The following is a 57,671-nucleotide window of genomic DNA, read 5'->3' on the forward strand; positions in this document are numbered from 1 at the left end:
AGCCGGTGCGCGGGGTCGGGCAGGTGGGTGGCCAGGTTGCATATCAGGATTCCGACCCGGTTCCGTGCCCGGGTCCGCGTCGCCGCGCAGGTTGACCGGGACCATCGCGATCAGCGGATCGGTGGGCAACGCCCCCAGCTCGTGCAGGAACCGGCGCAGGGCGCCCGCGGACAGGGCCAGGACGATGTCGTTGATGGTGGCGTCGGCGAGTTTGGCGAGCAGCCGGATGCGTTCGAGTGGCCAGGATCGGGCGGCGAAGTGCCGGGCACCGCCGATCGGCACGTTCAGCACCGTGTGGGGCGCGGTCCACGACAACGGTCCACCTCGGGAGTGGCGGGCCTTGTCCACCGTCCCGGCGATCGCCGGGACCAGGCCGGCGAGCTCCCCGGCCATCCCGCGGGCTGCCCGTAGTGCCTGGCCGGGCAATGTCAGCGGATTCAGCAACGCGGTAGCCGGTGCGGCGGTGCCGGACGGGGCGGCCAATCGGGCGCGGGCGCCGTCGGCGCGGGTGAGTTGCCAGGGTGCGGGCATTCCGCTCCGGTCGGCGTCCTCGCTCATGCTGCGCCGCAGCAGTGCCATCGCGGAGGCGCCGTCGGCGAGGGCGTGATGGATCTTGGTGTAGACGGCGTACCGGCCGTCGGCCAGGCCCTCGATCAGGTGCACCTCCCACAACGGGCGCGAGCGGTCCAGCAGGGTGGCGTGCAGCCGGGAGACCAGGGTCAGCAGTTCGCGGGGACCCCCGGGCCGGGGGAGGGCGTCGCGGCGCACGTGATGGCCCACATCCACCTGGTCGGCGGTGTCCCAGCCCCACTGGCCCAGGGTGGTCACCGACCGCCGGGCGCGGCGGCGGAAGAGCGGCGCCACCTGCTCGTCGGCGACCGCGTCCTCGAACATCGCCCGCACGTCGCCCGCGTCGGCGCCCTCGGGTGGGGTGAACAACGCCAGCCCGCCGACGTGCATCGGGTGCTCGCGGGACTCGCCCAGCAGGAACAACGAGTCGGTCGGCGACATCGGCAACAACTTCAGGTGCAGTCGCCTTTCGGTGCCCCGATCCCGGACCCGCGAGGGCCGGTCCGGGAGGGAGCGGAAGATAAACGATGTAGCGGGATCACGTCGTCACATCAGTGGTGATGTGAGTCACAAATCGGTCTCGATGGACTCCTTTGTACAGCAAACCGCTCGGTCTCCGCCACCCGGAGGGGCGTCCGTCCCGCTTTCTGGCACCCGGTGTCACCAGGCGTAACGCCCTCTTGGGTGAAGGCTGGACACCTGTCTAGGTGACAGGGCGCCCGTCGGTCGGCTACAACTACCCGGGACCCGAACGTGAGCAGCATCACATCTGCCGTGTGGGGGATATGTCCGGTACCCCCGGATGAGGAGGAGCGGACGATGACCGAAACCCGCAGCAGCACCAGGCACCTGTCCCCGGTCGGTCCGCCGCCGAAGCGCGAGATGCCGCGGCACCTGGACGGCCGGGAGGTGCTGTCGATGGCGAAGGGCATCCTGATCGCCGGCCGCGGCTACAGCGACGCGCAGGCCTTCGACGAACTCCTCGACGTGTCCCGCCGGCACCACCTCACCGTGCACCGCGCCGCCCTGGGCCTGGTCGACCGCGCCACCGGCACCCCCACCCGTCGCCGCACCGCCGAACCGATCGCTTTTCCCGAGTGGGACGGCCTGATCGCCGCGCTGCCACCCCGCCGCCGCGCCAGCTGACCTCCAGTGCCGGCGCAGACCCCGAAAAATCCTGCCTCGGCGAGACGCCTCGGCCGTGTCGCTCCGCCGGTTTATCCGCGGGGCGCGTGATCGGTGAGGGAGACCGCCACCTCCGGCCGGGAGGCGGCGCCGGTGGACGGATCCGGGGTCCGGTCGGCACGGGTTTCGAGCGAGATCTGGTGTTCCCAATCCGATTTCGACCGACTGTAACGGGCGCCCGGCACCGACATCTCCTGTGCCCGCATCCGATTCGTGTTGGAGTGGTGATTGTCCACCGTAAGCCCGCCGACACCGTCCGGGAAGGTCACGCATCCGTGGCCGGTGTGAGGGGGTCGGTGATGTCACCCGTTCTCCGGATGACGGCCGGGGGCTCGGTCCCCGAGCGGGCACGGGTGCATCGTTGACGGCTCACACCAGCTCCGCACGGCAACCGGGGCGTAGCTTCGGCCACGGACGTCCTGTTGCATCGCCTTGTGCCGACCGCCTTGCCCCCTGTCAGCCGCAAATCAGCGGGTCAACTCGCGGAGGGCCCGCTCGACGGACACGACTCCCGCACGGCCCACCCGGCGGACCGCCTGGTCACACGGCCGTGTCCTCCCCACTGCCGATTCGCCCGACGCAGCAACCGGGTGAAGCCGGCCCGTGACCCGGCCACCGTCAGCGCCTCTGTCATCACATCCCGCAGGACCGGCGCGTCCGCGGCGCGGCCGGCGATCTCACTTTCGGTGAACTGCAGATCCCGCGCATCGTTGCCGGTCCATCTGGTCACCTCGGCCATCAGCTCCGCCACCTGTTCATCCCACACCTCGCCCACGGCGTCGTCCGGCCGGACCAGGAGGATGTCGATCGTCATCGTTCCGCGCGCAGCCGAACCGAACACGGCGGCGTACACCGTGGGAACCGCCCAGCCGGACAGCCGCGCCTGATGCCTGCGCAGGAACTCCCCGGACAGATCGGCGAGACCCATGACATGAGGGAACGCCAGGTGTTCACGATTGAACTGGTACACGTAGGCGTTGCCCACCCTCGACGACAGCACCGTGCCCCGCTTACTCAACCGTTGCAACACTAGTACGGGACTATCACCTCGGCGCTGCAGAAAGCGGCGGCACTCGTCGAACAGGAATCACGCCACTTCCGAAGAGCGAGATGGGCGCTCAGCCCGCTTCGCCTCCTCGGCCGGGCTGAGTGGGGGCGGGCTCGTCTACGCGGGCTCGAGGTCGCGCTCGAACTCGATTTCATCCCGAAGCGGGATCTTGTAGTAGCCCACGTCGGGGATGTCCGGCTTCAGGGTCCGTCTCGCCTGGTCCACTGCGCCGCACCGTACGGCCGACAGGCGGAAGCCGCGCCGCTGGTAGAACTGCATCGAGTCGAGGTTGTCGTTCGTCGTGACCAACCACAGTCGCGAACAGCCTTGTGCACGGGCGACTTCGGCGATGCGTTCGATGAGTGCCGTGCCGACGCCGCCCCATTGGCCGGATGCGCGCATGTTCACGATTTCGCAGTTCGTGCCGTCGATGTCGTAGATCAGCACCCCGACCGTCTCGTCGTCGGTCGATGCGATCAGGGCCGGGCGGTCGCGTGCGTCGACCAACTCGCCGCGCCGGGCGATCTGGGTGGTGTGTTGCGCCTGGAGGAATGACGTCAGGCGTGGCTCTCCTGCGGGTACCTCATAGATGTCGACCATCGTCCCTATTTTCCTCGCCTCACCGAGGCTGGACCAGGGTGGATCTACCGGGTTGGGTCACGATCACATGTCCATGCCGCCGTTGACGCTCCACACCTGTCCGGTGATGTCGGAGGAGGCGTCGGCCGCCCGGAAGTGTACGACCCGTGCGACCTCCTCGGGTCGTCCCGCCCGGCCGGCCGGGATCTGTGCGGTGATCCGGCGAGGACACCTTCTCGGGGATCGCCGCGGTCATCACGGGTGGTGATCAGGCCCGGCGTCACCGCGCTGACGGTGGTGCCGATGCCGTCACCGGTGCGCTTGCCCAACCGGGCGAGCTCGGCCGCCGCTTCACGGGCGAGCGTCTGGGTCATCCCGAACAATCCGGATTCGATGATGTGGCCGGTCTCGCCGCGGCAACGGCTGCACCAACGAGATCATGCTCTTCGGGGTGCGGCCGCAGCGCGGCGCAGATGACCGAACTGGGCGTGCACTCGCTCGGCGTGCTGACACGTGCCACCTCCCGCTCCGAGGTCTTGGGGTAGCGGTGCAAACGACTATCAGTCGGCTATTTCGGTGAAGCCGTGACAAGGCCCTGGGTACGGGCGGTACCTCAGGTCACTGAGGTCGAAAAATGTAGACCTCTTGGCGTGGCGTCCAGGTACGCATACCGGCATCAACGGCCGCCACGACCCGGTTGTTTCCGTCGCGCCAGGTGTCCTTGATCACGGCACCATGCTTGATGGGAGAGGTACGGCTCCCCACCACTAGATCGCCTTGGCGGACTTCTCGTGCCTGGACCTTCACTGGCTTGTCCTGCATGTTGCGGACCCTACCCTCTTGAACGTCGGCTCTTCAGCCCTGATGGAAATTTGCTGTTGCAATGAACGGGGATTGCTGTGTCCGGGTGTACTTACCGAGCACCACGATGCCGGACTGTCGTCGCCAGTGCCGCTTTCCGGGGACCGGTCACCACGCCGCTCAGCTCACCTGCCGGCCCCGGGGTTTGTCGATTTCGTTCCACTCGGTGTCCCATTGCGTCATGTTGTGGCGGGTGGTGGCCGCATGCACACCGGGCAGCAGCACGACGCCGCCGATGGCACCGGCCACCTGTACCGACCACTGCGCCCGCGCAAGGCGCTGATCGACAGCCGGTGCGCGCTCGGTTGGGGCCAGCGGGCCGGTACGTCCCCCTTCCCGGGCAAAGCGGGCCTTGACCCCGGTTCTTGGACACGCTGAATCCAGCACCTGCTGGGGAAGCGAAGTCGGTCACATTCCTCGCTCGCTGGCGCTCCGACAGGGCCATGAGGCACGCCCGTGACCGGGTCAGGGAATTGACCATGCCAGGGTCGCCGCCTCAGGGAGGCGGTCCACGGCCAGCCCGCACGCCGCGCCGATCCCACCGGCGCGACCCGGCTGGCACGGGCGGCCGATCCGGACCGCGGCGTCGAGGTCAGCGACCCGAATACAGCTCCTCGATGGTGGCCGCGTACTTGGCGTCGATCGGGCGGCGCTTGAGTTTCATGGTGGGGGTCAGTTCGTCGCCGGACGGTTCCCAAATGTTCGGCAGCACCGCGTGCCGCTTGATCTGCTCGACCCGGGAGACCTTCGCGTTCGCGGCCTGCACAGCCTCTTGGACGGCGGCGAGCACGGCCGGATCCCGTGCGAGTTCCTCGTGACCCGCCGCGGTCAGCCCGTGCCGCTCGGCGAACGCGGCGAGCCCGTCGGGGTCGAGCGCGAGCAGCGCCACGTTGTACGGCCGGTCGTTGCCGATCACGGCAGCGCCGCCGAGCATCGGGCAGGCGGCCCGCAGGGCGCCCTCGATGTTCGCCGGCGACATGTTCTTGCCCGCCGTGTTGACGATGAGCTCCTTCTTGCGGTCGACGATGCGAACGTATCCGTCGGCATCGATCTCGGCGATGTCGCCGGTGTGCAGCCACCCGTCCTCGTCGATCGCCTCGGCGGTCCGTTCGGGATCGTTTCGGTAGCCGCGCATCACGAGCGGACCGGAGACGAGCAGTTCCCCGTCGGCCGACAGTTTCAGGCCCGTGCCGGGCAGGACTTGGCCGACCGTGCCGATCCGGATGGCGTCGGGCCGGTTCATCGTCACCACACAGGAGGTCTCCGACATTCCCCACACCTCGGAGCACCGAATGCCCAGCGCCAGAACGAACTCCAGCACCTCGGTGGAGATGGCGGCAGCGCCGGTGACGGCGACCCGAACTTGATCCAGGCCAAGTTTCTTGCGGACCGCAGCCAGCACCAACCGGTCCGCTACCGCATGCTGCACTGCCAGCACCGCGGGTATGTCCTTGCCGTCGGAGAGCAGCCGCGCACGGCGACGGCCCACGTCGATCGCCCACAGCGCCAGCTTCCTCTTCACCGGGCTGGATTCCTCGGCGAGGGTCAGGTCGATCGCCGCCTTGAGCTTGTACCAGACCTGCGGGACCGCGCCGAACACGGTCGGCCGCACGGTCGGCAACACGGTGATCGCCTGTTTGAGATCGTCGAGTGTGGTGATCTGCATGCCGCCATACATGCTCTGGTAGTGCGCGCCCCACCGGTTCGCGACGTGCGCGTCCGGCAGGTAGGACACGATGCGGTCGTCGGGTCCGGTGGCAAGCACCGAACTCGTCGCCGCCAGCTCGGCGAGCATGTTGGCGTGGGTGAGCTCGACGCCCTTGGGCGGTCCGGTCGTGCCGGAGGTGTAGATCAGCGTCAGCAGATCCGACGGCTGCACGGCCGCCCACGTGGCGTCGAAGTCGAACGACGGGTCGGCGGCGGCCTCGAGCTCGTCGAGAGACATGGTGCCCTCGGGGTGCGCGTCGACGCACACAACATGCTCGACTGCGGTGCCGGCGATCGCCTTCTGCAGTACCGGAACGAACTGCGCCTCGCAGATCATCACCTTGTTCCCGGCGTTGCCCAGCACGAAGGCGATCTGCTCCGCGGTGAGCGTGTTGTAGATGGAGAACGGAACGGCCCCCGCGTGCAGCGCGCCGGTGTCGAGGAGGTGGAACTCGGGACGGTTGGTCAGCATCAGCCCGACGGTGTCGCTGTGCCGCACCCCGAGGCCGGCGAGTCCCGCCGCGATGCGCCGCACCCGGTCGGCGTATTCCCGCCACGTGTAGCTCACGGAGCCGTCCGGAGTGCGCAGCGCGACTCGGTCGGGATACTTCGAGGCGGTGGACTGGAAAGCGGCGCACATCGTCGTCGGCGCGGCGTCACGAGAGTTCATCGGACCTCCCCCGATTGATGTGGCGCCCAGTGTAGGACCCACGGCCCGCACCCGGACTCCGATTCGCCGGATTCCGTCGAGCCGGTCGGCGAGGTGTCCGTCGGCCCCGGCAGGTGTCGGTGCTGTCGTTCAGTTCCGTTGATCTCCGGCGAGCAAGACGGCGGGAAATGTCGCGATTGGCAGGTCAGTTCGCTGAATCGTTCGGTGCGCAGACCCGGCCGGAGACGATGCGGGTGTCGCCGGGTTCGATGACGGTGTCCGCGGTGGCGTAGGTGAAATCTTCACCGGGCGGGTGATCGCGACGATGGTGACCCGCTACCTGGAGCGGACGGTGGTCTCGCCAAGGCGTCTGCCCACGACGGTCGCTGGCGGGACAGTTTTGACCATCCGGTCGGGGGGCTATCGTGCGCCGGACACCAGCATCGGCTCGTACAGATCGGGATAAGCGACGTCACCCGCCAGCCGCGTCTCCTCCTCGACAACGACCGTAGGTCGTCCGGGATCACCAACTTTCTCGTGTTCGCCGGCCTGCGCCTCGCTGGTGAAGTACACCGCCTCGACATACTCGTCGCCGTGCCGGGCCATGAGGCCGATGATGTCCGGACGCAACCGATGATGTCCGGACGCAACCGATGATGTCCGGACGCAACTCGTGCAGCTGTGGGCCGGTCTGCTCCATCAGCTCCCGCATCCGGTTCACATCGCTGCTGTGGCCCTCCATGATCTGCACGAATCGGGCGTCGTCGGCGCCGCCGGCCAGGAATTCCGATACGTCCCCGCAGTCTAGGAATGTGGCCGGCAGGTCGCGGTCCACCGTCGATCGGCACCGCACGGCCCGCGATCGCGGCCACTGCACCAACGATCATTCGCCCAGGCAGTGCACGGCAAAGGCGCACCCTTCGAGTTGAAAGCGCGCCGATCGCATTCACCGCTTCCGTTGTCTCCCGGCGCGCGATCGGGGCGGTGGCCTCGGCACAGCGAGGCCGAGCAATCAGGTCAGTCCTGTTCGGCTAGGAACTGGTGGAAACCCGGAACCGTGAAGGCGAGGACTCCGCGTTCGGGCGCGTAGACGAGGCCCGTCTTGATCAGTTCGTCGCGCGGCATCGACAGCGCCGACGCGCTGGGCTTGCCCATGGCCCTGGCCAGGTCCCGGACGACGACACCCTTGCCATCGCCTTCCTCCGCCAGGGCATGCAGCAAGTCCTTCTGCGCCGGTGTCGCCCGATCCCACCGCGACTGGTGGAGAACGGCATTCGCTTCCTCTCGCGCGATGTCGGTGCCGACCTGCGCGTCCTCGACGGTGAAGACCGGGCCTCGGGCGTTGTTCCACACTGCCTTCCCCACCTCCTGCAGGAAATAGGGGTAGCCGCCTGCTGCGTCCAGGGCCAGCCGCAGTGCCGGTTCGTCCCATTCGGCGTCACGCTCGATGACCGGTTGGACGAGCGCCGCACGCGCGTCAAACTCGCTCAGGGTCGACAAAGCCCGGAACTGGTACAGCGGCTCGGCGTAACTGTTGGCCGTGGCCAACTGCGACGGCAGCCCCGCGCCGACAAGGAACAGGGGCAACACCGGCGAGGTCTGACTGATCTGATGGAGGGCGGTGCTGACCGCCGCCATCTCGTCGGCTGCCGTGGCTTCCTGCAGCTCGTCGATCAGGATGAGCGCACCGACACCCAGCTCACGCACGGTCTCACCGAGAACGACGAACAGGTCGGTCAGGTCGGTGGACAATCGGCCGGTGTCCGCGAACCCGGCGGCAGGGCGATATCGACGCCGAGGGTGTGACGACACCCACGTTCAGTGACACCGTGAACGACTTGAACACGCCCAACAGTTGGGTGAGCTTGCGTGGGTCGAATCGTCGCGTCGCGGCCCGCAGGCTGGTGGCGAGTTCCTCGGCCATGGGATACCCCTTGCGGACCTCCAGCTTGGCGACAACCGGTGTTGCGTCGCAGGCCGGGCAAGTACCGGTGATCGTGGACTATGTCGACACCGATAAGTCCCACTACGGGGTGGAGCCGATCGAGGTTCTCGGCGGGCAGACATCGCACGCTGGTTTCGGGGTACTACGCAGCGAAGAGACGGCCTCCGTCCCACCGCGCGATCCGCGACCCCGAGCAGATCGTCCGCACTCATCGCGACAACTACGGGGTCTGCGCCGTTCGCAAGGGTGTACGCGACCCTGCAGCGGGAGGGTGTGTCGGTGGCTCGGTGCACCGTCGAACGGTTGATGCGCTCAGCTGGTCTACGCGGGATCTCTCGTCGGCCGGGGCCTCGTACCCATCCGGCTGGCACCGCCGCCGCACCATCTGGTGACCTGGTCAGGCCGACGGTTCCGCGCTGATCAGACGAACAGGTTGCGGGTCTCCGACATCACGTATTGCCGAACGTTCTCCGGGTTCGTCTATGCGGCGTGGCGGGTTCAACCGGTCCTCGCGTCGCCCGGCCGCGCGCATTCCGCGGGGTTGTCTCGGTCGGGACATCCGAATGGGATGGCACACAACACCGTCCGGTTGTCCGAGAGACCGACGAACTCGCGCAGGTACGGCGCGCTGCCGGCGAGCGCGGCCACATGCGGGACGCCGAAGAGGTCGAGGTTCTTTATCGTCTGCTGGCGGAGGCCGCGCGGTCACCCGCGATGCCCAGGCTGAAGTAAGGCTGCAACGCGCACTCGAGCCGGCGTCGCGCTACACACCCTGATACTCGACGGGAAGATCGAGCTCCTGCGGATGGGACCGGATGTGGGCGGCCAGGCCCTCCCGGAACCGATCGGTGGCGGCAGCACCCCCCGGTGATCGCGACCCGCCACGGCTGGGTGGTGCACCAGGACCGTGTCCGCTGGGCGAGCTCGAGGATCGTTTCGATCACGCGTGCGGCACCAACTCGACCGGGATCGCCCGGCGGCTGCTTGCGGGACTCGGCAGCAGGCGCAGCGTCGGCTCCGCGGGAGGCAGGATCGCGTCGGTCACGCGTCGGCTCCCGTCGTCACGGAACCGAATACCGGACCCGCATGCCGGACGCGGCTGCCGTCCGGCCTGCCGCGCCCCGCGTATGGAACTGGCTACCGCCAGGGTGAGTTCTAGTCGGCTCCCCAGGTCACCGAGACGCCGCGGTCGCGCAGCCACTGGCTCGGGTTGAGCCGGTTGCCGCCTGCGTCCGAGACCTCGAAGTGCAGGTGCGGACCGGTCGACTGACCACGGTTGCCGACGGTGGCGATCTGCTGACCCGCCGCGACCCGCTGGCCGACGTTGACGATGAACTCGTTGATGTGGCCGTACACGGTGACGGCGCCGTCGTCGTGGCGCACCCGCACCCACAACCCGAACCCGGAGGCCGGGCCCGCGGAGATGACCTCACCGTCGGCCGCGGACTGGATCGGGGTGCCGATCGGGGCCGCGATGTCGATGCCGCCGTGGTGCGCGCCCCAGCGGGGGCCGTAGCCGGAGGACAGCGTGCCGGATACCGGCTGCACGGTGCGGGCTTTGAGCGGTGCGGGGGTGCCTGGGTTGAGCGCCCCGGGCATTCCGGTCGCTGGCGGTGCGGCCGGGATGTCGGGCAGCTCGATCGCGGGCAGCTGAACACCGGCGGGCAGCAGGCCCGGCGGGATCTCGAGCGGGCGGGCGGCCCCGGACCCGGCGCCGAACTGTGCGCCGCCGATCAGGATGGCGCCGGTCGCCGCGGCGACGGTCGCGATCTTCAGGCGGCCAGGGATGGAATTGGAACGATTTACCGTCCTGCGGTGTTTCGCCACAGTGTCTTACCTCGTCTTCGTTGGCTGGCCCGCGCTCGTGAGATTCGCGGCCTCGGACCCCCGTCGAAGAGGAAAGTAACAAAACGGTATCGACTACACCATCGTGACCCAATCGATATCTAAATATGATCTTGATTGAATACGCCCACGTCAGGGGCCTGGCCCGCCATCTGCGGACAGATAGCGCCACCGGGATCACCGCCCCGGACGCCCCGTCGAGCGGCACCGCACAAGGCCGAGGAAACCGGCGGTGACCTCGACATTTGCGGGGAAGGCGAGCGCGTGCGGGGGCCGACGCGACGACATCCGCGCCGCCGCGCGGGGATGTGTCACGGCCCGCCGCAAGCGGACACGCCGCCGACTCGGCAGATGTGACGAACGCCACACAATCCTGTCCTGTTCAGCGGGACACTCGGACCTGTCCTGTTCAGCGGGACACTCGGACTGGAGGACCCGGCGCGGCGATCGGTCACCACGGCACCGACCCTCCGGTGTAACCGCCGTTCAGCGCATGCGCCGGAAGACGATTTTCCGTCACATGCCTCAGCCCTGGGCGCTGTTACCGGGGCGGGAGGGTCGTGGGGTTGCCGGGTGGGTAGGTGGCGCGGTGGCGTTCTCGAAAACGTGCCCGGTGGTGCTCCATCACGACTTCGGATTCGGTGTGGATGCTACTGGGGTGGCGGGCGATCGCGTCGTGGAAGTCGGCGCTGCGCCGACGGAGGAAGGTGGCCTGTACCGCCGCCGTGTCGTCGGCGAGGAGGTACGCCGCGGCACCGTCGCAGTCGAGGAGGAACTTCCCGTACGCCCGCCGCACCGGCGCGGCCTCGTCGAAGATCACCGGCAGCACCACGTCGTCGACCAGGTGGAATGGGAAGCGAACGAGTCGGTAGGCGGCCCGCACCAGCGCTCGCACCACGGCACCCGGTCCCATGGTCCGATCGTAACGCCGGCACGGGCTGTGGTGACGCTGTCACAGGGCCGGGTCCCGACGGGGCGGCCTCACGCAGTGGGAATGGAGCCGAGGACCCGCAGCGGCGTCCGGGCGCTCGGTGCCGCCCGAGGCAGAGGCTCGATTCTCGAGCCGCTGGCACGTGCCGCGTCAAGGATCCGCTCTCGCATCCACGCATCCACGCGTCGACGGGTTGGCCGGGCCTTGGCTGCCGCGGCCACGCACAATGCATGTTCTGCGTCGCTCAATCTGACGTTGGTGACGTGTGTCGGCCCCAACCCCAGCTTTGCGGTGAGCCGGTGCTCGGTGAGCCGACCTTGTCGTCCACTCCTCGGACGGCTTCCGGATGCTGGGGAACCAGCGGATGGAGTTCGAGATCGGCCAGGGACAGAAGGGTCCGCATGCCCAGAATGTGCGGGCGCTCTGACCGCTCCACCCCGGCGCCGCGCCCGGACGGTGCGGCCCCGACCCCGGACACGACGTGTCCGGCTATCCGACCCCGCCGGGATCGCCCGGGTTGCGCACACCGCACCTCCCTGAGCAGCGGCGCCAGGCCCGGGCCCGTCATCGCTGGTGATCGTCTCCGACATGGCCGAAGCGCTCGATGGTGACAACCTGGCTGCCGCGCCCCGTGAAGCCCTGACCTCCTTTCGGCCGGTGCCGGGCGAGCCGGCCGGTCGCTCCGGGTGACCCTCACCCCGCCCGGCACCGTCTTTACCCGCGCACCACCAACCCATCGCAAGCACCTGTGCGACCAGCTATCTCGCACCATTGGGTGCGAGCGGCCGGGGCCCGGGACACGCGGGCAGGCGGAGGACGGGGCCGGACACGCGGGACCCCGCCCGGCCCACCGGTTGTCGATCAGCCGGAGGTGTGAGCGAGGCGGGGTCGAGGTGTCGCGCTCTGATGGGGATATCGGTCGCCGCGACACACCATTATCGTAGGCGCGCCCAGCGTATCGGACGGAAATCTCCCGGGTAAGCCCTCGCGGCCACGCCCCTCGACCGAGGCATGACACCGGATCGGCGGGTTCGCGTCCCGGAGAACCCGATTCGGCGGGAACGTCGACGACCCGGTACCTCGCCGGGACCGATGCCGGCCGGGGACCGACACCGGGCCGCGCCGGTTCCGGAGGCGAGCGGGAACGGTGCCGCCCATCGTCCTGATGAAATTCTGATCAACGCGGAGACGTCGCTGGCCCGAATGGTTACGCTCTGCATACTTTTTCGTATCGGTTGCAATGCACTCTGAATGGGGATCAGGTATGACGAAGACCAGCACGGCTCGACCCGGACACACACGCTTCACCCGCCTGGCGGCGGTCGCGGGCATCGCGGTGCTCGCGATGGTGATGGGTAACGGCACCGCCTCGGCAGGTGTCGACAATTCCAGCTCGGTCATCGACGCGGACGGCAACCGTATCGAGGTCCTGCAGGGCGACACGCAGTATCAGGTCGTTCCGCCGCTCGACGGTGTTCCGACCAGCGTCGAGTTCTTCCACAACGGGTACGCCGCGGTGAACATCAGCGGTCCCGACGCCGCGGAGTTCGAGGGGACGCAGCTCACCGTCGGCTACCAGATCGGCTACCCGGTCGCGTTGGCCGGTGCCACCATCGTCCTCAATTCGCCCGGCCTCGGGTTCGCGATCGGGTCGGACACCGGGATCGGCCTGGGGCTCGTCCCCGACTTCACCCTGGATCTGAGCGCGGGGACCAGCGCGGTGCTGGCCGGTGACATCATCCCGTCGCAGGAGCTGGACATCGACCTCGAGCCCGGCGGTATCACCGAGGTCCCGTTGCTCGAGGGTCAGGAGTTCGACGGACCCGAGGCGCTGGTGCGGATGCAGGGCGTCCACGGTTCCATCTCCGGAGCCATCGGAGCGGTCACCATCCGGCCGTACGCAAAGGCCGTCACCGAGAACGGGGACACCGTCATGACGTACGGTGTGCCGCAGAAGCTCAACTAGGACAACGCCGGCGGCGCATGCGCACCACGTGGATTCCGGCGCAGCAATGCGCAGGAGTTCCGTCGCGCCGAGGCGATCCACGTCAGGGTGCACGCCACGTGACCTGCGGGCCGATCCGGCCCGTGCCACAGTGATGGGCTCGCGGACAGTGGGTCACCGGCTCCTCCACCCGACCGTCCGGCCTTTCCGCATCGCTCACCCCGCGCTGCACGGGACTGCGCGGTTCGCGCATGGTGGACAACCCGCATATCCCTCGACGCCGCCACACCGATACGACACCCCGACGAGCCGCGTCCCCCATCCGCGGCACTGCTGTTCCCCATCTCCAGCCGGGAGGTGGGGAACAGCAGTGTCTGAGCTTCGTACCCTTTCGTCGACCAGCGAACGCAACCAAGGGAATTCCTAGTCGCGATTTGAGTGTCGATCCTTGACAACACTGGTCCGCGCGTCACCCGCTGGTCGGCGTTTCACCGCGATCGACACACCCAGTATCTGCCGAGCCTCACGCAACAACTGGCGGCCCGGGCGGATGACCGGCAGCCCGAGCGATAAACGCTGGCCGTAGTCGCGGTAGCCGCTGCATGTGCGAGGGGAGACGTCGGCTTGAGGTACACCCACCCAGACGTCACGCGCCGCTCACTCACGGCGTCGGATCAGGGTCCGATCGGGCATTGATCGACACTCGGCTCGAGGGGTCTAGTTTTCACTCCGACTTTCGTCTCGAGGAGGCTGCGGTGGCGGGTCAGCGGGTCGGGTACATCCGGGTGAGCACCCTCGACCAGAGCCCCGCCCGCCAGCTCGAGGGGGAGGGGGCACTGGATCGGACCGTCACCGATCGGGCCTCCGGAAGGGACCCGGACCGGCCGCAGTTGCTGGCGCTGCTCGAGTTCGTCCGCGACGGTGACACTGCGCTCGTGCACTCGATGGACCGGCTCGCCCGCAACCTCGACGACCTACGCCAGCTGACCGGCAGCGGGGTGCGGGAGCAGTTCGTCACCGAGCATCGGGTGTTCACCGGGCAGGACTCGCCGATGGCGAACCTGCTGCTGTCGGTCATGGGTGCGTTCGCCGAGTTCGAACGCTCGATGATCGGCCACAGGCCCCCGATTCCGGCCCCAGGAGTTCACGAAACCCTGAATGCCGCACGTTTGCGCGGTTTCGACGGGTTGGGTGAACCCCGCACCGACTCGCAGATGGCGAGGATCTGGTGCTTTCCGCCATCTCGGGAGCGGGTTCTTCCTTGTCCTCGAAGTGATGGTGCACCACTCCGGGCGACACACCGGAGGCCTCGGCCGGGCGGCGGATGGTCAGCACTGAAGCGGAGGCGTCGACGGGCGATCCCGCGACGGATCCGAAGACGGCCGACCCGCGATCTCGAGGTCGCGATCACGCACATCCAGTGTCTTGCACTCGAAAACCGCAACCTGCGAATGCAACCGGAAGAATCGGCGAAGGTCGCGTCGCTTCCGCCTGCAACCCTGCGTTCTCCGGCCGCCCGTCACACCATCTCCAGCCCCATCACCGATCATCACCACTGCCCGGGCACACTTCCGGGCCGGGTTGTCGAACCGCCGGTGCTGCAGTGCCCGAAGAATCGTCCTCACGGTCGATCACGGGGCGTGCAACGCAGATCAGGCGTCGGCCGGCCCTGGTCATTTCCGCCTTGACCGACGAGGCTGAGAGTTAGGTTTGCCAAACCTGCAAGTACCACCAGTCGGCCGGTCGGGTGTGTTCCCGGCCTGAACAGGATGGATGTCATGAGGATGCGGATCGGACGGATGTCGGGGGTGGCGCTGGCCACCGCCGCGGTGCTGACGGTGGTGGGGTGCTCGGATTCCGGTTCGGACGGCGGGACGGACTCGGGCGCGGCCAACCAGATCACCGTGTACAACGCGCAGCACGAATCGTTGACCCAGGAGTGGGCCGACGTCTTCACGGCGGAGACCGGCATCGAGGTGGAACTGCGCAACGGTAGTGACACCGAGCTCGGCAACCAGCTCGTGGCCGAGGGTGACCAGTCGCCGGCCGACGTGTTTCTCACGGAGAATTCCCCGGCCATGACGCTGGTGGAGAACGCCGGGCTCTTCGCCGACGTGAACCAGGACGTCCTCGACCAGGTCCCGAGCCAGTACCGGCCGTCGAGCGGCCAGTGGACCGGCATCGCTGCCCGTTCCACCGTCTTCGCCTACAACAAGGACACGCTGCCCCAGGACCAGCTGCCGAAGTCGCTGCTGGACCTGCAGGATCCCGCCTGGAAGGACCGCTGGGCGGCGTCCCCGTCGGGCGCCGATTTCCAGGCCATCGTCAGTGGGCTCCTCGAGCTGAGGGGTGAGGACGCCACCCGGGCGTGGCTGGCCGGGATGAAGGAGAACGTCCGCACCTACAAGGGCAACGGCGCGGTGATGAAGGCCGTCAACGCCGGGGAGATCCCGGGCGGGGTGATCTACCACTACTACTGGTTCGGTGATCAGGCCAAGACCGGTGAGAACAGCAACGACGTCGCCCTGCACTACTTCAAGAACGAGGATCCGGGGGCGTTCGTCAGCGTCTCCGGTGGTGGCGTCCTGCAGTCCAGCACGAAGCAGGACGCGGCGCAGCAGTTCCTGAAGTTCGTCACCGGCCAGAAGGGGCAGGAGGTCCTGCAGACCGGGACGTCGTTCGAATACCCGGTGGGCAGTGGCGTGCCCGCGAATCCGAAGCTGGTTCCCCTCGTCGACCTGCAGGCCCCGCAGGTCGACCCCGCGAAGCTCAACAGCCCGCAGGTCACCGAACTCATGACGGAAGCCGGTTTGCTCTGAATCTCGCACTGATCGGCCGAGCGCGGTCGCCAGACGCGGCCACGACGCGTCCCCCGACCGCCGGGCCACCCCTGCCCCTCCCGCTGGCGGTCGCCGCGGTGATCGTGGTGGCCGCGTCGTTCATTCCGCTCGGCTACGTGGTGGCGGCGAGCATCGCCACGGGCTGGGACACTGCGTCGGCGTTGCTGTTCCGGCCCCGGGTACGCGAATTGCTGTCGAACACCGTGCTGTTGGTCGTGGTTACGGTGCCGATCTGCGTCGTCGTCGGCGTCCTCGCCGCCTGGCTCGTCGAGCGCACCCGGGTGCCGGGGGCGAAGGTGTGGGCGGTGCTCCTCGCGGCGCCCCTGGCCATTCCGGCGTTCGTCAACAGCTACTCCTGGGTGACGGCGATACCTTCCCTCGGCGGGCTGCACGGCGGTGTCCTCATCGCGACCCTCTCGTACTTCCCCCTCGTCTACATTCCGGCGGCCGCGACACTGCGCCGGCTGGACCCGGCCGTCGAGGAATCGGCGCGCGCACTCGGCGTCGGGCCCTGGGCGGTGTTCTTCCGCGTCGTGGTGCCGCAGCTGCGGCTGGCCATCGCCGGCGGGGCGCTGCTGGTCTCGCTGCACCTTCTCGCCGAATACGGCGCCTTCGTCTTCATCAGGTTCGACACGTTCACGACGGCGATCTTCGAGCAGTATCAGTCGACGTTCAACGGGACCGCGGCGACGATGCTGGCCGGTGTCCTGGTGCTGCTGTGCCTGACCCTGCTGGTGATCGAATCGGTCGTCCGCGGCAGCGCCCGGTACGCCCGGATCGGGTCGGGTGCGGCCCGCCGGGCGGTGCCCGCCGAACTCGGGTGGCGGTACTCGCCGATGGTGCTTGTGTTCCTCGGGGTGCTGATCGCGGCGTCGGTCGGTGTCCCAGTCGTCAGTGTCCTGCGGTGGCTCGTCATCGGCGGGAGCGCGGTCTGGGAGTGGGGGGCCGTTGCGTCCGCGCTGGTACAGACTCTCGGGTTCGGTATCGCCGGCGCCGTCGTGACGTGTGTACTCGCCTTCCCGATCGCCTGGATCTCGATCCGCCGCCCCGGGAGGTTCAGCCGCTTCCTCGAGGGCGGCACCTACATCTCGAGTTCGCTGCCCGGCATCGTGGTGGCACTGGCGTTGGTCACCGTCTCCATCCGCTACCTCCACCCGCTCTATCAGAGCGTGGCCGTCGTGATCGCGGGCTACACGCTGCTCTTCCTGCCGCGTGCCCTGGTGAACCTCCGGGCCGGACTCGCGCAAGCGCCCGTCGGGCTCGAGGAGGCGGCGCAGTCGCTGGGTGTCTCACCGCCCTCGGCCTTCTTCCGGGTGACGCTGCGGCTTGCCGCCCCGGCCACCGCGGCGGGCGGGGCTCTGGTTTTCCTGGGGATCGTCAACGAGCTGACCGCCACCCTCCTGCTGGCGCCCACCGGCACTCGCACCCTGTCCATGCGGTTCTGGTCCCTGAGCAGCGAGATCGACTACGCCGGCGCCGCGCCGTACGCGCTGATCATGATCGTGTTGTCGCTGCCGATGACCTACGTGCTCTTCTCCCAGTCGAAAAAGGTAGCGGGACTATGACATACGCACTCGAAGTGGAAGGACTCGACAAGTCGTTCGGCGCCGCGGCGATCCTCCAGCACGTCTCGTTCGCCGTCGATGCGGGATCCACGACGGCGATCGTGGGGCCGTCCGGTTGTGGCAAGACCACGTTGCTCCGCCTGATCGCGGGCTTCGAGAAGCCCGATGCCGGCACCATCGCCCTGGCTGGCCGGGTCGTCGCGGGCGGTGGCTGGACGCCTGCGCACCGGCGGTCGGTGGGGTACGTGGCGCAGGACGGCGCGCTGTTCCCGCACGCCACGGTCGGCGCGAATGTCGGCTTCGGTCTGCCCCGCCGGGCCCGCACCGCGTCGAAGATCGCCGGGCTCCTCGACATGGTGTCGCTGGATTCGTCGTACGCGTCCCGGCGACCCGACCAGCTGTCGGGCGGGCAGCAACAGCGGGTGGCACTCGCGCGGGCGCTGGCCCGCGAACCCGAACTCATGCTGCTCGACGAGCCGTTCTCCGCACTGGACGCCGGGCTGCGGGCGAACACCCGCAGGATCGTCGCGGACGTGCTCGCGAAGGCGGGGATCACCACCATCCTCGTCACCCACGACCAGCCCGAGGCGCTGTCGTTCGCCGACCGGGTCGCGGTGATGAGCACGGGTCGCCTCGCCCAGATCGGTACCCCGCGCGAAATCTATTCCACACCCATCGACGTCCCCACCGCACAGTTCATCGGTGACGCCGTCGTATTGTCGGCGCACGTCGACGACGGCCGGGCCCGCTGCGCCCTCGGTGACGTGGCCGTGGCCTCGAGCGGCGTCCGCGGTAGCGCCCGAGTCATGTTGCGGCCGGAGCAGATCGAACTCACCTCGGACCGCGCAGGCGTAACCGGGACCGTCGTCGACGTCGAATACCTCGGGTCGGAGATGCTGCTTGGTATACGCCTCGACACCGCGGACGGCGTCGTCTCCGAACGGGTCACCGTCCGCCGCTTCGGTGCCACCGCCCTCACCCCGGGCGACCGCGTCGGCATCCGCGTCCTCGGCAGGGGCGTGGCCTACCAAGCCTGAGCCGATCCCGTCCTGTCGCGGGCCGCCACCTCGGACCGCCCCGACGCGCACCCGCACACACGGGGTATCACGGCCGCACGGGCTGTCCGGTTGTGAAGACGGACCTATCCTGACCTTCGTGGCGTCCGCCGGTGGCAGTGTTACCGGCGGTGGACCGGTCCGCGAGTTCCTCGAGGCTTTCGGACGTGGCCATCGCGCCGTGGACCCCATATCGGCGGACGAGCCTTTGTGCACGAGGCACCCGGCTACGTCGGGCTCCGGTCAGGGCTTCCCTCCAATTCCGTCGATGGACGGCGGGGGATTCATCCCGAGTGCTGGGTCAGCCAACCCAAGGTTCCCTAGTCGGGAACCCCGTAGTCACCGGGCGCACAGGGGATCGACCGTCCCAGAGGAGGGTGGTCCCTTCGAGCGTCGACGAGGCGCGCTGACGACGCAATTCCGGATCCGCGTCTCTAGTCATGGACCGCTTCGACATGGTATTCGCCCCCATCGGGCGCCGAATACCATGGGAAAGGAGGGAGGGATCACCGTGCGATACGACGACTGGGGCGTCCGGTCGCAGCAGTGGGCCGGGTTGCACAGCGTGTCGACGAGCGTGTGCGGCGTGCCCGTGCACTATGTCCGAGCGGAGCCCGCTTCGACCGCACGTCGCGACGCACCAGTTCACCTGCTGGTGCCCCCGATGACCGGTAGCGCGAGCATGTGGATCGATCTCGTTCCTCACCTGCGCCAGCTCGGGCCGGTGATTTCCGTCGACCTCCCGGGGACGATCGTCGGCCACACCGGTGATCCGTATCGGCATGGGCCACGCGCGGACCTGGACGCTCGCTTCGTGTCGGCCTTCGCCGGGCAGCTCCGCCTCGAGAGCCGGGTGGTGCTGCACGGCTGGTCGACGGGTGGCCTGGTGGCGGCGCTGGCCGCCACGATGATGCCCGAGAAGGCTCGGGGAGTCGTCTTGGTGGCCCCGGCGCTGCCGTGGCGCCGGACGTCAGCAGTCGAGGCGCTCGGGTGGCAGACGCTGGGACGCCTCGTCGTTGCAGCCGGCCCGCCAACGACACGCGCGGTGCTGCGACTGGCGGGCCGGCGAATACTGGACGCCAAGCGAACCGCGATCAACGACGCGGGCTCCCTCTCGGGTGGCCGGACCGACTTCATCGGTGGAGACCCGGGCCGTGTCTCACGAGCGCAGGTCGACCTGTGGCTCGATGGCCTCGAGGCGGCCCGCGAGCACCCGGAACGGCTCGCGGGCACGGCCGCGGCGTTCGCGTCGATCGTCAAAGCCATGTTCATCACGCAGAGACCGACGAACGAGGCACTCGATTCCGTGCGGGTGCCCGTACTTGTGCTGTGGGGAAGGGACGATCACCTTGTCGACCCCACGTCGCTCATGCAGCACGCCCGACGGCCGGGCTGGACACCCCGCCCCATCGATGACGTTGGCCACCTGCTTCCCGTCGAGGCGCCCGATCTCTACGCGCAGGCAGTCTGCCAGTGGCTCGCCGACAGGCTCGAGATTCCCGGATTCGGACGTCCTGCGTAGATGGGTGTCTTTCCGACCTGAGCAGTACGGCCCCGCGGAGGCCCTTCCTCGCCGCTCGGGGATCGCTTACGGGATCGACGCTGGGGCCCGGACGATTGTGGAACCAACTTTTGAGACACTTCGACCTGGGTGTTTGTGACATCCGGAAGCGGTCCGGGTGGCGTCTCATTTCCCACCCTGCGGTTGACCCGGTGACCACCGATCTCGGTGGCCCTAGGTGGCGTATTGGCCGATTCGCGCGCCGGTGCCATTGGCGCTCCTACTTCCCAGAATCGATTGCTATCACTGCTATCCAGGACAACCTATTTCCCCGGGTTCGAACACTGCGGCGGTAACGTCCGGGGTTACCCTCCTCTTCGTGACTGCACGCACCGGCGCGTCGCCGAACACACCGCTGCGGCGGGCTGCGGCGCGGGTAACCCTGACGCCGGTCCGGGTGGTGGCCCTGGGTTTCGCGACGGCGATCGCCGTCGGCACCGGGCTGCTGCTCCTGCCGGCGGCGACCCAACCCGGAACGGACACCGGTGTGATCGCCGCCCTGTTCACGGCGACGTTGGCGATGTGCCTGACCGGGCTGATCGTGGTCGACACCCCCACCCACTGGTCCGGATTCGGCCAGGGAATCATCCTCGGCCTGATCCAGGTCGGCGGGTTCGGCATCATGACGATGGCGTCGGTGGTCGGGCTGATGCTCGCCAACCGGATCGGGCTGCGGGCCCGCCTCAACGCCGCCGCGGAGGTCCGGGCGTCCGGTCTCGGGGACGTGCGCAGCGTCGTCGTCGGCGTGGTCCGGATCAGCATCCTCATCGAAACGGTCACCGCCGCATGCCTGGCGGCCCGGTTCGCGATCGGCTACGACGAGCCGCCCGAGCGCGCCCTGTGGCTGGGTGTGTTCCATGCGATTTCGGCGTTCAACAACGCCGGGTTCGCGCTCTAGAGCGACAACATCATCGGCTTCGCCGCCGACCCCTGGATCTGCGTCCCGCTGCTGGTCGCGGTGATCCTCGGCGGCATCGGGTTCCCGGTGCTCTTCGAGGTGGGCCGCCGGATACGGCGTGGGGGTGGCACCTCGCGCCGGTGGAGCCTGCACACGAAGCTGACCGTCACGGTCACCGCCCTCCTGTTGGTGATCGGCCCGGCCCTGGTGCTGGCGCTCGAGTGGGGCTACACCCTGCGCGGGCACGACCTCGGAGCGAAACTGCTGGTTGCGGCGTTCCAGGGCATCATGCCCCGCACCGCGGGATTCAACAGCGTCGACTACGCCCAGATGGACCCGGCCACCCTGCTGGTGACCGATGTGCTGATGTTCATCGGCGGCGGCGGCAGCGGCGGCACCGCCGGCGGGATCAAAGTCACCACCTTCGCGCTGCTGCTGTTCGCGATCGTCGCCGAGGTGCGCGGCGAGCGGTCGGTGGTGATCTTCGACCGGCGGATCGGCCCGCGCGTGCAGCGGCAGGCGCTGGCGGTGGCCCTCATCGGTGTGTCCCTGGTCATGGTCCCCACCATCGTGCTGCTCGCCGGCACCCACTTCGATCTCAACGTTCTGCTCTTCGAGGTAACCTCCGCATTCGCCACCGTGGGACTGTCCACCGGCATCACCGCGCAACTCCCCGACTGGGGCCAGTTGATCCTGGTGATGCTGATGTATCTCGGCCGCATCGGCTCCATCACCCTGGTCAGTGCGCTCGCCGCCCGCCACCGGGACCGCCGCTACGAACTCCCCGAAGAGAGGCCCTTCATTGGCTAGGAAACCGTCCTCCGACGTCGTCGTGGTGCTGGGGTTGGGCCGATTCGGCAAGTCCCTCGCCCTCGAGCTGATGGAACAGGGCACCGAGGTGCTCGGCATCGACGCCAACGAGGCCGTGGTGCAGAAGATCTCGCACCGCCTCACCCACGCCGCGGTCGCCGACACCACCGACGAGGAATCGCTGCGCCAGCTCTCGGTGCATGACTACGACCGGGCCGTGGTCGGGGTCGGGTCCGACCTCGAGGCCAGCCTGCTCACCGCCTCCGCTTTGATCAACCTGGCGGTGCCGCACGTGTGGGCCAAGGCGATCAGCAACGCCCACGCGAAGATCCTCCGGCAGATCGGCGTCGAACATGTCGTGCGCCCCGAACACGACATGGGCAAACGGGTGGCGCACCTAGTGCGCGGTCGGATGATGGACTACATCGAATTCGACGACGGCTTCGCCATGGTCAAGACCACCCCACCCGCCACAGTCGTCGGGAAGCGCCTGGGTGAGACCACCGTCCGCAGCACCTACGGAGTGACCGTGGTCGCGATCAAACGTCCCGGCGAAGATTTCACCTATGCCACCGCGGACACGATCATCGAACCCGGTGACACCATCATCGTCTCCGGTCAGGTGCGTGACACCGAACGATTCAGCGAACTGACGTGACCTCGCGTCGCTTTTCGCCCGATCCGTGGTCTGACCCAGGAACCGGGGCGGAGGATGTTGTGATGGCCCCCGATAGTCCGGTGAGCGAGTCCCGTTCAGCTGTCGGCGCGTAGGCTCCGCCGGAGACCAGCGACGGGACGGGTGATCGAAGCGATGCCCAGTAGGCTGCGCGCCCCCCGGCGAGGTCGGCGATTCCCCAGAGCACCTGCCGGACATCGTGCCCGGGGTGGTCCGCGACGGACAACTCCTGCGCATCGGCACACCCGAGGTCAATACAATCGAGGCGGGTGACATCCTGCTCTACCTCCGGCAGGTGACCGACTGACCGACGACGAACGCTGGATGGATGCCGTGCACCATTGGCGCGGACCACGAAAACGGTTTGGGGCCAGCCCATTCGGGCATGGTTATCACGATGCGTGTCGGTGCGGTGTGGGCGGCGCTCCGCCGCGATGTTCGGCGTCGCCGCCGGGTTTTTCTGCTACTGAGGGGTGCCGTGGCTGATCATGCTCATGGATACGACGGGAGCCTATGAACGGTTCACACAGACCTTGATCCGAATCTCGCTGTGGGGTACGTCGAGGTGTGCGGCGACGAGGGAGGCTGCGTCGACTTCGGCGTCGGCCAGGCGCCAGGCTCGGCCGGCGATGCCGAGCTCGGGGACCTCGAGTAACCACGACTTGCCGTCCCGAGTCACCTGCACGGTGTAGGTCATCATCGCTCGACCGCCTACCCTTCCGAGCAGATGATGCCAATTCGGTCCCGTTCATCTGCCGTTGTCACGTCGGGGGAACCGGTGTGCACCTCGGACCGGCGGAGACCCGATGTCGAGGCACAACGATAGCGCCTCCCAGGGTTACATGCGGACCATCGTGACTACGACTGCAGACACGATCGTAAAGAACCCTTTACTATTACTGGCTCGTCCTCCTGGTAGCGACGATCGTGTTCCGTGTCCCCGATTACAGAGAGAGCTATGAGCAGCGCTTCGCGCAAACGTAAACCTCGAAGACCCCGCCCACCCCGTGCCGCACGCCCCGCATGCCGGCTGGAGGTGCGCACATGGTGACCATCGTTCTGAGCATCGCGATCGGCATCCTCGTTGTCGTGGCGATCACCGCCCTGACCGGCTATTTCGTGGCGCAGGAATTCGCTTACATGTCGGTGGACCGTTCCCGGCTGAAGGCCCGCGCCGAGGCCGGCGACACCGGCGCCGCCCGGGCCCTGACGGTGACCCGCCGCACCTCGTTCATGCTGTCCGGTGCCCAGTTGGGCATCACCGTCACCGGCCTACTCGTCGGCTACGTCGCCGAACCCCTGATCGGCCGCGGCCTCGGCGAGCTCCTCGGCGGCGTCGGCGTCCCGACCGCGGTCGGGGTCGGAATCGGTGCAATCCTCGCGGTGCTGTTCTCCACCTTCGTCCAGATGGTCTTCGGTGAGCTGTTCCCGAAGAACCTGGCGATCGCCCGCCCCGAACCGGTCGCCCGCTGGCTGGCCCTGTCGACCACGATCTACCTGAGGCTCTTCGGCTGGCTGATCTGGCTGTTCGACCAGTCCTCGAACCTGCTGCTGCGGGCCCTGCGGATCGAGCCGGTCCATGACGTCGAGCACTCGGCGACCCCCCGCGATCTCGCACACATCGTCGCCGAATCCCGGAACACCGGCGAACTACCTCCGGAGCTGTCCACCCTGCTCGACCGCATCCTTGACTTCCCCACCCGCACCGCCGAGCATGCGATGATCCCGCGGGCACATGTCGACACCGTGCGGGTGGACGAGCCGGTGCCGGCGGTCCTGGCACGGATGGCCACCGGGCACACCCGGTACCCGGTCGTGGGTGAGAGCTCCGATGATCTGCACGGGGTGATCCACCTGCACGACCTCCTCGGCGCCGAGCCGACCGGAACGGCCGGCTCGCGGTGCCGGCCGCCGGTGGTCGTGCCCGCCTCGCTGCCGCTGCCGCAGGTCCTGGCCCAGCTGACCGAGGCGAAGGAGGAGATGGCCCTGGTCATCGACGAGTACGGCGGATTCGCCGGAATCGTCACCGTCGAAGACATGGCCGAGGAACTCGTTGGCGAGATCGCCGACGAGCACGACCAGGACGCCGCCGCACCGCGGGCCGGGTCCGAAACCGACGGCTGGGAACTTCCCGGTGAACTGCATCTCGACGAGGTCGAACGCATCCTCGGCCACCGCCTGCCCGACGGGGACTACGAAACCCTGGCCGGCCTGGTGATCACCCGATTCGGGGGCCTGCCCACCGTCGGGGACACCGTGACCATCCCGCTCGAACCCGATCCCGCCGACCTGGTCGCCGACGGGGACCCACCGCGCCGGCACCTCACCGCCGAGGTCCTCGAGGTCGACAAACGGGTGCCGTCGTCGGTGCTGGTCGCCGTGCACGCGGAGCAGGAGGACTCTGCCGATGAGTAATCCTTGGATCGTCCTGGCCGTCACCGTCGCGCTGATCGCGGCCAGCGCCTTCTTCGTCGCCGTGGAGTTCGCGCTGATCGCCGCCCGCCGGCACCGGCTCGAGGACGCCGCATCCACCAGCAGAGCCGCCCGCGCGGCCCTGCGCAGCGCCTCGGAGCTGTCGGTGCTGCTGGCCGGTTCGCAGCTCGGCATCACGGTCTGCACCCTCGCGCTCGGTGCCATCACGAAGCCGGCCGTGCACCACTGGCTCACCCCCGCCTTCGAGGGATGGGGCGCCCCGCTGTGGCTGGCGGACGTACTCGGATTCGTGCTCGCCCTGCTCATCGTCACCTTCCTGCACCTCGTCGTCGGGGAGATGGCACCCAAGTCGTGGGCGATCGCGCACCCCGAGAAATCGGCGACGATGCTGGCGATCCCGATGCGCGGCTTCATGTGGGCGACCCGCCCGGTGCTGCAGGTGCTCAACCGGATGGCGAACTGGTGCCTGGTCAAGGTCGGGGTGACCCCGGTCGACCAGGTCCTCTCCGGTCAGGACTCCGACACCCTGCGGCACCTGGTGGAGCACTCGGCGACAGTCGGCACCCTCGACGAGCGCTACCACGGGCAGCTGACCAGCGCACTGGAACTCGAGGCCCTGACCGTCGGTGAGATGGTGCGGCCGAACACGGCGCCGAGCAGCGTCCCACCGGAGGCGACACCGGAGGAGATCCGCGCGACCGGGCAGCGCAGTGGTCACCTGCGGCTGCTGGTTCGCGGCGACGCCGGCGTCGAGGGCGTGGTGCACGTGCGCGACAGCCTGCACGCGCCGCCGGCGTACACCGCGCGGGCGTTGATGCGGTCGGTGCTCACCCTGCCCGCCACGGCCCCGGTGTACGAGGCGCTGCGCACGATGCGCGAGACCCGCAGCCATCTGGCGCTCGTCGTCGACGACGCCGGTGAGGTGACCGGGCTGATCACCCTCACCGACGTGCTGCAACGGCTGTTGCCGACAGCCGGCGCCGCCGCCTGACACCCCACCACCACGACACAGCGGGGCCCTGAGCGGACGGCAGTTCCGGTCAGGGCCCACTGTCGCGGTAGAGCCGCCAGAACCACACCCCGCTGCCCAGCAGGCACACCAGCCCCGATCCGAGCGCCCCGACCACCATCAGCATCGTGCCCACCGACACCAACGCGACCACACAGGCGATTTGGACCAGAACGGTGAGGGGCACAGACACGAATGTGTCGGAGAACCCGTGTCGGCGCAACAAACACCGAACACCGCCTTCCTCCCTCGACCCCGCTCCGGCGGGCGTCGGCCCACACCCCCCACCACAATGTCCGATTTGTCCGGTTTCGCCTACACTGAGGCCACACCAGTCGTTCGAGGACTCCTCGCGAGGAGAAGGGACATGGGCCACCGTCACAGACCCCGGCCGCTCCGACCTGGGCGGCGACGATGAACGACATCGTGGTCAACGCCGCACTGGTACTGCTTTTTGTGCTGGTCGGCGGTGTGTTCGCCGCCACCGAAATCGCGTTGGTGTCCTTGCGGGAGGGGCAGATCCGGCGCCTCGAGCGCCGCGGTGGCCGCAGCGCCCGCACCGCGGTGTTGGCGCGTAATCCCAACCGGTTCCTCTCCGCGGTGCAGATCGGTGTCACCGTGGCCGGCTTTCTCTCCGCCGCCTACGGCGCCTCCACCATCGCCCCCGCCCTGGTGCCCACCCTGGAATCGTGGGGCCTGCCGACCGGGGCCGCCGCCGCGACCGCTCTGATCGGGACGACCCTGCTGATCGCGTATCTGTCGCTGATCCTGGGCGAGTTGGTTCCCAAACGCATTGCCCTGCAACGCTCCACCGAGGTCTCCCTGCTGACGGCGCCGACCCTGGACCGGTTCGCCACGGCGATGCGTCCGGTCATCTGGTTGCTGTCGGCCTCCACCGACCTGCTGGTGCGCCTGGTGGGCGGGGACCCGAAGGCGAAAGGTGAGGCGATCACCCATGAGGAGCTGCGGGATCTTCTGATCGGGCACACCGCGATCGCCGAGAGCGAACGCCGCATCCTCTCGGAGGTCTTCGATGCCGGCCGGCGCTCGCTGGTCGAGGTGATGCGCCCGCGCACCGACGTCGACTTCCTGCCCGCCGACACCCCCCTCGGCCAGGCCCGGCAGCAGGCACTCGATGGCGGGCACAGCCGGTACCCGGTCACCGGCGCCTCGTTCGACGACATCGTCGGCTTCGTCCACCTGCGTGACCTGCTTCTCGCAGATGAACGTCGGGCGGCCACGGTGGCCGCCCTGTGCCGGCCGGTTCTGCAACTGCCCGCCTCCAAGCCCGCCCTGGCCGCGCTGTCGGACATGCGCCGCGACAATCTGCAGATCGCGATCGTCGTCGACGAGTACGGCGGCACCGCCGGCATCGTCACCCTCGAGGACATCGTGGAGGAGATCGTCGGCGAGATCGGCGACGAGTACGACGATCCCACCCCGCCGGTGTCCGCCGACGGCACATCGCGGCGGCCGGCCCACCAGAGCGTGGACGGGCTGCTGATCATCGAGGACTTCGAGACCGTCACCGGGATCACGCTGCCCGACGGGCCGTACGAGACGGTGGCCGGGTTCTTGCTGCACGAACTGCAACGGGTCCCGCAACTCGGCGACAGCATCACCTTCGACGGTCACCGGCTCACCGTCAGCGCCATCGACGGCCGCCGCATCTCCCGGGTCCGCGTCACCCACCCCCGCCCGACCCCGGGCACGCGGGGCACCCGGGGCACGCACGTGGACTCGGAGCGGTCATGACCCGCAACGCCCTCGGGCAACACCGATCCCGGCCGACGCGGGCGGCCGCAGTGGCGGTGCTGCCGGGCGATACTCACCCCGTGCACAATCGGCGGCCCAGCCGAACCCGGATCTGGCTCTTCGGCGCGCACGCGGCCTTGGTGCTCGGATTGCTTGTGCTGTTCGTGCTCATCGCCGAGCTCGCCAATCCCACGGACGGCGCGAACATCGGTGCCGGAATCCTGCTGTTGCCGTTGCTGCCGCTGGGTCTGCCGTGGTCCCTGCCGGTGATCGTCGACCCGTACCGCTTCGATCCCGCGGCCGAAGCCCTCGTGTACACCCTGTACCTGGGACCGGCGCTGCTCAACGTGGCCCTCCACGGGCTTCTGCTGCTGTCTTGCTCTGTGCTGCGTGCACAGCACTCCGTGTTCCGTGCGCAGCAGCGGCCGCCACGGCGAGCTCCCTGGCGGCGTTGAGGACCAGGCCGCGGGCAACAGTGGCGAAAGTTTGGACTCGTACCTAGACCGGGAGCGTGGGACATGGGAATACGGACCCCCGACGGTCAACCGTTGTTGTCCCGCCGCGCCCGGGTCTGGCTGATGGTGGCGTTCGCATCGTTCGTCCTGCTGTTCGTCGGGCCACCGCTGATCGAGGCGTACACGAACTGGTTGTGGTTCGGGGAGGTCGGGTTCCGCAGGGTCTGGCTGACGGTGGTGCTCACCCGGCTGTCGCTGTTCGTGATCGTCTCGGCGTTGGTCGCCGGCATCATCTTCCTGGGTGTGCTGCTGGCCTATCGCTGGCGACCGGTATTCGTCCCCACCTCCGGGCCGGACGACCCGGTCGCCCGCTACCGCACGATGGTGCTCGCCCGGAAACGGTTGTTCGGGCTGGGGATTCCGATCGCTGTGGGTCTGCTCTGTGGGTTGATCGCTGCAGGGCAACTGGGCGACGGTGCAACTGTTCCTGCGCGGCGGCTCCTTCGGGCGGACCGATCCCGAGTTCGGGCACGACATCGGGTTCTACGCCTTCGATCTGCCCTTCTACCGCAGCGTGCTCAACTGGTTGTTCGTGGCCGTGCTGTTAGCCTTCCTGGCGAGCCTGGCGACGCACTACCTGTTCGGCGGGTTGCGGGTGTCCGGCAAGGGCGGCGCCCTGTCCGGGTCGGCCCGCATCCAGCTCGCGGTGCTCGCCGGAACGTTCATCGTCCTCAAGGCGGCGGCGTACTGGCTCGACCGCTACTCGCTGCTCTCGAGCAGCCGCAAGGAACCCACCTTCACCGGCGCCGGCTACACCGACATCCACGCCGAACTGCCCGCCAAACTCATCCTGGCGGCGATCGCGGTGATCTGCGCCGCCTCGTTCTTCGCCGCGATCGTGCTGCGGGACCTGCGGATCCCGGCCATGGCCGCGGCGCTGCTGGTGCTGTCCTCGATCCTGGTCGGTGGGGTGTGGCCGCTGCTGATGGAGCAGTTCTCGGTGCGCCCGAACGCCGCGGACGTAGAGCGCCCCTATATCGAGCGCAACATCGATGCCACCCGTCACGCGTACCGGATCGGCGGCGACGCCGTCGAATACCTCGACTATCCGGGCGTGGGCACCCGCGCCCCGCGCGAGGTTCCCGCGGACGCGACGACCATCGCCAACGCCCGACTGTTGGACCCGGATGTGCTCTCGCGCACCTTCACTCAGCAACAGCAACTCAAGAACTTCTACGGATTCCCGGCGGCACTGGACATCGACCGGTACGACATCGACGGGCAGCGGCGCGACTACATCGTCGCCGCCCGTGAACTGTCCCCGACCAGCCTCACCGGCAACCAGACGGACTGGATCAACCAGCACACCGTCTACACCCACGGCAACGGATTCGTCGCCGCCCCCGCGAACCGGGTGAACGCCGCGGTCCGGGACGCGACCGTCGACACCTCCAACAGCAACAGCGGCTACCCCATCTACACCGTCAGCGACATCGCCACCCAGGGAGCCGGAGACCAGGTGATCCCGGTCGAGCAACCCCGCATCTACTACGGCGAGGTGATCGCCCAAGCGGACCCGGACTACGCCATCGTCGGCGCCACCCCGGACTCCGCACCCCGCGAATACGACACCGACACCTCCACCTACACCTACACCGGAGCCGGCGGCGTCCCCATCGGAAACTGGCTCAACCGATTGGCATTCGCCGCCAAGTACGCCGAACGCAACCTGTTGTTCTCGCGGGCAATCGGCGCCGATTCGAAGATCCTCTTCCACCGCGACCCGACCGAACGCGTCCAGCACGTCGCCCCCTGGCTGACCACCGACGCCAACCCCTACCCCGCGGTCGTGGCGGGCAAGATCGTCTGGATCGTCGACGCGTACACCACCCTGGGCAACTACCCGTACGCGCAGCGCAGCTCACTCGACGAGCCGGTCACCGACGCCGCCACCGGCCGCCAGCTGCCCCGCGAGGAGATCTCCTACGCACGCAACTCCGTCAAGGCCACCGTCGACGCCTACGACGGCACGGTGACGCTGTATCAGGTCGATGACCAGGATCCGGTCCTGGCCGCGTGGATGAACATCTTCCCCGGCACCGTGCAACCGCAGGACGCGGTGCCCGAGGAGCTGCGCGCCCACTTCCGCTACCCCGAGGACCTGTTCCAGGTGCAGCGGGAGCTCCTGGCCAAGTACCACGTGGACGAGCCCCGAGAGTTCTTCACCACCAACGCCTTCTGGTCGGTGCCCAGCGACCCGACCGTGGAGGAGAACCCGAACCAGCGACCGTTCTACGTGCTGGTCGGAGATCCGGTGACCGCAGAACCGTCGTTCCGGTTGGCCAGCGCGATGGTGGGGTTCAACCGAGAATTCCTCTCCGCGTACATCTCCGCGCATTCCGATCCCGAGAACTACGGAAAGCTCACCGTGCTGCGGTTGCCCACGGACACGCTCACACAGGGTCCGCAACAGATCCAGAACTCGATGATCTCCGACACCCGGGTCGCCTCCGAACGCACCCTGCTCGAGCGCTCGAACCGCATCCAGTACGGCAACCTACTGACGCTGCCGATCGCCGACGGCGGCGTCCTCTACCTCGAACCCCTCTACACCGAGCGGATCTCCTCGGAACAGAACGGTTCCACCTTCCCGCAACTCTCGCGGGTACTGGTCAGCTACCGCGAGCCCGGCACCGGCGGCGTCCGGGTCGGGTACGCCCCCACCCTCGCCGAGGCCCTCGACCAGGTCTTCGGCCCCGGCACCGGGCGCGCGGCCACCGCCCCCGGCGGCGACGCCGCCACCCCCGCCCCACCCGCGCCCGACGAACCCCCACCCCCACCCCAACCCCCGCAGCCGCAGCCGCAGCAAGTGGAAGCGCCCACCCCGGCAGCGCCCCCGCCCACACCTGCGGATGTGGCCACCGCCGTCGACGAACTCGACGCGGCACTGGCCAACCTGCGCACCGCCCAGGACAGCGGCGACTACGCCGCGATCGTCGCGGCCCTCGCCCGCCTGCAGAAAGCGGTCGACGCCTACCAAACCGCAGGTCGATAGGCCACCGAGTGCACGTGACCGACGGCAACGCCGCACCGGTCGAGCTCGAGCCGGTTGCTCCCTCGTCTCGACGGCCAGCGGTTGCTGCGGGAATGACCACACCCTGACCGATTCGACCCTGTTGACGAAGCCGAAGAAGACGTAGTACTCGATCCGCCTTCGAGCATGCTCAGCCGGCGGTGAGGTTCGTCGGTCAGTTGCAGGGTGCTACGAAACGTGGATCGGTCCAGCATTAATGGGCATGTCCGCTGGGGAAGTGGACCGACCCGTCGCTCCCCACGCAACCGCCCTGGACCGGGCCACTGCCGAAATAGACACCGTTGACCTGCCCACTGCCATTGGGGGGTGCCGATCCCACCCCGGCGCCCGTGACCCCGATCGTCCCGCACGTGAAACTGTGCGCTCCGTTCGATTGGACATGGAGCTGCGTGCCGGGACTGTTCGGGTCGCCGTGCAGGGTCGGTGCCGCCGAGGCGACGCCGGAACCGAGCGCGACCAGCGGGGCGATAGCGGCCGCCGCGATCGCCGAGCGCAAACCAAGTCTGTTCATCTGATGCCGCCTTCCGATCCAATTGTGGCCGGCCCCCGGCCGGTCGGTGATTTCCGGCTCCCCCCGTTTGTCGGGGTACCCGTTCTCGACAGAACAAACGTGATCCGAGAATCCCGCGGCCTCATCCCAGGTAGCGCGGGCCGCCCGGAGCACGACCGGGCATCTCACCGCTGCACGTACACGGTTCCCCGATGTCGCAGTGACCGACGGTGTGACATCGCACCGTCCCGAACATGCTCTCGCCGAGTGCGCCGCCGACACCCAGTTGGTCGTCTTCGGCGGCCACGGCCGCCTCACACTCGCCACGGGGTCGGTGAGCTCTCACCTGCCCCACCACCGCCGCTGCCCGAACGATGATCCGCCAATAGCACCCGGGCAAGAGATCGGCGGCGAGAGCACCGCACAGCCCGGCATGCGGGTAAAATCACAGGTCAGCGAGGGAGTGGCTGATGCTGACCGGGTCGAGTCTCGAAGCCGAGGATCTGCGGTGGGGTTGGGTCCTGGTCGGGTTCGCCATCGGATGCGGTGCGGTACTGGCCCTCACCCCGTTCCACCTGGTGCTGGCCGCCGCTGCTGTAGGTCTCATCGGACTGGGCGTGTTCCACCTCGCCGGTCATCGCACCGCCGGGGCCAGGTTGGCCTCTGCCGGGTTGGGTGCGCTGCTCCCGGCCGCCGTTGTCGCGGCCGTTGTAGGGGTCAATTCGTTCTGACCGTTCCGGCTCCTAGGGGAACGCCCGGTCACGCCGACGCCGCCGTTCGTGGATGCGGAATGGTCATGGCGAGTGCGACGATGAGGTATGGCCCTTCACGTTCTGCTTGCCAAGGCCGCGTCCACCGTCGTGACCGGCGCTGTCGGTGTCGCCGCGTACAACGCGGTCCGCAAGGTCGTCGCGAGGGCGCCGCTGCACGAGGCGGCAGTGACCGCGACCGCATGGGGACTGCGCGGCGCTCGTAAGGCCGAGGAGGGTGCCGAGTCGGCACGCCTGAAGGTCGGCGACGTGGTCGCCGAGGCCAGGGGGCGGATCGGAGAAGAGGTACCCCCGCCGGCGGAGCCCGACACCGGTCACGGCCACAGCCACTGACATGCCCGCCGCGCCGGCCCCACGCATCCCGACCGATGCCGTCGTCGTCTCGGATGCGGCCGGCCGGATCCGACTGCACCTGCCGTGGTTGCGCGCGAGCCCGGGCCGGGCGGTGTCGATCGAGGCCGCCGTCGCCAGGATCTCCGGGGTGCGGGCGGTGCACGCGTATCCGCGGACCGCGTCGGTGGTGGTGTGGTATTCACCCAGGCGGCTCGACCGCGTCGAGCTGCTCGATGCGATCGCGGCCGCTGAGGAGACCCCGTGGTCGCTGGTGCCGGACCGGTCCCCGCGCTCGGCCGAGGTCGGTAACGCCGACATCGTGCGGATGGCCGTCGGTGGCGCCGCCCTGATCCTGCTCGGTGTGCGCCGGTACGGTCTGCGCCGGGCGCCCCTGCTCGGGCCGTCCAGTCGCCTGTTCGCGACCGGTGCCACCATCTTCACCGGCTATCCCTTCTTGAAGGGGGCGCTGCGCACTCTGACCGGCAACCGGTCAGCGGGCACCGATGCCCTCGTCTCCGCCGCGACGGTGGCCAGTCTGGTGCTCCGGGAGAACGTGGTGGCCCTGACCGTGCTCTGGTTGCTCAACATCGGTGAGTACCTCCAGGAGCTCACGCTGCGCCGCACCCGGCGCGCGATCTCCGATCTCCTGAAAGGTACCCAGGACACGGCCTGGATCCGGCTGGCCGATGCCGGTGAGATTTCGGTGGATATCGACTCCCTGCAGGTCGGCGACGAGATCGTGGTCCACGACCACGTCGCGATCCCGGTGGACGGGGTGGTGGTCGATGGGGAGGCGATCGTGGATCAGTCCGCGATCACCGGCGAGACGCTGCCGATCGCCACCTCTGTCGACCACCTCGTCCACGCCGGTTCGGTGGTGCTGCGTGGACGCCTGGTCATCCGGGCCACCGCGGTCGGCAATGAAACAACGATCGGTCGGATCATCTCCCAGGTCGAGCAGGCCCAGGACCACCGCGCCCCGATCCAGACGGTGGGCGAGAATTTCTCCCGGCGGTTCGTGCCGGCGTCGTTCGCGCTGGCGGCGCTCACCCTCGTTCTCACCCGCGATGTGCGCCGCGCCATGACCATGCTGCTGATTGCCTGCCCGTGCGCGGTCGGGTTGTCGACACCCACCGCGATCAGCGCCGCCATCGGAAACGGGGCCCGCCGCGGAATTTTGATCAAGGGCGGATCCCATCTCGAGCAGGCCGGGCGCGTCGACGCCATGGTCTTCGACAAGACCGGCACCCTCACGATCGGTCGCCCCGTGGTCACCAATGTGATTGCCTTCGCCAAGGATTGGGAACCTCAGCAGGTCCTCGCTTACGCGGCGAGCTCGGAAATCCACTCGCGGCACCCGCTGGCGGAGGCGGTGATCCGGTCCACCGAGGAACGGCACATCGGGATCCCACCGCACGAGGAGTGCGAGGTGTTGGTCGGGCTCGGCATGCGCACCTGGGCGGACGGGCGAACGCTGCTCCTCGGCAGCGAGGGGCTGCTGCGCGAGGAGAAGGTGCGGGTGTCGAAGAAGGCGGCCAATTGGGTGCGGAAACTGCAGCAGCGGGCCGAGACACCACTGCTGCTGGCCGTGGACGGCAAGTTGGTCGGGCTGATCAGTCTCCGCGACGAGGTGCGGCCGGAGGCCCTCGAGGTGCTATCCCGGCTGCGGGCCGACGGTATCCGACGAATCGTGATGCTCACCGGCGATCACCCGATGACCGCGGCGGCGGTGGCCGCGGAGCTGGACATCGACGAATGGCAGGCGGAGGCGATGCCGGAGGACAAGCTCGACATGGTCCGCCGACTCCAGGAACGTGGGCACATCGTCGCGATGGTCGGCGACGGCACCAACGACGCACCGGCGCTAGCCGCCGCGGACATCGGCATCGCCATGGGCCTGGCCGGCACCGACGTCGCCGTCGAAACCGCGGACGTCGCTCTCGCCAGCGACGACCTGCGGCGGCTGCTCGATGTGCGCGACCTCGGGGCGCACGCGGTCGCACTGATCCAGCAGAACTACGCCATGTCCATCGCCGTCAACGCGATCGGACTACTCGTCAGCGCCGGCGGCGCCTTGTCCCCGGTCCTCGCCGCCATCCTGCACAACGCCTCCTCAGTGGCCGTCGTCGCCAACAGCTCCCGCCTGATCACCTACCAACTGCAAGGGCCGCGGCGTACGGGGCGGCGGACCGAGCTGACGACGTCATAGCCGCACCAGGGTGTGCCCGCGCCGGACCGGCAGCGAGCAGATCCGCAGATCCGTGGAGGGCGTCGCCGGGTCCGCTGGTCAATTACGCAGTGTCACGGACGCGGATGCGCCGTGCACACCGGTGCGCAACATGCCGCTTCGGTCTCTCGGCGACCGCGCCGCCGGTCCTTCTCCGTCGTGCCGCCCCATACGCCGTAGGTCTCGCCGGCGGTGAGCGCATGGTCCCGACACGCATCGATGACCGGGCACTGCGCACACAGCGTCTTGGCGGCATCTTCGCGCCGTTCCCGCGCCTTTCGGCCTTCACCAGTGGGGGAGAAAAACATCGCGGTGTCGGTACCGAGGCACCGCGCGCGGGACATCCACCCACCGCGGTGACCCGGCGGGTGCGTTCGCGGGGGCGGCGACGGGACCACGAACGATATCAACGGTGAGGAGTCAGCCATCCACTAATGATAATCATTATCGATAATTGCTCGGGTGTGCCCCTGCCGAGTTCGACTACCGATGGGCGGCGGTGAGCGCTCCGCCGTGACGGCGCCCGCAAGCCATGTCGACGACAGCATCGGCGAGCGTGTCCACGACAGCGGCGTCGTGGCTGATGACGAGCAAGGAAAGGTCGTGAGCTCGTGTGAGGTTCGCCAGGATGTCGAGCACGCGCCGCTGTGCGACGGGGTCGAGTCCGGTGGTGACTTCGTCGCAGATCAGCACCGACGGCGCCGCGGCGAGGGCTCGCGCGATCGCGGCGCGCTGCGCTTCCCCGCCGGAGAGGGCGGACGGGCGTTCCCGCGTGATCTGCTCGTCGAGTCCCACCTGCTCCAACGCGGTGCGGGCCGCCGCCGCTGCCGCCTCCTGGTCGGTGGCGCCGCGCAGCCGGACGGGGCCGCGCACGATCTGTTCCCACACGGTCCGGTAAGGGTCGAAGGCGGCTTTGGCGTCCTGGAACACGTAGCCGATGGCAGCCACCTGCTCCCGGGTCCGCTGCCGCGTCGTGCCGGCCAGCGGCTGTCCGTCGAGAAGCACACGGCCGGCGGTTGGTGGGTGCAGGCCGGCGAGGACCCGGGCCGCGGTGGTTTTGCCGCAGCCGGACGGCCCCACCAACGCCACGCATTCACCCGGGGCGATCGAAAGCGAGAAGTTCTGCAACACAGCGGTAGTGCGGAATCCTGCGGTGACACCGTCCAAGGTCACTCGGGTGGCGGTCGCCGCCGTGGTTCTCGCACTGGTCCGGTCGCGGGAACCGTGTCCTCCCACCCGTGACTGCGCCGCGATCAGTGCGCGGGTCTGCTCCTGCGTCGGCGTCTGCAGGGTCCCGGTGTCACCCGATTCGATGACCCGCCCGTCCGCCATGACGATCACGTGCTGGGCCACCGCCCGGACCGCGTCGAGGTCGTGGGTGAGCAGCACGACCGTCATTCCCCGTCCCGCCAGCCGGGCGATCTCGCCGAGGACGGCCGCCCTGTTGACCGGGTCTTGCCCAGTGGTCGGTTCATCCATGATCAGGCAGGCCGGGTTCGTCAGCAGGGCTTGGGCGATGACCAGGCGTTGCTGTTGACCGCCCGACAGCTGGTGCGGGTAGCGGCGCAGCATGGCCGGATCGCTCGGGAACCCGGCCCGCTGCAGCGCCTCGGTCCTCGACACCTGGTGTCCTGCCCGATGGGCGGCGTGCTCGATGTCGCGGAGCACGGTACCGATCCGTAGGGCGGGATTGAGGACCGAGGAGGGTTGTTGCGGGACGTACCCGAATCGCACCCCCTCGGCGTCGCGGCGGTCCGCCGACAGGGTTACCCCGGGGCGGTGCTCGCCCATCAGGGCCAGTGCGGTGGTGGTCTTCCCGCTGCCGGAGCTGCCGATGATCGCGGTGACCGCACCGCCGGGGATGTCGAGGTCGACGCCCGCGACGAGGACCCGTCCAGGGGTTTTCGCGGTGAGTCCGCGAAGCCGGATTGCGCTGCGCTCGGTGGGTTCGGCGACGGTCACCGGCATCGTCTCGGTCATCGTGGGCTCCTCGGGGAGAATTCTCGCGCCGCCGCGCGGGCGCCCGCGTCGAACAGCAGATTCATGCCCATCGCCAGCGCGATGATCAGCACGGCCGGGACGACGACACCCCAGGGCACCAGGGTGATGCCGCTGTGGTTGCGGTCGATCATCACCGCCCAGTCGGTGCCGGCGGAGTCCGCGGTCAGACCGAGGAAACTCGCGGAGGCGACCAGGTAGATGGCGCCGACGAACCGCAGTCCGGCGTCGGCGGCGAGCACGGGGAGCAGCGACCGCCCCAGGTAGCCGATGTTGTGGCGCCACCACGTTTCCCGTTGCAGCCGCAGCGCCTCCATCGCCGGTGTGTGCGCGGTATGCAGGGCGCAGGCCCGCACCAGACGGGCCGCGTCCGGGAACAACAGGACCGCCACCGTCACCGCCAACACGATCGTGTTGGCCTCGGTGAGAGCGACCACCAGCAGCAGCATCATCATCGAGGGAAGCGAAAGCAGCAGATCCAGTGGGCGCATCAACGCCTCGTCGACCACCCGGCGCCGCGTGGTCGCGGCCGCGACCCCCCAGGGCACCGCAATCAGGTAGGTCAGCAGGACCGCCGCCGTGGCGACCAGCACCAGCGAGCGGCCCCCGAGAAGCAGTTGCGTCAGCACGTCGCGGCCTTCGGAGTCGGTGCCGAGGAGCCACTTTGCACCTTGGGTGAACGCGGGTCCGCGGGCACTCTGCCCGGCGATCAGCGGACCGAGCAGCGCGATCAGTAGCGGGACTGCGGTGAGCGCCGCGCCGAGAAGGAAACGCGGGCTGGCGAAGCGAACGGAAGACGTCCCCACAGAGCTGCTCATGAGGCCTCGCCTGCCGTGGGATTAAGCCGAAACGCCACGATGTCCGCGATGGCGTTGACCATGACGGTGATCAGCGCGAACAGCGCCACCAATCCCATCAGCAGCGGGATGTCGCGGCTGCTGACGGCGGCGACCAGAACCTGGCCCAGACCGCCGAGGGCGAAGACCGCTTCCACGACGACGACCCCGCCGAGCAACCAGTCCGCCACGCGGGCCAGATGCTGGGTTGCCGGGGTGAGTGACCCCGGCAGGGCGTGCCGCCACACCACCCGGCGCAGCGGCACCCCCAAACGCAGGGTGTGCCGGGTGTATTCGGATTCGAGACTGGTGATCAGCGAGGCGCGCACCAACCGCGACAACGAGCACACCGGGCGGATCACCAGCACCGCCACCGGCAACACCCACAGCTCCGGCTGCAACAGCAGCGACCCGCTCACTCCGACCGCAGTGGGGGCGAACAACCCCAACCCCACCGCGAACACCGCGACCAGGACGATCGCCAGGGCGAACTCCGGTGCCGCATACAGGGCCACGGCGACCCCGGAGATCGTCCGGTCGACCCGCCCGCCCCGGCCGACCGCGGCGGCCACCCCCAGCACCACCGCCAGCGGAATGAGCACCGTCAGCGCCAGCGCCGCCAGCGTAAGGGTGGGCGCCAGCGCCGAGGACAGCATCTCGGTGACCGGGCGTCCGGAGACCGCGGACGTGCCCAGATCGCCGCGGAGCAGCCCGGCCAGCCAGCCGCCGAACTGGGTGAGCAAGGGACGATCGAGCCCGAGGGATTCGCGCAGCTGCGCAATCCGTTCCGGGTCGGCGTCATCGCCTGCGATCACCACCGCCGCGTCCCCGGGCAGCACCGACGCCATCACGAAAACGATACCGAGCACCCCCAGCACCTGGGCCAGCCCGAGCGCCACCCGCACCCCGGCGTACCGGGTGAGGATCACGACAGCCAGGCCTTGTCGAACCGGGCGTACCCGAGGGTGTTGCTCGGCGCATTGCGCGCCATCCCGGCCAAAGTCGGGGCCATACCGTGCAACCCGTCGGAGAACCCCCACACCAACAGACCGCCCTCGGTGTAGAGCTGGGTTTGCATGTCCCGGTAGGCGCCGGCCCGCACTTGCTCGTCGGTGGTTTCGCTGGCGGTGGCGAACAGGGCGTCGAAGCCGGGTCGGCGCCATTGGGTGTAGTTCTTCGACGAGGTGGACAGCATCCGCTGCGCCAGGTGAGTTTCGATGGGCATGGCACCCGAGCGGAAGCTCGACAGCACCCCCTCGTCGAGGGTGCGTGTCCAATATGTGGAACCCTCACCGACTTTCACGTCGATCTTCAGTCCCGCCCGCCCGGCCTGTTCGGCGAAGATGTTGGCGGCCTCGACGAACCCGTTGGTGGCACCGGTGGTCTGCAGCTCCATGGTGGTGTTCTGGGCGCCGGCCTTGCGGATCAACGCCTTGGCCTCATCGAGGTCCAGGCTGCGCTGCGGCAGATCACCGGCGTAGTACTTCGTGTCCCTGCCGAACAGGTCGTTGCCCACCACACCGGTGCTGCCGAGCACGGTGGAGACCAGCTCGTCCCGGTCGACGAGGGCGAACATCGCTCGCCGCAATTCCAGGTCGTCGAAGGGTGGCCGGTCCACCTTCATCGCGAACCCGGACATCGCGCTGCGCGGTGAGCGCAGGATCTGCACCCGCGCATCGTTTTCGTAGGTGCGGGCCGAGGTGACGCCGAGGTCGTCGGCGTACTCCACCTGACCGCCGAGGAGGGCGTTGATTCGCGCGGTCTCGTCCGGGGCGGTGAGGATCTCCAGTTCGCCGAGATGTGGGGCACCGTCCCAGTAGTCGCCGAATCGTGTGGCGACGAACGAGCGTCCCGGGTCGAACGAGACGAATGTGAACGGTCCGGAGCCGACCGGCCGGGTGAAGTCGGTGGTGCCCTCGGGGATGATGTAGGCGCCGAAGGCGGCGAGGACGTTCGCCAGGTCACCGCACGGCCGGGCGCAGGCGAATTCGAGGGTGCGGTCGTCGAGGGCGCGGGAGCGGGCGATGTCGATCACCTCGAGCGACGTCCGCGGGCGCAGCGCGTTCTTCGGGTCGAGGATCCGCTGGTAGGAGTACAGCACGTCCGCCGCGCGCACCGGGCGGCCGTCGTGGAAGACCGCCGGCCGCAGCTCCACCGTCCACACGGTCGCATCGCCGTTCGGCCGCCAGGTAGTGGCGAGCCGTGGCACCGGACCGAGGTCGTCGCCGTACTCGACGAGCTTGTCGTAGAGGGCGTTCGCGCGGGCGATGTCGGCGTACAGGTTGGTCTTGTGCGGGTCGAGGACTTCTTGCGCGCCGCCGCCGGCGAACACCGCCCGCAGCCGGCCGCCGTCTCGCGGCGCGGCGCTGGCGGAGGTGGCGGTCTCACCGCCTGTGCTGCAGGCCCCCAACAGCACGGCGCCGGTGGCGGCGGCGCCGAGGCCAAGGAACGAGCGCCGACTCAGGTGCGGCAGCGGGGGCAGGGGGACCGGATTCATCGGGGATTCTCCTTGAAGCAGTGAACTCGAAAAGTGGTGGGGCGGGATGGCTCAGATGGCTTCGGCGATCACATGTATCCGGTCGCCGGACAGCGTGCTGTTGCCGAGATCGGTGAGGGCGGTGGGGCCTGGCCAGCCCGTCTCGGTGCGGGGGCCGGGAGTGTCGAACATCGCCCGCACGGCGAAGCCGGCGCGGCGCAGGTGGCCGGTCAGCTCCAGCGGGAACAGCAGCCGCCACGCCGAGGTCTGGACGAATTCGTCGGTGGTATCGGGGATCTGCCATTGCCGGCGGCGGCGCAGCAGTTGCGCGGCGTGGTCGATCCACAGGGTGGTCTCCGCCCGCCAGGTGCGGCCATCGCGCTGGAAGGACGAAGAGGTGGGTGTGTCGAGGAGTTCGGTGTTGCCGAGGAAGAAGGCGCCGTTGCGCATTTCCGCGATGAGGAGCCCGCCTGGGTGCAGGTGGGTGCGGCAGCTGCGCAGGCACGATTCCAGCTCGTCGTCGGTGTGGCAGTACAACAGGGAGCTGTCCAGGCAGATGATGGCGTCGAATCGCTCCCCGACCGAAAACTCCCGCAGGTCACCGACGGTGGCCGTCACCCCCGGATATGTGGTCCGCGCGTATTGCACCATCGCCTCGGACTGGTCGATGCCGAGGCAGCGATATCCCTTCTGAGCCAGATGACCCAGGTCGCGCCCGGTCCCGCAGCCCAGATCGAGCACCGACGTCGGCCAGGAACCTGGGTCGTTGGGTGTCAGGTGGGCCTGCAGACTGTCGTCGACGAACCTGGCGGCGATGTGATCGGGGTCACGGAACCGCGCCTCGTACAGTGCCGGGTTGTCGGTCAACAGGTTCCGCGCCTCGGCTGCCGCCGTCATGTCCGTGCTCCGGCCGGGTCGGCGAGCAGACCCAGGCGGTGCAGCCACCAGATCCCGGCCGCCGAACCCCATGCCAGGGCGATGCATACCAGGGCACCGGGCCAGCCGTTGCCCCGGTCGATGCCGTACCCGATCAGGGCGTTGCCGGCGGCGGCCGCGACCCCGGAGACCAGGTAGAACATCCCGAACAGGGTTCCGGAGATGTTCGCATTCCCGTATGCAGGGATCAGTTCCATCACGAACGGTTGCGCGATCATGATCCCGGCCTCGAGGATCAGCGCGGAAAGCACCAACGGCGCCATCGCCAGGACGATTGCACCGGCACTGTGCCCGCGATCGGCCCACAGGACCGGCAGCACTGCCACGAACGCGGCCCCCATCAGGGCCAACCCCACCGTGATGGCGGCGCCCCGGCTGGTGCGAGTGCCGAACCACCGGGTCAGGCGCATCTGGGTGAGCAGACTGAACACGGTGGTGGACAGGAACAGCACCGCGACTGCCCCGCCCCAGTCGGTGATCCGCCCGGCCAGCACCGGATACACCAGATACATCTGGGTCTGCAGCGCGAACATGCCGAGCATGGCGAGGGTGAACAGCACGAATCGGCGGTTGGCCAGCACCGCACCCCAGCCTCGGAGCACCGTCGTTTCGGCGCGTTCGACCGGGTGGGCGGGAAGGAACCGCATCTGCGCCAGCGTCAGCGCCGCGAAGATCACCGCCGCCGCGATGGCCACGGTGCGGAAGTCCACCGCCAGCAGGGCGCTGCCGATCAGCGGCCCGGACAACGCTCCGGCTTGGGCGAAGACGTTGAACACGGCGAACGCCTCCGCGCGCCGCGTCGGTTCGGCGACCGCGATGTAGGAGCGGACGGCCGGGTTGAACAGTGCCCCCGCCAGTCCCGACAGGATGGAGGCGAGAAGCAGCAGCGGCACGCTGGTGCCGAACGCGAACACCGCGAAACCCACCGACCGCAGGGCGCAGCCGGCGATGATCACCCGGTGCGGGCCGAGCCGGTCGGCGGCGGTGCCGCCGATCAGGAACAGTCCCTGCTGGCTGAGGGTACGCACGCCAAGAACCAGGCCGGTGATCGCCAGGGACAGGCCGAGGTTGCCGGTCAGGTGCATCGACAGGTAGGGCACCAGCATGTAGAAGCCGGTGTTGACGCCGTACTGGTTGAGCACCAGCAGCTGCACCGAGCGGGGGAAGCTGCGCAGCAGGGCACATGTTCCCGTCGGGGTCTGGGTGCCGGTCATCACGATTCCTCGTTCTCGGGTCGGTGGACGCCGAGGCCGGACCGCTCGCTCGGGCGCAGCGCGCCGTCGGCGCCCCCCAGCCCGGTCCAGGGGTCTCGGGCGAGCAGCAGGTGGCCGTCGAGATCGCACCACCGCGCCAGCGATGCCAGGTGCACTGCCGGGGCGATGCTCAGCGAGCTGCTTACCAGGCAGCCGAGCATCACGTCGAGCCCGCGGTCGCGGGCCGCGGTGGCAAGTTCGTGGGCCCGGTAGATGCCCCCGCACTTAGGCAGTTTGATGTTCACCGCATCAGCGAGACCGTCGAGGTGGTCCAGGTCGGCGAGGGTGTGGAGGGCCTCGTCCGCGATGATCGGAATGTCGGTGCGGCTGCGCAGCTCCCGTATCCCGTTGCGGTCGTGGGCGGACAGTGGTTGTTCGAGCGCGACAATCGGCGAGCCGCGAAGATCGTTGAGCACCGACAGGGCGATTCCCGCGGTCCAGGCCTCGTTCGGGTCCACGATCAACTCGGCCCCGGGTGCCGCGGCGGCCACGGCCGCCAGTCGCCGCACCGACTCGGCCGCGTCGCCGTCCGCCTTGACCTTCAGCAGGCCGAATCCGCGCCCGACCAGATCGGCTGCCTCGGCCGCCATCACCTCCGGTGGCTCGATCCCGACGGTGCGGGCGATCGGCACCTCGGCGGGCAGCAGCAATCCGAGGTGGGCAGCCACCGTCACGCCGTCCGCGCAGGATCGCAGTTCGGCAATCGCGGACCACACTGCGGCGCCGACCGCCGGATGCGCACCCGCCAGGGCCTTTTCGAGACTGGGGGAGTCGGCGTACCGCGCGTCGAACGCACGGAGTTCTGTCGCGATGCGGTCCACATCCAGTGTCGCGTACACCGAGGTGACGACCTCTCCGTGTCCGCACAACCCCGTCGCGGGATCGGTCATGGTGACCGTGACCGCGTCGCGAGTGGACATCACGCCCCGGCTGATCCGAAATGGGGTTCTCAGGTCGAGGGTGTCGACGGTCCAGGCCAGCCTCATACCGCCGATACCTCCGCCTTGTCGGTGATCGGGTGCGGCGGCTGCACCGATTGGCATCGGGTCCAGCACGCGGTGGGGTCCTGGCAGTCGTCGATTTCGTGTGGTGACGTGCGCGGCGGGTCGAGCAGGCCACGGTGAGCGCACCAGTCGTCGTCGAAGATGCTGCGCAGGTAGCGGTCCGGTCCGTCGGGGAAGATGGTGACCACCGTGCCCGGCCACCGTGCGGCGGCCCACCCGGCCACCGTCGCTGCCGCACCGGTCGACCAGCCGCCGGTGTGGAAGCCGCCCCGTGCCAAGGCTCGGCAGGCGTGCACGGCCTCGCGCGGGCCGACCCAATGGACCTCGTCGAACATCTCGTACCGCACGTTGCCCGGGTGCACACTGCTGCCCAGTCCGCGCATCACCCGGCGGCCGGCGGGCTGCCCGAAGATCGCCGACCCGAGCGCATCGACACCGATGATCCGCAGATCCGGCCACAGCTGCCGCAACCGCAGTCCGACGCCGCTGCTGTGGCCGCCGGTCCCGACGCTGCACACCAGCACCTCGGGGCGATCGACACCCGCCTCCGCCAGACCGGCCACGATCTCGTCGGCAAGCCCGTGGTAGCCCACTGCGTTGTCCGGGTTGTCGTACTGATTAGGCCAGTACGCGCCCGGATCCGCCGCCAGAATGTGGTGCAGTGCGTCGAGCCTCGCCTGCTGCCACCCACCCTCCGGGTGTGGGCGATCCACGATCTCGAGCGTGGCACCCAACGCGCACAGCAGATTCCGCATGGCGGGTTCGAGTTCGCAGTCCACCACTAGGGTGACGGGGTGACCGAGTGGTTGCGCCACATACGCCAATCCCACTCCCAGGGTGCCGCTGGTGGATTCGACGATCCGCGCGCCCTCGCGCAACTCACCCCGTCGTCGGGCACCGACCAGCATCGACAGTGCCGACCGGGCCTTGAGGCCGCCGAAACCGAGCGACTCGATCTTCGCGAAGTAGCCCGGATGCGGGTGCGGCACCGGCGTGTGGATGCGCACCAAGGGGCTGTGCCCCACCCGTGCCAGCGGTTCGATCACGGTCATCGCGGACACGGCCCTCGGTACAGGAAGAGCGGACTGGCATCACCGGTCAGCCAGAAGAACGGATACGGCTCCGCCGAGAGAGCATCGACACCGCGACCGAGCAACTCCCGCGCCACCGCCGCACCACTCTGCGCGAACACCGTGACCGGGACCGGCCGGCCGGACGTCGCCACCGATTCGCGTAGCCGGTCGAAGGTGCCGTTGCCGAGCATCATTCCGCTGGCCAACACGGCCTCACAGTCATCGAGGACCTGCGTAAAGTCGGCGACGACCGGTTCACCCCACTCCGTTGTGCCGCCCTTCAGATCGCATGGCAGATAGCGAAGACCGCGATCACGCAGGCAAGCGAGCAGTGAGTTGACCACCCCGATCACCAGCACCCGGCCACCCGGTGGTGCATCGACCAACCCGGTCACGTGCTGGGCCCGGGCCAGAGAGCGCTGCAGCGAATCGCCCGCGGGCACCTGCACCGTCTCCGCACGAGCATCACATGCGTGCGGGCGGAGATGCGTCAGGTACGCGTCGAGAGCAGCGACCTGCACGGGCAACTTCTCGTGGTGGAGCAGATCTACCACCGGCATGCCCGCGCAGGCGTGGACCACCTCCGGCTCGACCGCACCCGGCTCGACCGCGCACGATCCGGTCGCCGCACCCACCCGCAGGCTGAGCACCTGGTTGCGGTAACTCCCGTTGCGCCCGCCGTGCCGCACTCCCTGACAGGTCGTAAAGGCAACGGACACCGCGATATCGGCTGGCGGGATGAGCGCCTCGTCGGTGCGGTAACGGTCCAGCAGCGCCGCGAGGGTGCCGGCGTTTGTCTCGGCGTCCACGGTCATCGCGCAAGAACCTCGGCGTAGGTGACCGAGATCGACGACAGCAGCTGCTCGGCGAGCGGCCGGGCCCCGGTCCGTTCGTGCGAGACGGTGATCACGGAGCCCAAATAGCTGTTGTTGTCCACTCCCACAGTCGCTTTGTGCCCGGGGGCCTTGAATGACGACGACACCACAGCCGGGTGGTCCGCGACCGCTGTCGCCCCATCAATGCCGGTGAGGACACCCTCCTCGGTCGGTACCAGCATGCTCACCGCCGCACTGCGTGGCCGCTGTCGGGCCTGCGGGAGGGTCGGTGGTTGGGGGGTGCGCCCGAGCGCGAGCTCGATCGCGACCGTCGGCAAGTCGATGCCGGTGACGTGCCGGATCAATTCGGTGATCTGGTTGCCGGCCGGGCGCGGGTTGATCTCGATGATGCGTGGCCCGGCGGCGGTCAACCGCAGTTCGGTGTGCACGACACCGTGATCGAGCCCGATCGCGTTGATCGCAGCCTCGGCGGCAGTCACCAACTGCGCCCGGTACTCGTCTGTTAGGTCGGCGGGGAACATGTGTCCGGTCTCGACGAAACCAGATGCACCGCCCAGGCTCTTGTCGGTCACCCCGACCGTGTGGATCTCGCCGTGTCGAATCCAGCTCTCCACGCTGAACTCCGGTCCATCGAGGAACTCCTCGAGCAACACCACGGGATCCCGGCGTTGTCCCCGCGCATTGACCTCGAATCGACGCAAATCGCCGGCCGCGGTTTCGAGAGTGGCCCAGTCGTCGGCACGCCGCACGAACATCCCCGCACACAGATCCGTCGGCTTGACCACCAACGGGAAACCCACAGTCTCCGCCGCAGCCCGCAGCGCAGCCCGGTCATCGATCGGCGCGATGGCGTGGCGCGGCCCCGCGATGCCGGCCCGGTCCAACATCGCACGGGTGCGTGCCTTGCCGCAGGCGATCTCGACCGCCTCCGGCGCGGGGCCCGGTAGCCCCAGCTCGCACGCGATTCTCGCGGCGGTGGACAGGTAGTAGTCGCAGCTGGTGAGAACCCCATCGAGCGGCGCCTCGGCGTGAATCCGCCGCGCCGCGTCGAGCGCGCCGGCGGGGTCGTTGGTCTCGGCCGTGACCACGGCCCGGCCCCGGCGCAGCGGATGCGGAGATCCGTCGGGCAAGGATTCGGGGTAGTGCTCCGGGCGCCTTGTCAGGAAGGTGAACTCGACCCCCAGATCGGCAAGCGCCCTCGGCAGCAACGTGCCCATCGCGCCGACCCAGCTTTCCACCAACAACAGGTGTGCCACAGGTGACCTTCCGCTCGCATCTCCTCAACTACCGACCCCGCAGAAGCTACTGATAATCGTTATCGTTAGCAAGATGCAGTTCTGGAACACCCGAAACCGACCCTCGATATTCGGCCGCTCCGCCCACGCGTCGACGGTGGCCCTGTCCACCGTTCTCCTCCTCGTCGCCGCATCCGCTCCGTCGGAAGCACTGCCGACACTCCGGGACCCGGCCGGTGACGACGACCGGCCTACCGGCCTGTGGTTCGGTCCGTGCGCGGAGATCGCCGGCACCGATGATCTGGAATCTGAGGGTCTGGAATGCGGAACACTCGACGTCCCATTGTCGGTGGACGACCCTGGCGCCGGAACCGTCCATCTCGCCGTATCACGTTTGCGTGCAACAAATCCCAATATTCGGCGTGGAGTGCTGGTGGTCAACCCCGGAGGCCCCGGCGGCACCGGCCTCGAGTACGCCGCCACCAAGGGCGCCAAACTCCCAGAGCAAGTGCGGGCCGCCTACGACATCATCGGCTTCGACCCCCGCGGTATCGGGCACAGCGTGGTGACCCAACCCCACACGGGAGAAGTTCCCTCCTCGCTGAACTGCGGGCCGATGGGCGGCCTCTTCTGCCGACCGGTCCCACCGACCGACGATCTCGCCGCGCTACCGGGATTGGCGGCCACCGCCCGGGACTGCGCCGCCGCCGTCGGGCCGCACGCGGCGGACTACGCCACATACCGCGTGGCCGACGATATCGACGCCATCCGCAGAGCACTCGGCGAGCAGCGTATCTCCATGCTCGGCGTCTCCTACGGCACCGTGATCGCCGATCGCTACGCCCGCCGGTACGGCGATCACGTCGACAGGTTCATCCTCGACTCCGTCGTGGGACCCGGGCCGGACGGGCGCGACGATTGGCACGCCTTCGACCTACGGCAGGCCGAGGCCCTGCTCTCGCAGCGCGAGACCATGATCGGGTGGTGGGCCCAGCACCCCGAGCGCATCGGCCTGGGCCACGACCCGGCAGCCGTGCGCCGCAGCTACGACACCGTGCGCGCCCTGAACCCATCGGGAGGGATCGGCGCCGACGAGTTCGACCGCGCCGTCTACCGCGCACTGGGCCGAGCCGAACGATGGCAGCCGCTCGGCCAGGCGATCGCCCAAGCCCTACGCACCGGCGATCTGCGGGCACTCGAACCGGTCGTGCCGGAGGTCGATGACGAACGCCGAAACAGCGAGGCGGCCAACCGCACCGTCGTCTGCGCCGACGCCACCCACCCCACTTTCGCCGACCGCGATCCTCGCCGGCCGCGCCCGACTCCGGGCTCTGGACCCGCAACCGATCACCACAGGACTCGAAGCCGAAGTGTGCGCATTCTGGCCGATCGCCCATCCCTCCGCACCGCCTCCCACGCCCCGATCCGAGGTGGGCGAGCACCTTCTCCTGGTCGCCGGAACCCATGATCCCGTGACCCCGATCGCCGACGCCGAACGCCGCCACCAGCAGTGGGCCGGAAGCGGGTTGATTACATTGCTCGACACCTGGTCGCACGGAGTGTTCGCCAGTCAACACATCCTCTGCGTCGACGACGCCGTCGCCGACTTCCTGCTCGGCGGTGCTGCCTCCAGTCGACAATGCCCAGGTCCGGGTTTGCCTCGGTGATCACGTCGGGCAGAGTTCGTGACCAGGGCGCCGAACTGAGCCTATCGACGGGGACCTGGGTAGCCCGCACTACAAATCCCCTCTGTGGCACCACCTGCACTTCTACCCAACAGAAGTGTTGGGTAGGATGGGGGTATGGCGACGGTGAAGGCACGAGACGAGGCAGTGAAGGCGGCTGCGGCGAAGAAGGCCGTGGGACGTGCGGCGCGGGCGAGTGGTCATGGGGGCAGGTCGCCGAGGGTGGCGGCCGATGATCCGTTGTCGGTGGAGCGGGTGCGGTACCTGACCGGCGCGTTCGGGCAAACGCAGCTCGCGGCGATCGTCGGGGTGAACCGGTCGCAGCCGTCGCGGTGGATCAAGGGTGTGGAGCGGCCGGGCCCGGCCGCGGCGCCGCTGTTGATCGATCTCGAGCATGTCCTGGCCCGCGCCCGCCTGGTCTGGGGGGAGACGGCCGCGCACACCTGGCTCGAGAGCGCCAACGCGTACCTCGACGGTGCGCGTCCGCTCGATGTGCTGCAACTGTCCGGTCCTGCTCCGGTGCTCGACGCGTTGGATGCGCAGGCGTGGGGCGGGGCCGCCTGAGTGCTGGTCTACCGCATCTTCCCGTACCTGTCCGCGGCGGCACCGGGACAGCCGGGGCACCCGCTGTACGAGCACCGGCCGCAGCGCGGCGGCCGGATCGATCACCCGGACTATCACGTCTGGTATGTCTCCCGGCTGGCCGAGGCGGCGTGCGGGGAGAGTTTCGGGAACCTCGCCCGCTGGGAGGCGTCGATGTTGGAGTTCCCGCTGCTGCCCGGGTCGCGGCGCGCACTGGGGGTGTTCGAGTTGCCTGATGATCTGCGGGTCCTCGACCTGGATGATCCGGCGCAGTTGGTGCGGTTGGGGTTGCGTCCGACGCAGGTGGTGGCCCGGAATTTGACGGTGACCCAGGGGTGGGGGCATCGGATCTGGTCGGAGACCGAACCGCATACGGGGGATCGGGCGTGGCAGGCGGTGTCGTGGTGGTCGTATCACCGCCCGCAGTGGTCGGTGCTGGCCTCCTGGCTGCGGCCCGCGCTGGTGCGGGTCGAACCCCTGGCCCTGGATCATCCGGCGATCCTCGACTCGGCGAAAGCCTTGCAGCGCATCGTGATGTGACGGTGTGCCGGGGACCGCTGTTTCGGGCTTGAACGGAGCGGGGTGCGGGCGACGTGGTGGGCGGTGTCGGCCACCTCGGTCAGTCGGCGCGCTTCGTGCGTTTCGGGATCAGGTGCGCGAGTAGGACGATGATCGCGCCGACGACGAGCCCGACGAGTGCGGATGCCACGGTCCCGGCGGTCCAGGACAGCAGACCGGCGACGCCGCCGTGCACGAGGTCCGCGGACCAGTGTTCGAGATCGTGGAGGCGGTCGGCCGGCCAGTGGAATCCTGCCTCGCCGATGTTGACGAGCAGGATATGGCCACCGACCCAGAGCATCGCGGCGATCCCGACGACGGTGAGTACCGCCATCACCTTCGGCATCGCCGCGACGAGCCCCCGGCCGATCCGCTGACTGAACGAGGACTCGCGCCGGGCAAGGGCCAGGCCCATGTCGTCCATCTTCACGATCAGGGCGACCACGCCGTACACCAGGACGGTGATGAGGATCGCGACGACGAGGAGCACCAACAGCCGGGTGAGGAACGGTTCGTCCTCGACCGAGGACAGTGAGATCACCATGATCTCGGCGGACAGGATCAGGTCGGTGCGGATCGCGCCGCTGACCATCGTCTTCTCGAGTTCGGGTCCGCTCTGCCCCTCGGTCGTGCCCTCGTGCTCGTGATGATTGCCGGTGAGTGCTTCGTAGACCTTTTCGGCTCCCTCGAAGCACAGGAACAGACCACCGGCGATCAGCAGGTACGGCAATGCCTGGGGCAGGAACTCGCTCAGGATCATCGCCACCGGCAAGATGATCAGGAGTTTGTTGCGGATCGACCCGATCGCGATCTTGCGGATGATGGGCAGTTCGCGATTAGGGGAGAACCCGTGCACGTAGCGGGGGGTGACGGCGGTGTCGTCGACGACCACACCCGCTGCCTTGACGCTGGCCTTGCCTGCCGCGGCTCCGATGTCGTCGATGGATGCCGCGGCCGCTTTCGCCAGTGCCGCGGCGTCGTCCAACAAGGCCACGAGACCACCAGCCACGAAAAACCTCCCACAGTTCGGATGTGCAGAGCCGCCCGAATGACACGTGGTCGCGGGTCGACACCGAACGGTACCGAATCGGTGGTCCTGCACAACCGGTAGCGCTGAGCGCCGCGGCGCCGATACACAGGATGGTCGGGGAGTGATCCCGAAAGGTGCAGTCATGATCGGTGTGGCGGTTGACCTTCCGGATGGTATCGGGGTCGTGACGTTCTGGCCGTGGACGTGGTGGAACTCGTTCGCGACCTGGTGGAATCAGTTCTAGAGAGGGGAGCTGCTGATGGTAGGTCTGTTGCCGGACCTGTTTTGGCGAATCCTCTCGAGGAAGGTGTCTGGCGGCTGATCCTCGAGTGGAACACCTTCGTCCGTTGGTGGAATCTGCTCTAAAGGCCCGGCCGTACCGGGGTATTCGGCGCTGGTCTCGATGATGGCGCACAAGAGTTCTCTGTTCCGCCGGGCCGCACTCGCGATCGCCGTCTGCGCGGCCACCGTGCTGGCCGGCACCGCGTGCGGGGCTCCCGGCGCGGCGACCGACAACGAGGACTGGCCGACGATCGCCTTCCTCGTGCCGATGGACCGCAACCACGAGTACGGCCGCAACTACGTCTCGTCCCTGCGGAAGGCAGCCGAAGAACACCACGTCAACGCGTTCGTGATGAACTCGAACTACGACGCCTCGGTGCAGGCGTCGCAGATGAAGATCGCGATCGCCAAGAAGGTCGACGGCATCGTCATCTGGCCCGCGCTCTACGGCGCCGAACAGCCGATGCTGATCCAGGCCCAGCGGGCCGGAATTCCGGTCGACATCAGCAACTCCCAGCCCCCCGAGGACCTCGACACCAGCCTGTACCACGCGTTCACGGGACCGAACGACCAGCGTATCGGCGAACTCCAGGGCAAGGAGCTCGCGAAGCTGCTCGGCGGCAAGGGAACCTACGTCTATATCGGCGGCACCCCGGGCAACGCGGCCGCGATCAACCGTCAGATCGGCCTCGAACGCGAGATGGCCAACCACCCCGACGTCAAGCTCCTCGGCTCCCAGCCGGGCAACTTCGACAAGAACCAGGCCCAGACCGCAGCGAGCTCACTGATCAGCCGGTTCGGCAACCAGATCGATGCCCTCGTCACTCCGGACGACATCATGGCCTCCGGCGCCGCCCAGGCCCTCGACGCCGCGGGGATGGCCGGACAGGTCAAACTCCTCGGCCACAACTACGCCCCGGTCGCCCGGACCCTGCTCGAGAACGGATCCATGTCGACGACACTGTTCCAATCCCCGTGCTGGGACTCCACCCACGCCCTGACCACCATGATGGACGTCCTCGCCGGCAAGGACGTGCCGCCGGTCAGCTACATGCCGCTGCCGGTGGTCACCAAGGACAACCTCGACGAGTTCACCCCCAACGGCTGCCTGCCCGAGGGGTACTCCGAACCCGCCACCAACTAACGCCCCACGCCCGAGAGGAATCACGATGGAAACCGGACTAGGGGACAAGGTCGTCGTCATCACCGGCGCCGGCTCCGGAATCGGAGCCTCATCCGCACGCGCCTTCGCCGCGGAAAACGCCCGCCTCGCCCTGCTCGACCGCGACCGGCACGGCCTCGACATCCTCGCCAAGGAACTCGAGCAGGTCACCGAGGTGCACTGCGCCGTAGCCGATCTGAGCACCGAGACCGGGGTGACCGGCGGCCTCGACGAGGTCCTCGATCCCTACGACGGCCGGGTAGACGTGTTGTTCAACAACGTCGGCGCCGGCAGCCTGGGAACCTTCGACAGCCTCACCGACACCGACTGGGCCGCCACCCTCGAACTGAACTTCCTCAGCCAGGTCCGCGCCGCCACCCACCTGCTGCCGGCCATGCGGGCCGCCGGACGCGGTGTCATCGTCAACAACGCCTCGGACCTGGGCCGCCAGCCGATCGCCGCCGGACCGGACTACGCCGCGTCCAAGGCAGCGATCCTGTCGTTCACCAGCTCGCTGGCCATCAGCGAGGGCCCGATCGTGCGCGTCAACGCGGTCGCACCCGGGCCGATCCTCTCGCCGATGTGGCTGATGGAGGGCGGCCTCGCCGACACCTTCGCCGCCGTCCACGGCGTGCACCGCGACGAGTCCATCGACGTCGAGATGAAACACCGCGGACTTCCCTTGCAGCGCATCGGAACTCCAGAGGAAGTGGCCAACGTGGTGGTCTTCCTCGCCTCCGACCTCGCCTCGTACGTCACCTCCTCGGTGTACGGCGTCGACGGCGGATCATTCCGCAGCATCACCTGACCCACAGCGCACACGCGCACCGAATCGGGGCCTGTCAGAACATCGACAGGCCCCGATTCGTCGTGACGCCACCTTCCTGGGCTGGTGTCCGGTGCCACGGGATTGTCCTCGGTGCGGAGCTGTGACCTGGGCCGAGGAATTTTCACTGGCGGGATTCGGGTGTGCCCGTCAGCGTTTCGGGGGTTGGTGACATGGCCGCCGGGCGCTGTGTGCCAGTGAATCTTGCTTGAACCGGCGTGTGTTGCCGTCTGCTCATGCACCGTCGGCAGGCTGCGGTGATTCGCATCGGCCCTGCGAACTGGCCTGCCGACCAGGGTGGGGTGAACTCGAACCGAGCAAACTACAGTGGCGAGACAGCCGGGATAAGCAAGATTCATTGGCTAAAAGGAAGATCTTCTGTCACAGGACAGCTGGGTTCTGCGCTCCACACCGCCGGAAGGCAGGCAGGTGTCCTGTCTCATCGAGAGTGAGGCAGAGCCAGGGGCTTGACCTGGTGTGCCTTAGATATGTGGGATGCGGTGATCGTCGTATGTCTCACCGATGGTGAGGTACGTCGTCGAATTGCGGTTCCGGGTCGTGGCGTTTCTCGACCAGCCGAACAGCTGGTCGTAATGACTGTTTTCGCAGTGCTCGATACCGAGGTGGAGGTTGATGTCCTGCTGGAATCGTGGGAGGTCGTTGGTGTCACCTGGCTTGTCGAGAATGCAGGTGATATCATATGATATCTAGGAGGTTGTCATGTCCGACGTTTTGATCCGCAACTTTCCCGCGGAGGACCTGGCGCTGCTCGACGAGCACGCGGCCCGCCTCGGGATCTCGCGCACCGAATTCCTGCGCCGTCAGCTGCAGCAGGAGGCGCGTCGCACCGTCACCGCGGTGTCGACCGCCGACCTGGTGCGGTTCTCTCAGGACTTCCCCGACCTGGCTGATGACGAGGTCATGCGCGGCGCCTGGTCATGAGTGACCCCACGTGGCTGATCGACAAGTCTGCGATGGTGCGTCTCGGCGCCAGCCCGGACGCCGAGCAGTGGGCCAATCGAATCCAGCGCGGTCTCGTCCACATCTGCACCGTGACGCTGCTCGAGGTCGGCTACTCGGCCCGTACCGCCCACGACCTGACGCGGGGACGACGCACCCCACCGCTATCGGCCATGCCCCTCGAGTATTCGACACCCGCGATCGAAGACCGCGCCCTCGAGGTGCAACGGCAACTGGCAGAACGGGGTCAACACCGCGCACCGTCGATCCCGGATCTGCTCATCGCGGCGACCGCGGAGATCAGCAACCGAGTCGTTCTGCATCTGGACAAGGACTTCGATTTGATCGCGGCGATCACCGGCCAACCACTCGAACGCCTGGTGACCTAGCGCCCGGACAGGCGCCCGCCCGGTCTCCACCACGAGGTGACACGCGGATGTACAGCTGCGGCGCGAGCGGGGATCGGGTCAGGTCGCGTCGCTGGGGTCGGCGCCGATCACGGCCCGGGCGGTGGCGGCCACGGCGGAATCCATCCCGGTGAGCCGGCCGCGTGTCTTCCCGGAGAGAAGCTCGAGGAAGTCGAGCGTGGGGCTGACGACGGCGGCGACGGGGAGGCCCGGGCCGCCCTCCGCGCGCCAACCGAGGCCGAGCAGCAGGTTGCGGATCTCGCGGGTCCATTCCTCGGCCGGGCTGCCGCTCCCGACGACGGCGAGTGCGAGCCAGCCCGCCTGGCGGTCGAACTCGGTCCTGCCCACCGGCAGTCGGGACAGAATGTGCCGCCACAGCGCCGATGGTTGGTCACGGCTGCGGCGGGCGAGCGCGGTCGGCGCCAGCCGGCCCTTGCGCACACTCACCAGGCCGAGCGCTCGCGCGCTGTCGCGGAGCTGCGCGACCGGCCACGTGAGGTCCTCGCGGTTCGCCTTGCCGATCCACCACCCGGCGACGCCGGTCCGCTCGGCGAGCTGCTCGACCAGCGCCGGCGGAAGGTAACCGGCGCTGGTCAGCCGCACCCCATCTCCGATCACGTCGAGGAGGACCAGGTACGGCTCGATCAGGCGGGCGGCGTCCGCCTCGCTCACCTCGAACCCGGCGTGCCCCGCCGACCGTGCCAGCACCTGAGTGAGTGCCTGGTTGCCGCCCCGCTCCAGTTGCTCGCACAGCGCGGCGAGCTCACCGGCCACCCGGATCGGCGCGGCCACCGCTGCCGCGAGGGCGGTGTCGGCCTCGTCGACGTCGAACCGGTCGGGGTGCCAGTCGAGCGGCAGCCAGTCGCGGGCGTGGCCGGCGTCCTCGAACGGGGCCGGGACGGACCCCGGGTCGCATCCGCCCCGCACCCACGCCGCCAGCTCCGTGTACCCCCAGATCCCACCGCAATCCTCGGGTGGGCAGGCCATCCGACCACCGGTGCAGCGCACCTCGGCGGGCGGCTGGTCGAGGACCGCCTCCACCGCGAGGACGTGGTCCCAATCGTCGCCGAAGTCGTATTGGTACCAGAGCCGGTCACCGGTGCCGGTCAGCACCTGATCGAGCCGGACACCGTCTTCGAGCACGCCGTCCTCGCCCTCCTCGACGTCGAACGGTGTGACGAAGTACGGCGACCGGGGATCGCTGCCCGTGCGGAACCGGTGCAGATGGCCGTCGAACCACCCCATCGCGGCCTGGATCACCACATGCAGCCGGTCGAGGGTGAGGTCGCCGGGCAGCTCGAGCCGCCGCCACACCGGGGGTTTGGCACCGGCCAGGTCGAGCCGGACCCGAAAACCGCGAATGCGGGTCGGCGCATCACCGACCACGGGCTCCGGGACTCGCAGCACATTCTCGACGAACGCCATCGAACGATCCGCCCCGATCTCGCCCACGAACGCCTGTTGCTGCTGCGGGGTCAACTCGGCCATGAGCTGCTCGGCGAGCCGTCGTACGTCGTCTGAGGTCGGCACGATCATCAGTCAACCATCGACAACGACCGGCATGCCCAGCAGATGCACGAACCCGGGCGTCGGGGTGCTCGGCGTGCAGGCTCGACCGTCGTACCGCCACCTCGCCCGATCGGCACCGCGCCAAATAGCGTCGGCAAAAACGTGCCAGTAGCGCTGGGAATCACAACCATGAGTGAGCCGTGCCTCGCTTGCGATGAGACGGGACACCGTTGGTTATCGGACACCGCTCTGAAGGGCTCTTCGGCGCGTGCAGAGGCGTCGAAAACTCGTGTCGATAAACTGTGTCGAGAAACCTTGCCCGAGGCATTGTCGACAGGCTGGTCCGCAAGCGGTTGGGCTTCCTTTATTCTCTGGCAGCCTCAAGGCGCGGCTGCGTGGCGAATCCGATCCGACTTCAGCCGGGGCCGAGTTGGGGCGGTAGTGGCAGGTATTCGATCTGCTGTCCGTCGATGTATGCACCAGGGTGGGTTTTCTCGCTCCCTATCGGGTCTGGAGCCAGACTGCGGTGTCCGGAGGAATCGTTTGAGAGTCCTGCAGGTGGGTGGAGGTGAGGAGGACGGGTGTGCCGGCGTCGATCGGAATTGGGCCGCTGGAGAGGTTCACGACGCATTGAAATGATGGTCCGCGGTCGAAGGCGAGGACATCGGGGGCCGACGGTTGCCAGTCGAAAGAGTCACTGGGGAGGGCGGGCAGTGTGCGGCGGAGTTGGAGTGCGGTGCGGTAGAGGGTGAGCATCGAGTCGGGGTCGTTGGATTCGGCGGTGACGGTCTTCGATTTCCAGTTGTCGGGTTGGGGGAGCCACGGTTGTGCGTTGTCGGTGGTGAATCCGAAGGGCGGGTGGTCGCCGCTCCAGGGCAGCGGGACCCGGCATCCGTCGCGGCCGCGGATGGTGTGTCCGGATCGTTCCCAGGTCGGGTCCTGGAGTAGGTCTTCGGGCAGGTCGGTGACTTCCTCGAGTCCGAGTTCTTCGCCCTGGTAGAGGTAGGCACCGCCGGGCAGGGCGAGCATGAGCAGGGCGGCGGCACGGGCGCGTCGGGTGCCGAGGGCGAGGTCGGAGTCGGTGCCGGCGGTCAGGGTCATGGGCAGGGTGCTGGTGTCGGCGCGCCCGAATCGGGTGAGGTGGCGGGTCTCGTCGTGGCTCGAGAGCACCCAGGTGGCCGGTGCTCCGACCTCACGGAGCGCGTCGCGGCTGCGGTCGATGGCCTCGCGCAGCGTTGCCGGGTTCCAGCCGGCTCGGGGGAAGTCGAAGTTGAAGGCGGTGTGCAGTTCGTCCGGTCGCACGTAGCGGGCCAGGCGCTCGGGGCTGCGGACGATCGCCTCGGCGACGAACATGCGGTCGGGGCCGTAGGTGTCGGCGATGGTGCGGAACTCGCGCAGGATGGTGTGGAGGTCGTCGACATCCCAGTGCGGGTTGTCGACCCACGTGCTGGATTCGAAACGGGCTCCGGGTGCGTGGCCGGCGTCGGGCAGGCCGGGAACCTTGGCCATGGCCGACACGGCGTCGATGCGCATCCCGTCGACGCCGCGGTCGAACCAGAACCGCAGGACGTCGGCGAAGTCGGCGCGCACTTGCGGGTTGGTCCAGTCGAGATCGGGTTGTTCGGGGGCGAACAGGTGCAGGTACCACTGGCCGGGTTGGTCGTCGTCTCCGGTGGTGCGGGTCCAGGCCGGTCCGCCGAAGGCGCTGATCCAGTCGTTCGGTGGGAGTTCGCCGGTGTCGCCGCGTCCGTCGCGGAAGAAGTACCGGGCGCGCTCGGGCGAACCGG

General features: G+C 68.5%; 50 protein-coding genes and 6 pseudogenes (2 of these 56 cut by a window edge). 28 read left to right on the forward strand and 28 right to left on the reverse strand.

Annotated elements, in window-relative coordinates; translation table 11 throughout:
- Positions 1–1,011 (reverse strand): annotated as a pseudogene (locus QM806_RS27880) (WS/DGAT/MGAT family O-acyltransferase) (it extends 394 nt beyond the left edge of the window).
- Positions 1,012–1,389: 378 nt separating this feature from the next.
- Here QM806_RS27880 and QM806_RS27885 point away from each other — a divergent pair.
- Positions 1,390–1,716 (forward strand): ANTAR domain-containing protein, encoded by a 327-nt coding sequence (locus QM806_RS27885; protein ID WP_502943899.1) that lies wholly within the window; start codon positions 1,390–1,392, stop codon positions 1,714–1,716.
- A 514-nt stretch (positions 1,717–2,230) separates the two neighbouring features.
- Here QM806_RS27885 and QM806_RS27890 read toward each other — a convergent pair.
- From QM806_RS27890 to QM806_RS27925, 8 genes and pseudogenes are all read right to left on the reverse strand, one after another.
- Positions 2,231–2,773, reverse strand: coding sequence for a nucleotidyltransferase domain-containing protein (locus QM806_RS27890; RefSeq protein WP_283293506.1), 543 nt, complete (start codon positions 2,771–2,773; stop codon positions 2,231–2,233).
- 147 nt (positions 2,774–2,920) lie between these two features.
- Positions 2,921–3,310 carry a GNAT family N-acetyltransferase gene (locus tag QM806_RS27895; protein WP_283293507.1) on the reverse strand — a complete coding sequence of 130 codons (390 nt, stop codon included), beginning with the start codon at positions 3,308–3,310 and terminating at the stop codon, positions 2,921–2,923.
- Positions 3,311–3,466: 156 nt separating this feature from the next.
- Positions 3,467–3,601 carry an SDR family oxidoreductase gene (locus tag QM806_RS27900; protein WP_349307613.1) on the reverse strand — a complete coding sequence of 45 codons (135 nt, stop codon included), beginning with the start codon at positions 3,599–3,601 and terminating at the stop codon, positions 3,467–3,469.
- 762 nt (positions 3,602–4,363) lie between these two features.
- The gene (locus QM806_RS27905) at positions 4,364–4,492 is read right to left on the reverse strand and encodes a hypothetical protein (protein WP_283293509.1); all 129 of its coding nucleotides are present in this window, start codon (positions 4,490–4,492) and stop codon (positions 4,364–4,366) included.
- 343 nt (positions 4,493–4,835) lie between these two features.
- On the reverse strand, positions 4,836–6,620 hold the full coding sequence (locus QM806_RS27910) for an AMP-dependent synthetase/ligase (protein ID WP_283293511.1): 1,785 nt from the start codon (positions 6,618–6,620) through the stop codon (positions 4,836–4,838).
- Between the two features lie 182 nt (positions 6,621–6,802).
- A pseudogene (locus QM806_RS27915) lies at positions 6,803–7,007 on the reverse strand (TrkA C-terminal domain-containing protein); the annotation flags it as partial.
- 12 nt (positions 7,008–7,019) lie between these two features.
- Complete coding sequence (locus QM806_RS27920; protein WP_283293513.1) at positions 7,020–7,205, reverse strand: hypothetical protein; 186 nt, start codon at positions 7,203–7,205, stop codon at positions 7,020–7,022.
- Positions 7,206–7,616: 411 nt separating this feature from the next.
- Complete coding sequence (locus tag QM806_RS27925; RefSeq protein WP_283293515.1) at positions 7,617–8,351, reverse strand: DUF8462 domain-containing protein; 735 nt, start codon at positions 8,349–8,351, stop codon at positions 7,617–7,619.
- A 439-nt stretch (positions 8,352–8,790) separates the two neighbouring features.
- On the opposite strand from QM806_RS27925, the gene QM806_RS41815 reads away from it, so the two are divergent.
- Entirely contained in the window at positions 8,791–8,964 is a 174-nt protein-coding gene (locus QM806_RS41815; protein ID WP_502943900.1) for a helix-turn-helix domain-containing protein, read from the forward strand.
- A 735-nt stretch (positions 8,965–9,699) separates the two neighbouring features.
- Here QM806_RS41815 and QM806_RS27930 read toward each other — a convergent pair.
- Together QM806_RS27930 and QM806_RS27935 are read right to left on the reverse strand one after the other, a co-directional pair.
- Positions 9,700–10,371 (reverse strand): M23 family metallopeptidase, encoded by a 672-nt coding sequence (locus QM806_RS27930; protein WP_283293517.1) that lies wholly within the window; start codon positions 10,369–10,371, stop codon positions 9,700–9,702.
- Between the two features lie 559 nt (positions 10,372–10,930).
- Positions 10,931–11,302 carry a hypothetical protein gene (locus tag QM806_RS27935; protein ID WP_283293519.1) on the reverse strand — a complete coding sequence of 124 codons (372 nt, stop codon included), beginning with the start codon at positions 11,300–11,302 and terminating at the stop codon, positions 10,931–10,933.
- Positions 11,303–11,630: 328 nt separating this feature from the next.
- Here QM806_RS27935 and QM806_RS27940 point away from each other — a divergent pair.
- The 10 genes and pseudogenes from QM806_RS27940 to QM806_RS27985 all read left to right on the forward strand — a co-directional run.
- Positions 11,631–11,747: pseudogene (locus tag QM806_RS27940) on the forward strand (S1 domain-containing protein); the annotation flags it as partial.
- A gap of 837 nt (positions 11,748–12,584) precedes the next feature.
- Positions 12,585–13,286 (forward strand): MspA family porin, encoded by a 702-nt coding sequence (locus QM806_RS27945; protein WP_283293521.1) that lies wholly within the window; start codon positions 12,585–12,587, stop codon positions 13,284–13,286.
- 671 nt (positions 13,287–13,957) lie between these two features.
- Positions 13,958–14,953 (forward strand): recombinase family protein, encoded by a 996-nt coding sequence (locus tag QM806_RS41820; protein WP_502943901.1) that lies wholly within the window; start codon positions 13,958–13,960, stop codon positions 14,951–14,953.
- 90 nt (positions 14,954–15,043) lie between these two features.
- Entirely contained in the window at positions 15,044–16,084 is a 1,041-nt protein-coding gene (locus QM806_RS27955; RefSeq protein ID WP_283293522.1) for an iron ABC transporter substrate-binding protein, read from the forward strand.
- 71 nt (positions 16,085–16,155) lie between these two features.
- Positions 16,156–17,670, forward strand: a complete 1,515-nt coding sequence (locus QM806_RS27960; protein WP_283293610.1) for an ABC transporter permease — start codon at positions 16,156–16,158, stop codon at positions 17,668–17,670.
- Complete coding sequence (locus QM806_RS27965; protein ID WP_283293524.1) at positions 17,667–18,707, forward strand: ABC transporter ATP-binding protein; 1,041 nt, start codon at positions 17,667–17,669, stop codon at positions 18,705–18,707. The genes QM806_RS27960 and QM806_RS27965 overlap by 4 nt, the downstream gene beginning before the upstream one ends.
- A gap of 529 nt (positions 18,708–19,236) precedes the next feature.
- The gene (locus QM806_RS27970) at positions 19,237–20,247 is read left to right on the forward strand and encodes an alpha/beta fold hydrolase (protein WP_283293526.1); all 1,011 of its coding nucleotides are present in this window, start codon (positions 19,237–19,239) and stop codon (positions 20,245–20,247) included.
- Between the two features lie 358 nt (positions 20,248–20,605).
- Positions 20,606–21,994, forward strand: a pseudogene (locus QM806_RS27975) (TrkH family potassium uptake protein).
- The gene (locus QM806_RS27980; RefSeq protein WP_283293528.1) at positions 21,987–22,652 is read left to right on the forward strand and encodes a potassium channel family protein; all 666 of its coding nucleotides are present in this window, start codon (positions 21,987–21,989) and stop codon (positions 22,650–22,652) included. Before QM806_RS27975 ends, QM806_RS27980 begins: the two are co-directional and overlap by 8 nt.
- Before the next feature lie 181 nt (positions 22,653–22,833).
- A pseudogene (locus QM806_RS27985) lies at positions 22,834–22,977 on the forward strand (potassium transporter Kef); the annotation flags it as partial.
- Positions 22,978–23,181: 204 nt separating this feature from the next.
- Here the strand turns inward: QM806_RS27985 and QM806_RS27990 are convergent.
- Positions 23,182–23,370, reverse strand: coding sequence for a hypothetical protein (locus tag QM806_RS27990; protein WP_283293529.1), 189 nt, complete (start codon positions 23,368–23,370; stop codon positions 23,182–23,184).
- Positions 23,371–23,714: 344 nt separating this feature from the next.
- Between QM806_RS27990 and QM806_RS27995 the strand changes: the two genes are divergently transcribed.
- Positions 23,715–25,085, forward strand: a complete 1,371-nt coding sequence (locus QM806_RS27995) for a hemolysin family protein (RefSeq protein ID WP_283293530.1) — start codon at positions 23,715–23,717, stop codon at positions 25,083–25,085.
- Entirely contained in the window at positions 25,078–26,094 is a 1,017-nt protein-coding gene (locus tag QM806_RS28000; protein WP_283293531.1) for a hemolysin family protein, read from the forward strand. Before QM806_RS27995 ends, QM806_RS28000 begins: the two co-directional genes overlap by 8 nt.
- 49 nt (positions 26,095–26,143) lie before the next feature.
- On the opposite strand, the gene QM806_RS28005 is transcribed toward QM806_RS28000, so the two are convergent.
- Complete coding sequence (locus QM806_RS28005; protein ID WP_283293533.1) at positions 26,144–26,305, reverse strand: hypothetical protein; 162 nt, start codon at positions 26,303–26,305, stop codon at positions 26,144–26,146.
- 221 nt (positions 26,306–26,526) lie between these two features.
- Between QM806_RS28005 and QM806_RS28010 the strand changes: the two genes are divergently transcribed.
- The 3 genes and pseudogenes from QM806_RS28010 (at position 26,527) to QM806_RS28020 (ending at position 31,377) form a co-directional block, all read left to right on the forward strand.
- Entirely contained in the window at positions 26,527–27,867 is a 1,341-nt protein-coding gene (locus QM806_RS28010; RefSeq protein ID WP_283293535.1) for a hemolysin family protein, read from the forward strand.
- Positions 27,864–28,322 (forward strand): hypothetical protein, encoded by a 459-nt coding sequence (locus QM806_RS28015; protein WP_283293537.1) that lies wholly within the window; start codon positions 27,864–27,866, stop codon positions 28,320–28,322. The genes QM806_RS28010 and QM806_RS28015 overlap by 4 nt, the downstream gene beginning before the upstream one ends.
- Before the next feature lie 63 nt (positions 28,323–28,385).
- Positions 28,386–31,377 (forward strand): annotated as a pseudogene (locus QM806_RS28020) (UPF0182 family protein).
- A 232-nt stretch (positions 31,378–31,609) separates the two neighbouring features.
- Here the strand turns inward: QM806_RS28020 and QM806_RS28025 are convergent.
- Entirely contained in the window at positions 31,610–31,927 is a 318-nt protein-coding gene (locus QM806_RS28025; RefSeq protein ID WP_283293539.1) for a hypothetical protein, read from the reverse strand.
- A gap of 449 nt (positions 31,928–32,376) precedes the next feature.
- Here QM806_RS28025 and QM806_RS28030 point away from each other — a divergent pair, with 449 nt between their 5' ends.
- The 3 genes from QM806_RS28030 to QM806_RS28040 all read left to right on the forward strand — a co-directional run bounded on the left by QM806_RS28030 (position 32,377) and on the right by QM806_RS28040 (position 35,218).
- Positions 32,377–32,637 carry a hypothetical protein gene (locus QM806_RS28030; protein WP_283293540.1) on the forward strand — a complete coding sequence of 87 codons (261 nt, stop codon included), beginning with the start codon at positions 32,377–32,379 and terminating at the stop codon, positions 32,635–32,637.
- Positions 32,638–32,724: 87 nt separating this feature from the next.
- Positions 32,725–33,009, forward strand: coding sequence for a DUF1490 family protein (locus tag QM806_RS28035; RefSeq protein ID WP_283293541.1), 285 nt, complete (start codon positions 32,725–32,727; stop codon positions 33,007–33,009).
- Position 33,010: 1 nt separating this feature from the next.
- On the forward strand, positions 33,011–35,218 hold the full coding sequence (locus QM806_RS28040) for a heavy metal translocating P-type ATPase (RefSeq protein WP_283293543.1): 2,208 nt from the start codon (positions 33,011–33,013) through the stop codon (positions 35,216–35,218).
- Between the two features lie 92 nt (positions 35,219–35,310).
- Here QM806_RS28040 and QM806_RS28045 read toward each other — a convergent pair whose 3' ends face one another.
- The 11 genes from QM806_RS28045 to QM806_RS28095 all read right to left on the reverse strand — a co-directional run bounded on the left by QM806_RS28045 (position 35,311) and on the right by QM806_RS28095 (position 46,904).
- Positions 35,311–35,664 (reverse strand): WhiB family transcriptional regulator, encoded by a 354-nt coding sequence (locus tag QM806_RS28045; protein WP_349307611.1) that lies wholly within the window; start codon positions 35,662–35,664, stop codon positions 35,311–35,313.
- A 55-nt stretch (positions 35,665–35,719) separates the two neighbouring features.
- Complete coding sequence (locus tag QM806_RS28050; protein WP_283293547.1) at positions 35,720–37,216, reverse strand: ABC transporter ATP-binding protein; 1,497 nt, start codon at positions 37,214–37,216, stop codon at positions 35,720–35,722.
- On the reverse strand, positions 37,213–38,052 hold the full coding sequence (locus tag QM806_RS28055) for an ABC transporter permease (protein WP_283293548.1): 840 nt from the start codon (positions 38,050–38,052) through the stop codon (positions 37,213–37,215). The genes QM806_RS28050 and QM806_RS28055 overlap by 4 nt, the downstream gene beginning before the upstream one ends.
- A complete protein-coding gene (locus QM806_RS28060; protein WP_283293550.1) occupies positions 38,049–38,999 on the reverse strand; it encodes an ABC transporter permease in 951 nt (316 codons plus the stop codon). The genes QM806_RS28055 and QM806_RS28060 overlap by 4 nt, the downstream gene beginning before the upstream one ends.
- Positions 38,996–40,567: an ABC transporter substrate-binding protein gene (locus tag QM806_RS28065; RefSeq protein WP_283293552.1), complete on the reverse strand. Its 1,572-nt coding sequence runs from the start codon at positions 40,565–40,567 to the stop codon at positions 38,996–38,998. The genes QM806_RS28060 and QM806_RS28065 overlap by 4 nt, the downstream gene beginning before the upstream one ends.
- 51 nt (positions 40,568–40,618) lie before the next feature.
- Positions 40,619–41,443, reverse strand: coding sequence for a class I SAM-dependent DNA methyltransferase (locus QM806_RS28070; protein WP_283293554.1), 825 nt, complete (start codon positions 41,441–41,443; stop codon positions 40,619–40,621).
- Positions 41,440–42,696, reverse strand: coding sequence for an MFS transporter (locus QM806_RS28075; RefSeq protein ID WP_283293555.1), 1,257 nt, complete (start codon positions 42,694–42,696; stop codon positions 41,440–41,442). Before QM806_RS28075 ends, QM806_RS28070 begins: the two co-directional genes overlap by 4 nt.
- The gene (locus QM806_RS28080) at positions 42,696–43,655 is read right to left on the reverse strand and encodes an enolase C-terminal domain-like protein (protein WP_283293557.1); all 960 of its coding nucleotides are present in this window, start codon (positions 43,653–43,655) and stop codon (positions 42,696–42,698) included. Before QM806_RS28080 ends, QM806_RS28075 begins: the two co-directional genes overlap by 1 nt.
- 62 nt (positions 43,656–43,717) lie before the next feature.
- On the reverse strand, positions 43,718–44,791 hold the full coding sequence (locus tag QM806_RS28085) for a PLP-dependent cysteine synthase family protein (RefSeq protein WP_283293559.1): 1,074 nt from the start codon (positions 44,789–44,791) through the stop codon (positions 43,718–43,720).
- Complete coding sequence (locus QM806_RS28090; RefSeq protein WP_283293560.1) at positions 44,788–45,627, reverse strand: hypothetical protein; 840 nt, start codon at positions 45,625–45,627, stop codon at positions 44,788–44,790. The genes QM806_RS28085 and QM806_RS28090 overlap by 4 nt, the downstream gene beginning before the upstream one ends.
- The gene (locus tag QM806_RS28095; RefSeq protein ID WP_283293562.1) at positions 45,624–46,904 is read right to left on the reverse strand and encodes an ATP-grasp domain-containing protein; all 1,281 of its coding nucleotides are present in this window, start codon (positions 46,902–46,904) and stop codon (positions 45,624–45,626) included. The genes QM806_RS28090 and QM806_RS28095 overlap by 4 nt, the downstream gene beginning before the upstream one ends.
- Before the next feature lie 73 nt (positions 46,905–46,977).
- Here QM806_RS28095 and QM806_RS28100 point away from each other — a divergent pair, with 73 nt between their 5' ends.
- The 4 genes from QM806_RS28100 (at position 46,978) to QM806_RS28110 (ending at position 49,690) form a co-directional block, all read left to right on the forward strand.
- Positions 46,978–48,351: an alpha/beta fold hydrolase gene (locus QM806_RS28100; RefSeq protein WP_283293564.1), complete on the forward strand. Its 1,374-nt coding sequence runs from the start codon at positions 46,978–46,980 to the stop codon at positions 48,349–48,351.
- Complete coding sequence (locus QM806_RS41825) at positions 48,254–48,550, forward strand: alpha/beta hydrolase (RefSeq protein ID WP_502943902.1); 297 nt, start codon at positions 48,254–48,256, stop codon at positions 48,548–48,550. The genes QM806_RS28100 and QM806_RS41825 overlap by 98 nt, the downstream gene beginning before the upstream one ends.
- Positions 48,551–48,685: 135 nt before the next feature.
- Positions 48,686–49,132 (forward strand): antitoxin Xre/MbcA/ParS toxin-binding domain-containing protein, encoded by a 447-nt coding sequence (locus QM806_RS28105; protein ID WP_283293566.1) that lies wholly within the window; start codon positions 48,686–48,688, stop codon positions 49,130–49,132.
- Positions 49,133–49,690, forward strand: a complete 558-nt coding sequence (locus QM806_RS28110; protein ID WP_283293567.1) for an RES domain-containing protein — start codon at positions 49,133–49,135, stop codon at positions 49,688–49,690.
- A 79-nt stretch (positions 49,691–49,769) separates the two neighbouring features.
- Here the strand turns inward: QM806_RS28110 and QM806_RS28115 are convergent, their stop codons facing one another.
- The gene (locus tag QM806_RS28115; RefSeq protein ID WP_283293569.1) at positions 49,770–50,717 is read right to left on the reverse strand and encodes a DUF808 domain-containing protein; all 948 of its coding nucleotides are present in this window, start codon (positions 50,715–50,717) and stop codon (positions 49,770–49,772) included.
- Positions 50,718–51,141: 424 nt separating this feature from the next.
- On the opposite strand from QM806_RS28115, the gene QM806_RS28120 reads away from it, so the two are divergent.
- From QM806_RS28120 to QM806_RS28135, 4 genes are all read left to right on the forward strand, one after another.
- Entirely contained in the window at positions 51,142–52,164 is a 1,023-nt protein-coding gene (locus QM806_RS28120; protein ID WP_283293571.1) for a sugar ABC transporter substrate-binding protein, read from the forward strand.
- 25 nt (positions 52,165–52,189) lie between these two features.
- Positions 52,190–52,990: an SDR family NAD(P)-dependent oxidoreductase gene (locus QM806_RS28125; protein ID WP_283293573.1), complete on the forward strand. Its 801-nt coding sequence runs from the start codon at positions 52,190–52,192 to the stop codon at positions 52,988–52,990.
- A 738-nt stretch (positions 52,991–53,728) separates the two neighbouring features.
- A complete protein-coding gene (gene vapB, locus QM806_RS28130) occupies positions 53,729–53,950 on the forward strand; it encodes a type II toxin-antitoxin system VapB family antitoxin (RefSeq protein ID WP_167119628.1) in 222 nt (73 codons plus the stop codon).
- Entirely contained in the window at positions 53,947–54,357 is a 411-nt protein-coding gene (locus QM806_RS28135) for a PIN domain nuclease (RefSeq protein ID WP_167119625.1), read from the forward strand. Before vapB ends, QM806_RS28135 begins: the two co-directional genes overlap by 4 nt.
- Before the next feature lie 78 nt (positions 54,358–54,435).
- On the opposite strand, the gene QM806_RS28140 is transcribed toward QM806_RS28135, so the two are convergent.
- On the reverse strand, positions 54,436–55,911 hold the full coding sequence (locus QM806_RS28140; RefSeq protein ID WP_167119622.1) for a plasmid pRiA4b ORF-3 family protein: 1,476 nt from the start codon (positions 55,909–55,911) through the stop codon (positions 54,436–54,438).
- Positions 55,912–56,385: 474 nt separating this feature from the next.
- Positions 56,386–57,671 carry the 3' portion of a glycoside hydrolase family 13 protein gene (locus QM806_RS28145; protein ID WP_283293577.1) on the reverse strand. The gene runs 361 nt beyond the window's last position, so 1,286 of the gene's 1,647 nt are visible here — the last part of the coding sequence; its start codon lies beyond the right edge, outside the window — the gene reads right to left on this strand; it ends in the stop codon at positions 56,386–56,388.

This window comes from Rhodococcus sp. IEGM 1351, assembly GCF_030056875.1.
In the GTDB taxonomy this organism is placed as follows: domain Bacteria; phylum Actinomycetota; class Actinomycetes; order Mycobacteriales; family Mycobacteriaceae; genus Rhodococcus_F; species Rhodococcus_F opacus.

Bases quoted from the DNA above. Each gene is read 5' to 3' on its own strand.
- QM806_RS28105 (WP_283293566.1), top strand. From the start codon at position 48,686: ATGGCGACGGTGAAGGCACGAGACGAGGCAGTGAAGGCGGCTGCGGCG.
- QM806_RS28070 (WP_283293554.1), bottom strand. From the start codon at position 41,443: ATGACGGCGGCAGCCGAGGCGCGGAACCTGTTGACCGACAACCCGGCA.
- QM806_RS28065 (WP_283293552.1), bottom strand. From the start codon at position 40,567: ATGAATCCGGTCCCCCTGCCCCCGCTGCCGCACCTGAGTCGGCGCTCG.
- QM806_RS27910 (WP_283293511.1), bottom strand. From the start codon at position 6,620: ATGAACTCTCGTGACGCCGCGCCGACGACGATGTGCGCCGCTTTCCAG.
- QM806_RS28030 (WP_283293540.1), top strand. From the start codon at position 32,377: ATGCTGACCGGGTCGAGTCTCGAAGCCGAGGATCTGCGGTGGGGTTGG.
- QM806_RS28045 (WP_349307611.1), bottom strand. From the start codon at position 35,664: ATGGCTGACTCCTCACCGTTGATATCGTTCGTGGTCCCGTCGCCGCCC.
- QM806_RS28015 (WP_283293537.1), top strand. From the start codon at position 27,864: ATGACCCGCAACGCCCTCGGGCAACACCGATCCCGGCCGACGCGGGCG.
- QM806_RS28040 (WP_283293543.1), top strand. From the start codon at position 33,011: ATGCCCGCCGCGCCGGCCCCACGCATCCCGACCGATGCCGTCGTCGTC.
- QM806_RS27885 (WP_502943899.1), top strand. From the start codon at position 1,390: ATGACCGAAACCCGCAGCAGCACCAGGCACCTGTCCCCGGTCGGTCCG.
- QM806_RS28000 (WP_283293531.1), top strand. From the start codon at position 25,078: ATGAGTAATCCTTGGATCGTCCTGGCCGTCACCGTCGCGCTGATCGCG.
- QM806_RS28050 (WP_283293547.1), bottom strand. From the start codon at position 37,216: ATGACCGAGACGATGCCGGTGACCGTCGCCGAACCCACCGAGCGCAGC.
- QM806_RS28080 (WP_283293557.1), bottom strand. From the start codon at position 43,655: ATGTCCACTCGCGACGCGGTCACGGTCACCATGACCGATCCCGCGACG.
- QM806_RS27990 (WP_283293529.1), bottom strand. From the start codon at position 23,370: ATGATGACCTACACCGTGCAGGTGACTCGGGACGGCAAGTCGTGGTTA.
- QM806_RS28140 (WP_167119622.1), bottom strand. From the start codon at position 55,911: ATGATCGTGCCGACCTCAGACGACGTACGACGGCTCGCCGAGCAGCTC.
- QM806_RS27955 (WP_283293522.1), top strand. From the start codon at position 15,044: ATGAGGATGCGGATCGGACGGATGTCGGGGGTGGCGCTGGCCACCGCC.
- QM806_RS28055 (WP_283293548.1), bottom strand. From the start codon at position 38,052: ATGAGCAGCTCTGTGGGGACGTCTTCCGTTCGCTTCGCCAGCCCGCGT.
- QM806_RS28075 (WP_283293555.1), bottom strand. From the start codon at position 42,696: ATGACCGGCACCCAGACCCCGACGGGAACATGTGCCCTGCTGCGCAGC.
- QM806_RS27935 (WP_283293519.1), bottom strand. From the start codon at position 11,302: ATGGGACCGGGTGCCGTGGTGCGAGCGCTGGTGCGGGCCGCCTACCGA.
- QM806_RS27945 (WP_283293521.1), top strand. From the start codon at position 12,585: ATGACGAAGACCAGCACGGCTCGACCCGGACACACACGCTTCACCCGC.
- QM806_RS28025 (WP_283293539.1), bottom strand. From the start codon at position 31,927: ATGAACAGACTTGGTTTGCGCTCGGCGATCGCGGCGGCCGCTATCGCC.
- QM806_RS27920 (WP_283293513.1), bottom strand. From the start codon at position 7,205: ATGGCCCGGCACGGCGACGAGTATGTCGAGGCGGTGTACTTCACCAGC.
- QM806_RS28085 (WP_283293559.1), bottom strand. From the start codon at position 44,791: ATGACCGTGATCGAACCGCTGGCACGGGTGGGGCACAGCCCCTTGGTG.
- QM806_RS28120 (WP_283293571.1), top strand. From the start codon at position 51,142: ATGATGGCGCACAAGAGTTCTCTGTTCCGCCGGGCCGCACTCGCGATC.
- QM806_RS28125 (WP_283293573.1), top strand. From the start codon at position 52,190: ATGGAAACCGGACTAGGGGACAAGGTCGTCGTCATCACCGGCGCCGGC.
- vapB (WP_167119628.1), top strand. From the start codon at position 53,729: ATGTCCGACGTTTTGATCCGCAACTTTCCCGCGGAGGACCTGGCGCTG.
- QM806_RS27965 (WP_283293524.1), top strand. From the start codon at position 17,667: ATGACATACGCACTCGAAGTGGAAGGACTCGACAAGTCGTTCGGCGCC.
- QM806_RS28100 (WP_283293564.1), top strand. From the start codon at position 46,978: ATGCAGTTCTGGAACACCCGAAACCGACCCTCGATATTCGGCCGCTCC.
- QM806_RS27995 (WP_283293530.1), top strand. From the start codon at position 23,715: ATGGTGACCATCGTTCTGAGCATCGCGATCGGCATCCTCGTTGTCGTG.
- QM806_RS28090 (WP_283293560.1), bottom strand. From the start codon at position 45,627: ATGACCGTGGACGCCGAGACAAACGCCGGCACCCTCGCGGCGCTGCTG.
- QM806_RS28010 (WP_283293535.1), top strand. From the start codon at position 26,527: ATGAACGACATCGTGGTCAACGCCGCACTGGTACTGCTTTTTGTGCTG.
- QM806_RS28035 (WP_283293541.1), top strand. From the start codon at position 32,725: ATGGCCCTTCACGTTCTGCTTGCCAAGGCCGCGTCCACCGTCGTGACC.
- QM806_RS28135 (WP_167119625.1), top strand. From the start codon at position 53,947: ATGAGTGACCCCACGTGGCTGATCGACAAGTCTGCGATGGTGCGTCTC.